Here is a 57,671-nt window from a genome sequence, read left to right on the forward strand (position 1 = left end):
TTATCAAGGATTAAATCCTAGTGGTTCTTACCAACGAGCAGCATTTATTTCCGACCCCCGAATTAAAGCTGCTAATAAAGGAAAGGTTGATCCCTTTGTTGAACAAAAAATCTATGATTACCAAGGTCATGGTGGTTATAATTCTTCTAGTTATGGAATTGGTAGTTTAGTCAAAGAACAAACAACTTTATTTGATGAAGACCAAATTTTAAATAAACAAACTAACTTTTCAACGGGGAGTGGTGTGCAGTTTGTTGAACGTGACCAAAATGGCCAGCCAATTGTTGCTAATAATTATCCGTGAACTAATAAAAGACTAACTGATATCTTACCAACTTACCAATGGAAAATTTATGATGAATCTCAACGCGATAAACCATTAAATATTAATGCCCTAAGTGGTTTTTATGATTATGATACAGTCTACCAAAAGGGTAATTCGATTGCGATTGGTAGTGGTTTTAATAAAAATGGGGAAGTTTTACCAGCTCAATGAGATAATAGCAAGGTATATGACTGGGATATTTTAGGAACTAATTTAATTAGTAATAACCACCAAGTTAGTTTTGTTTATTATGATGGGTCAAATAATAATACTAATGCGACCGTAAACTTCTGGGTAACTACTACTGACCAACAAACAATGCTGCCGACTAGTCAAAGTATTACTCCGGATCATAGTGAAAAATTACCCGGAGGATGAGTAAAAATTGATTTAAACTTAAATAAATTAAGCAATATTAGTTCAAGCAATCGCATTGCTAAAATTGGTTTGCAAATTAAACCACAGACTGATAAGTTTAAATTTAATGTTGGTCAATTTACAATTACTACCCCATCAACTAATAATAACAATAATAATCCTCCTCAGGAAATTAAGAATCCTAGTGCGGAATATGTTATTAACCGGATGGTTAATAATAAGGAGTTATATAATATTCGGTTTGGGTGAGAAAGTACCTACACAACTAATTTAGACTATTATGCAATTTATTATCTTTATGAAGGTAAGTGGTATCGAATTGGTGAAACTACCCAAAATTATTATTTTGTGAAAGACTTACAAAGCACTGGCCACCAGATTACCTTAATGATTAAACCAGTTTTACAAAATAATTTATCCCAACCAGGGTATGTGATCAATGTTAATGTTTAGGAGGTCTTATGAAAATAAAAACACAACACCAAATGTTTAATCGTTGTATTAACTATATCTTTAAGTCTGTTTTAAAAACGACCAGAACTTATATTTATATGTTAATTGCCCCAATTGTTTTAATGACCCTGGTTTATTTTTTATGGTACCAAAGTATTTTAAAAAATAGTCGTTATATTTTAATTACGGCTTTTACATTATTACCCAGCTTATTTTTATTATTTTTAGTATCATATATTATTTGTGAATGACGAGATTCGGTTTTTATTAAACAACTAAAAAATTTTGGGATTAGTCGGTTCCAATTTATTAGTGCTTTATTAATTGTTTTGTTTACAACTAATTTTATAGCGGTGTTATTAGTCATTGGTTATTTATTTTTCTTAGATTCCTTTCGTCATCCTCATATTGTGCAAATTTGATTATTGCAAATGCACGCGGTTGACCAGTGATTGGGAGTTATTTTTGGTATTATTTTAAATATTCTAGTGGTATTCTTCCTATCTTTATTAGTTTCAGGAGCGTTAAAAAATATTTACTTAGTGCAGTCAATTAATATCTTAATTTTAGTGCTCTTTCTTTTCTTTGGTGATTTTTTTATCGACTTAGGATATGCGACAAGTAAAGCGGCAATTGTAGTTGGTTATTTTATTCCGCAAAAATATCTAACCTGAATTGTCTATATGTTTTATACCCAAAGTGAAATTAATAGTTATGGTTTTTTTCTAATTGTCCCAGCTATTGACCGCAATTTATCATTTTTATCAATTTACCAACCAATTTTTGGAACCCTAATTTTTCTGGGACTCTTTAGTGTTAGTTCCTACTTTGCTTTCTTAATGGGAACGAAGCGTTAAGATTATTAATAATTTTGAACAATTTTAATTTTTAAGATTAGTAAAAGAAGTTAATTTTGCTAGCGATATAATTAAACCAAGAATAATAAAATAATAATTTTATTAAAAGGAGGAAGCCCAATGAAACACTTATTAGTTTTATGCGGAGTAATTGGTTTAACAACACCGCTAGGAAGTTTAATCACTAATAATGGAGAAGATGTTCATACTGCAACTCTCGCTCCGGATGGTAAAAACTATCTTACTCCTGATTACTATGGAATAACTGTTCGCTTATTTATTAATCATCAAACATGGGGAACAATGTGAAATGAATACTATCAGGATTTTAATATTAAACCACCATTTGAAATTGCTAATGACTATGCTAATATTATTAGCAAATTTCCCCATGCCGCTACGATCCAGCCGAATATTACAACCTACCAACGTTTGGCAATGATTGCATATTTAAATGCTTATCAAATTCAAAGTATTAATGCGAAGGGAACCAAAGGTGTTAATATTTTAATTGGAATTTTTGACACCGATTATCGCTTAGATAGTATTACCTTACAATAACCTAAAAAAAATAAATTCTAGTAAGAATTTATTTTTTAATTAATTAAATATTTAAATAATAAGTATCATGGTCTTTAAAATTATAAAATATTAAAGTATTGTCAATTTTTCCTAATCCAATCCCCGGGATTTTTAAATCAGTTGTCTTCCCATCAGCAGATAATAAATATAATTTTTGATCATTAGTTGTAAAAGTTAAGTAATTATTATCTATTATAGTATAGGTTGTGAAAGTATAATTGATTTTTATTACTTGCCCACTTGGTGTTATTAATGAACTTGGATCAAATAAAAGAACTTTATTTTGGTCCCAGTATTGTGGGGTATTTCCCAGGCACGGTAGACTAGTCAATCCACCATTTTGGTCAAGTTCATAGATTTTACTATCGCTTGTTGATACTAAAATTTTATTTGTTGTATATTTCGATAATGAATCAATTTTGATTTGGGTAATCGGAGTTAAACTAATGTTATTATTATTTATTTTTAGCAATGCATGGGTATTATTCAAGGTGGTAAGTACCCCTCAATGTTCATTTGCCATTGTTACATAGTCCCCAGCATATGCAATTGGCGTTACTTGTTTAGTTTGAACATTAATAATTTCTGAATTTTTAAGTGATTGTCCGGGTAAAGTGGGATTATTTAAATATAAGTTATCCGTTATTTTATAAAAATTACTTGATGGGTGATGTCATTTTGTAATTTTACCGTTTTCATTAATAAGATAAGTGTTACCATCACTAACGGTATATAATGCGGTGGTTGCGTTTAAAATAATTAAATTAGAATCAAAACTAAAAGGAATGTCTAGCTTTTGTTTTGTTCCGGTTGTTGTTATTAAATAATAGGCATTTGGTGTCACCACGATTCCCTGGTGAGCATTAAAAGGCAAGAAGAAGTTAGGGTTAACTGCTCCCTGACCAATTTTTAAATTTAAATCAATAAATTTATTATTTTTAGCAATTAGATAAATTTCATTCGTTTTTGCTTCGGCCCCAATCGCGAAGTGACTATTTGGTCAAGTGTTAACGTATTTAAATGTTTTATCTAATTTAACTGGTTGATAATTTGTTACTTTTGTTATATGTTGATAATCATTGTTCTTCATAAGATCAAAACCATTGATACTACTAGTAGCAATTACTAGTGGACATAATAATGTTAATAATTTTTTCATTATTTATTCCTCCTAATGAATCCGTTCCCGTAGTTAATATTCTTAATAGTTGGATTTAAAAGTAACAGAATATATAATTTTTTCAATTAAAATATAACACATTTTAAGAATTGAAAGTTTTATTATTTTTAAACAAAAAAATAGACAAAAAAATAGATAAGGATTATTTTTTAAGTAGTTAAAAATTAGTAAAATTATTTATTTTTTATAATATTTTGTTGACTTTTAAATTGTTTGTTTGTTAATATCTAAGTTAGATAATTTAATAGAATAGGCGAGAAACATATTGGTATTAAAATTATCAAGAGATTAAAATTAGTTTTTAAAGAGGTAGTTTAATAATTAATTTTAGTCTAATCTTATATTTATTTACATTATTTTATATATGAAGATATTAATTTATTAAGAATATTTTAGGAAGGTATTAATGATATGAAGAAATTATTATCATTTTTTAGTGTGCTTAGTTTAGTAACGATAAGTACAGCTAATATTGTTGCATGTAGTTCTAGTGAGAATTCAAGTGTAACTCAAAATAAACAAAAAATAACACCTGAAAACTTAGATAAGTTTTTCTCATCACATATGACATGAGATTTTAAAGATCAATTCTTTTTTAAAGATATAAATGAACAAACAAAAGATGAAAGTATTAAATTTTATGGTTCTATTGAATCTATGCTTGTATATTTATTATCTAATATGATAGAGCAAGAATTTAATATTATGTTTAATTATAAAAAATCTGTTTTTTTCTTTTTAGCTAATTTTGATAATTCTGGTTTTTTTGATAGTTATGGGATTTCAATTGATGAATTATATAAATTATCTTTTTCTGTAATTGTTAGTTCTAAAAATAATCAAAATGAGTGGATTTATAAAAAAAATAATTTAGTTTTTAATTTTCAAGAAACGAATATTTATTCAAAAAAAGATTGGCTAAAAGAGTTTATTATTTTTTGTATGAATATAAAGACCATTATGTGAGTTAATAAAACAAGTAATATTCAAGTATTTGATGTACCTATTGATGATTCAAATTCTAAAATTAATGAATATAAAAAAGAAAACTCTAAATATGCAATTAATTATGCTACAGAAAACTTAAATTTAAGTTTTAGTGGTAATAAAAATATTAATGATTTGTCTTCTTTTTATGAAGATTATAAAATTTTATTTAAAATAAAAAATTATAAATATATCTATGAAGAAAGTGAAGATACAAATATTATTTATTTTAATTCGGATTTTATTGCTTATTTTGAAAATAATTCAAATGTTTCTTTTTCGACTAATTCAAATTTTGCGGTTTTTTTAAATGATGAAATTTAAATTTTTAAATTCAAAAAGAAACATTTCAATATTTTCTGCTATTTGTGTATTGTCTGTTACGACTATAGTAGCTACGGTTTCAACAGTGATAGCGCATAATAAAGTTAAGGATAAAGTATATTATAAGTTTGATGGGAAAGTGTTTAATTCAAATCAAGAGATTATGGATTATGCCAATTCAAAAGCCCAAAAAGTATCTTATACTACGGAAAACAATTATTTTACTTATAATGATAAGAGTTATGGCATTGATGAAAATTTAAAATTAAAATCAGATTTATTAACTGCTAATCCATTAAAAGAAGTTAAAACATATCGTAATCCTGCACAATATATAATTAATAGTGCTAGTGAAGTTTCAAATCAAGTTTTAACTAATACTAATGAAAAATTAGGAGTTATTTATAAAGGAAAAGATGGTAATGCTTATCTAAATAAAGATGAAGCAATTAAAACTTATGAAGATTATCAAAAGGTTTATAAATTAGGAAACATTAATGACTCAAGTACTGCCAGTGTTGAATTTAATAATAAGTATGAAGCAATTCAGTATTTAGAAAATGTTGTGAAACCAAACATTAACGAAAATAATAAAACTAGTTGCTATCAAATGGCAGGGGCATGTTTAACAAGAGATCAAATTTCTGATTGAATTAAATCAACAACTGATATTGAATATGACTATAATGGTTATAAATTTAGTCGGTTACATCATCCTGATCTTTCACAAATGAAATTAACTGATGAAGATAAGGCAATTAATATTAGAGAATATAAAGATTTTAAAAATAGTTTTTAGTTTGATATTCTTAAGAAGCCACCACTAGGAGTATAGTTTTTTTTTTTTTTTTTGTAATTAATTAAAATTTGGAAAAAATATTTATTTTTTTATAAAATTTTGTTGACTTTAATTGTCTGTTTGTTAATATCTAAGTTAGATAATTTAATAGTGGACGAGAAACATATTGACATTTAAATTATCAGGAGATTAAAATTAGTTTTTAAAGAGGGTAGTTTAATAATTAATTTTAATCTAATCTTATATTTATTTACATTATTTTTATATATAAAGATATTAATTTTTTAAGAATATTTTAGAAAGGTATTAATGATATGAAGAAATTATTATCATTTTTTAGTGTGCTTAGTTTAGTAACGATAAGTACAGCTAATATTGTTGCATGTAGTTCTAATGAAAGTTCAAGCGCAGCTCAAAATAAACAAAAATTTACAACAGAAACCTTAGATAAGTTTTTCTCATCACATATGGCATGAGATTTTAAAGATCAATTCTTTTTTAAGAATAAAAGTGAACAAACAGATGAAGAAAATGATAGATTTAGTTTTTTTTCGCGAGGTTTAATGACAGATAATTTATTTACTTTAATTAAAAATAAATTTGATAATTTATTTGAATATAACCAGAAAGATTATTGGTTTTCAATTCTTTTTCAAAATGATAAAATTTTTGACAAATCAGGTATTATAGTTAATAATTTATATAAAATACCTTTTGATGTAGTTGTAACTCCAAAAGATGAATCATGGTCTTATCGGAAAGATAATCTTATATTAAATTTTGAAGAAACTAAGATGTATTCTAAGCAAGTTTGGTTAGAAAAATTTATTAAGCATTATACAGAAAATAGTATAGAAAGAAAAACACCTGTAACAAATTTACATAATTTTAATCAGTTATTTCTTATGAGTATTATGGAATCAACAAGTAATTTAAATAAATACAAAGAAAACAATTCTACTTATGTAATGGAACATGTATCAGAAGAATTAACTAATCTTTTTAGCGGAGAAAAAGATTTTCCTGATACACTTTGATTATATGAAGATTACAAAATAAATTTTAATATTAAGAATTACCAGTATCTTAGTGATGATTTAGATATGCCATATGTAATTTATTTTAATTCTGATTTTACTGCTTCTTTTTTAAACGAGCCTGAAATTAATTTTTCTGCTAATTCAAATTTTAGTGTGCTTTTTGATTAGTTATGAAGTTTAAATTTTTTCATTCTAAAAGAAGCATCTCAATATTTTCAGCTATTTGTGTATTATCTGTTGCAACTATAGTAGCTTCGGTTTCAACAGTGATCGCACATAATAAAGTTAAGAATAAAGTATATTATAAGTTTGATGGGAAAGTGTTTAATTCAAATCAAGAGATTATGGATTATGCTAATTCAAAAGCCCAAAAAGTATCTTATACTACGGAAAACAATTATTTTACTTATAATGATAAGAGTTATGGTATTGATGAAAATTCAAAATTAAAATCAGATTTATTAACTGCTAATCCATTAAAAGAAGTTAAAACATATCGTAATCCTGCACAATATATAATTAATAGTGCTAGTGAAGTTTCAAATCAAGTTTTAACTAATACTAATGAAAAATTAGGAGTTGTTTATAAAGGAAAAGATGGTAATGCTTACCTAAATAAAGATGAAGCGATTAAAACATATGAAGATTATCAAAAGGTTTATAAATTGGGAAATATTAATGACTCAAGTACTGCCAGTGTTGAATTTAATAACAAGTATGAAGCAATTCAATATTTAGAAAATGTTGTGAAACCAAATATTAATGAAAATAATAAAACTAGTTGCTATCAAATGGCGGGGACATGTCTAACAAGAGATCAAATCTCTGATTGGATTAAATCAACAACTGATATTGAATATGACTATAATGGTTATAAATTTAGTCAGTTACATCATCCTGATCTTTCACAAATGAAATTAACTGAAGAAGATAAAGCAGTTAATATTAGAGAATATAAAGATTTTAAAAATAGTTTTTGGCTTAATATTGATACTTCAGGAATGCGAGGATCATTAACAGGTACACAATATATTGAAACAAATGATACACCTCAAACAGTTATTTCAAAACTTGCAACAGGTTGAGTAAAAACTTCAGGTTTAACTATGAATTATGAACTGGCTTCCTTAGTAATGATGACTGATATAATTAATTTATTTATGAATCAATCTAGCCAACATAATAATGATTTTGATGTAAAAAGAGATTTATTTAATAATGATAAATTAAAATACAAAAAATTAAATGATTTATTTAGTGATGCTAATAATTATGCAGATAATTTTTTAGTTATAGCTCCAATAAAAAAATCTCTTGAGAAGTTAAAAAAAATTAAAGGTATGCCTACTTTTTATAAAACACTAATTTTTCTTCAAAGAATTTATCAATATACATTATTATGCAATCATTTGAATAAAGAAAAAAAAGCCCTAGAATTTGAGAACTTTTTGAAAGAAACTTTAAAAAATCTAATTAATCAACATGCTGGATTATTCGCACATACATTAGATAAAATTTTTGAACCTTCAGTTTCTTGAACAGGTAGTGATGAAGAGTTATCAATACCCGAAATAATTCATTTATTTTTAAATCCTGCTCATTTTGCTTATTCTTCTCCTTCAAAACAAAATCTTTTACAAGGTATTCTTCAAGATACACAAGCATATTGAGATAATTTATTTGGAACTATTCAAGAAGCTGAAAAAGAAGCAGCTCAGGGCCATTCAGCGACTGGAAAAGCTATTGAAGCAATCATTGGTGCAGTGTCGCAAACTATTGACCAAGGTTCAGAGTTTTATGATGAAAATGGTAAATTAATTGAAAAAACTAAATTAAAAGAACAAGCTAAAAATTTAAATACATTATTAGAAGTTACTGATGATATATCACACTTTGTTATAAATAGTGCAAAGATAGTAGGAAGTATTTTAAATTGTCTTAGTTCAATTGTTAAAGAATTAGATATTGTTAAATCAATTTGAGAAATTACACAAACATTATCACCAGTAAGTTATGTTACCTATAAATGTGATTTGGGAGATAATCAAGTTTTATATTATTCAACAACTGAGTATAAAATTCCATTAGTTGGAATTACGCTTTTTCCAGATAATCCTGGTGATCACTTTCAAGTAACCCCAGTTTTTACTGGTATGGCTATGAAAGTACCAGAAGATAATCAAAATACAAAATACTATACTGTTTTAGGTTCAATTTTTGATAATGAAGAAAAAGCAGAAGATTATTTAAAACATTATATTATTCGTAACCCCGAAGATTTTAAGATAGTCAAAGAATTTTATATTACTATTATGGGTAAAAATGATCATTTAGAAGTTAAAAAAGATCAGGACAAGGTAGATAATAATCCTAACCAAGTAGTGGCTGAACGTGCTGAGTTAGATAAATTTGTTGATTATATCTTTGATCGTTATTTTAAAACAAATGTTAATTATCAATATTTTGATGGAATTAATGAATTTTTTGATAATGCCTTAGATGCTGTACATAGTTTAGAAAATAAAATTACCGCTTCAAAATTTGTTATTAAATATAAATTTATTGATAATAGTGGAATTGCTAGATATTATGATTCCTTAGCGGAGTTAAAAAGTGTTGAAGATAATTATATTGAAAATACTTATTTAACTTCCAAAACAATCTTAACAACTGATTTAGTTAAGACAATTACTTATGATCGGTTAGAAGAACAGTTAGGAAATTATTTTAAAGTTTATAGTGTGTTATTTAATGGAGTAATGCATTATTTCTTAACTAACGATGATGCTTATACTTATCTTTATAACCATGCTAATATTGCTTATCACCATGATAAAACAATTAATTATTATGTTTATTTTGGACCCCAAAAATTTAATAGTCCTGATGATTTTTATATGTGAATTCAAAATAATACTACATTAGTAAATGATAGAGGAGAGGTGATTACCAATGGGAATTAGGATTTTAAAAACTATTATTGCTGCTAGTGTTTTAACAATTTCCCCTGCTGCAATAACAACTAGTATGGTAATGACTAATGATAATAAGGTGGGTTCTCCGCGTGAAGCCATGTTTGAAACAATTAAAAAAAGTTCAAAAGTAACGGCAACGACAACCCAATGAACTTATGATAATCATAATTTTTATTCGGAAAGTGATTTAAATAATTATATTTATACTCATAATAAGGTTGAAACAATTCAAACAACTTCTAATCCCGGTAAGATTATTACTGATTATCAATACCATTTATTAGATCCCCAACAAATTTATGATACCGACATGAATAATTACCAGGTAGTTTATCAAGATGCTTTTGGGAATGCGGCCTTGTCAAAAGAACGGGCTTTAAATTCTTATACTAATAATGGATTAGTTAAAGAAAAGTATGGTTATGATGGAACTCATTGGTACGATTCGCCCCAAGAAGCAAAGGATGGTTTTATTTATAAAGGTGGACTACGAAAATCTTTATATTATTATGTGAGTGGTCGTTATTATAATGTTTTTAATAAACAAGATCAAACTGATTTATTAAAAGTATTAACTGATGGTTATCATTTAAAACCCAGTGATTTTACTAATGGAGTTTCGTTATATGGAACTGAACAAAGTTTACGAAATGTTGTTCAAGACAATTTTCGAAATGTTTGAGGAGCTGTGGAATCACATAATAAAATAAATTATAAAAATTATATGAATTTTTCTAATACCCATAAAATTTATTTAAGCCCTGGGGGTGGGGATATAATGAAAGTTAAAAATAATAAAACTGGCGATTATATGGAAGTTGGTCATGGTGATAGTGTCGTAATTGATGATATTGATAATCAATGAACAATTGGTGATTTTACAGAATCCAAACGAAATTGAGCGCAAAGTAAGCAATGTGATGATTGATCTTGTTCAGTTGGAAAATATTATTATACCAAAAACTTTCATTCTGCTAATAGATCTTATACGTTAACATACATGCCTGCTAGTTCCGGGTCCGCTTGACGAGCAACTAATTTTAATTTTGGTAATATTTCAAGCTCTGAAACATTTGATGCTGATGTTTTATTATATGACAAACCACTAACCAATCCTTCCAAGCATTCAATTTGAAGAGTTCATCTTAATCATCAGGTTAATAACTATGTGGAAATCCCAACGGAATATGTTTTAGAAGCTTATGACACCTGGTTTAATTATTTTTATGATAATGACTTTTTAAAATTAGATAAAGTTGCTTCCAATGGGACTCGCTATAACGACTATGGAGTTTATGCTGATATATTATATGATGTTAATGGTCAACATGGTTATAAATACTCGGTCACGGATAGTATTAACTACTATAATAATTATTTAAAACCGCAAATTTTAGCGCAGTCAACCCTTGATAAAAATGGTAATAAATTATATAAATTACGGGATGATTTTTATGCTACTCAACAACAAGTTGATAATTATTTATTCTTAGAAGGAATTGTTGATACTCGTTTAATGTATACCTTTTTAGATGTGCAAGATATTTCTTCCCAAGATGGTTTATCCTTAGCGCCAACGCAAGCGGAAGCTCAAGAAAAATTATTTCAGTTACAAGCGGGGGTGTTATTAAAAGAATTCTTTGCTTATGATGTCTATGGTAATTATGTGTTATCGGGGGATAGTGGGGAAGAAGCAATTCGAAAACTTCAACAAGCTATTACTTTAACTGGAAAATATGTTCATCAACAAGAAATTGCATCCTGACAAAATCGTAGCCATAGTTATGATAGTATCATTAGTGATGGTCACTATGTTGTTTACCGGGTTTATAGTTCCCAACGCGCGCAAGCAGGGTTAACCCCATATTTATATTTTGATAATTATAATTATGCTTTAAATGCAATTAAAGCCGGAATTAATGGCCAAATTATGATTGATACCACTACTGTTAACATTTATCTGTATATTTATCTTGATAAAAATAACCACCAACATTCTTATTCATATATTAATGATGAAGAAATTAATAATATTATTGATGAAATTATGAAGTTAAATAATAATTAAACAGATGTTATTTTATTATAAAATTAAAAAAATTCTTCCCTGAATATTAGGGATTTTCTTCTTAATGATATTAGTTGGTGGAACCTTAATTATTGCAATTTTATTAAACAATGAATATCGTAATTATGTTAATTATGTCAATATTTTAATTATTTTATTAATGGGTTTATTAAGTTTGTTTATATATTTTTACCAATTTTGACCAAGTCGCAACCAAGAGTTAGCCTTAACCACCATTAAAAAAGTTTTAAATAAAGATCAAATTAATAATTTAATGAGCATTTTATTATTATGTTTATTTACGACAATTTTTATCGGGGGATATGGATTATACTCCTTATGAGCAATTTTATTTAAATTTTTATCCCCAGTTTGTTTGGTGGGATTATCATTTTTATTAAGTTTAGTAATTGCGATCATTTTTAAGAATGGTTTGCTAACAATAATTTTTACAATTCCCGTTATCATTTATCCTTATCTAATTAGTGCCAATCATTCATGACTAATGATTGGTGCTGTTTTATCGGGATTAACAATCGGAACTATTCTTAATCATAAAAATGCGGTTTGAAATTACCTTTGGCACCACCAACCGACATTCTTTTGAAAAATTTATCGTACTAATTTAAAAGTATTATCGTCGGCAATTATTATTGGACTAATTATTTATTTTACAATTGGTAATGAACCATCGGCGTTCTTTAATAATCAGTTAAATTTTTCCGACAGTTTTATGTTAATTAATTTAATTCCGTTATTAATAGTAATATTAATGCTGATTAGTCATTGTAATTTTGCCATGGCACTTTTCTTTGGTATTTTAATGCAAACAATTGTTGGTTTTGCCAAAGGGAGTTTTAATGTTGTTAGTGATTTTAACAATGTTACAATTTTAATTTCGCAGGTTACCATTTTATTTGGCGATGGTCATTATTTGCTGTTAAATTATTTTAATTATTTAACAAACGGATTATTATGAAGTGCCATTTATTTTATGTTCATTGCTATTTATTTAAGTTTTAATAGTTTCTTTTATAATTTAAAACAAATTAAAAGTTACCAAAAACTATTACAAAAGAAAATTCAAACTACTAATCAACCAGGAATTTCTTATTATGTTAGTTATTTTTTTCTTAAATGCTTACTAACTTGGGAACCAACAATATTATTTAATGATAAAGATTATCAAATCCTTGGGAAAGAAGCTCCAGAGCACTATTTAAAACGAATTATTATTGAAGTAAGTTTATTGCAAATTTTTATTAACCTTACATGTAATGGTTTTGCCTATTTAACAATGAGTTTTTGGATCTATACAACTCACCAAGTTAGTTTTCTTGCTGGTTATTTATTAATGCTAAAAACAGTGTTTCCCTTATATTGAATTATTATCATAATTTGATTATTAATTTCTTTTAAAAAATTTAGTAAATTTATGTTAGGAGATTGGTTCCAACAATTTTGAAAACTTAATGTCAAAATTTTTACTCCCAAACATTTAAAAGGGAAACGACCTAATAAGAAATGAACAGATCATGATAAATAAAAAATTACTAGATACAAAAAGAACTTTTAAATTTAAAAGTTCTTTTTTATATTAATGTTTCAATTAATGTAATAAGTTTTGCAATTTTAGCTTCACTAGAAGTTTTATTATTAATAATTACCTTAATTTGTGTTTTTATTTTTTTTAACATTGGTGGGGTTAACTTATTATTTTCGAGAATATTTAAAGCATGAAAGTTAATATAGATCCCATTATGCTCATCTTCAATTTTATTATAATCGCTTATTTTAATATAATCTTTAAATAATTCGTGGTGTTTTAAATAGAAATTAACATTCATTGTTTTAGTAATATGAAGGTTAGGAAATAATTCTTTAATTTGTAATTTCAAGATATTAATTAACCCTCCTTTAGTATTAGTTACTAAGATCGTATTTTGGAAGTTACTATCATTCTGATCGGGAAACTTAATAATAAAGACTAAGAATTGCAGGACAATATCAGAAATTCGTGCCATTACAATATTAAAGAAATTAATGGCATTAGAATTAGTAAATTCTGTAAGGAGATCATTATATAATTGTTGGTAATGCAGGTTATTCTTGATAATCTTTAATTTTAATTTAGAAGAGTAGTCATGAATGAGAGTTTTATCCCAGGTGTGTTTTAGTCAGTTGAGATATTTTCACAAAGTGTTAATTGCTAATTCTTCATTAATTTCATAACCTTTCGTTCGTAAGTTACTAATAACATGTTTTAAAAAACTGGTAATTAATAAATAATCATTATGAATATTATCACAGACAACCATTTGTTGGGAAGAAGATAATAAAATGGAAAAATAAAACTTTTCAAATTCAGGGCAGGGGAAAGCAAAGTTCAACTTATTAAACAACTGGTCCAAAATTTCCTCGGCAATTTTAAATGCAATTTGTTTTTCATAAAAGATCTTTTTTTCAAATACGGATAAGAATAAGGTTCCATCCTCATATCATCTTCACCGCATTATAATAGTAAATAAAATAAAAGTGAGGGTTCGAATTTCAACATCAATAAATTGTAGTTCTTTTTGGAAATCCTTAAGAGTTATTTCAATTTTTTCAAATAAGGTTTGGTTAGTTAAATTATTATCCGCTTTAATGTTATGAAAGTCTTCGGTTAGTTTTGCAAATAACAAAGTTTTGATAACTTCATAATTATCATGGTTAACAATTTCAATAATAACATTTACAAGTACTTTTCGTTTTGTTAATTCATTCCCAAGTAATCGATACCCTTTGCCATTATTAATAATACTAATTTGGTTCGGGTCAAATCGAACTGCGAGTCAGGTTATTAAATTTTGAATATCATTAAAAGCACTGTTTAACGAAATGCTAAAAAACTTTTTAATTTCGGCTAATTTAATTGTTCTTTTAATAATAATTAATAAGAGAATTAGCAAAATACGCTCTTGGGAATTTAACATTAGGTCATTAATATTTTCAAAGATTAACTGGATACTTTTTTTAATAGCTGGATAGCTGAGGCTATTTAGGTTATTAACATCAAGTTGGTCCAAATTATTTTTTTTGTAAAATTTATTAATATGTTCTCAATGATAATTAAAATCGCCGCGGCTAAATTTTAAATTTTCAATTAGTTCTTTAATATTATTTCATTTCTCCTTGGTCATAATGCGCGTTAAAATTTTTAAATCTTTTGTATCAATCATTTGTCTGGCACCTCTACTCATATTTTAACTAAAAAGTTGATTTTCTTTTGGTTTTTAGTAATAATTTTTTACTAACTTTTGTAAAATCAACTTTAATTTATCTATGTTTAAATTAAACCAGAAAGGAGGTAAATGATGAAAAATAATAAGTTTGTTCGCACGGTACTAGGTGATATTGACCCCCAAACAATGGGCATTGTTGATTGTCATGACCACTTAATTAAAAATGGTGGTCCGGAAATGCAAGAACATATAGATTTTTTAATGATAGATACCTTAGCGGCTAGTGAAGAGTTGCAGAGTTTTTTAGATGCGGGTGGTAAAACAATGGTAACAATGGATCCCCCTAACGTTGGACGCGATGTGCCCCGAATGTTAGAAATTGCCAAAAAGTTTGCTGGAAAAGCGCATTTAATTATGACAACTGGTTTTCACAAAGCCAAATTTTATGATAAATATTCTTCATGGTTAAAAACTGTTGAGGAAGACAAGATTGTTGCGATGATGGTCGCCGAAATTGAAGAAGGAATGGATGTCCATTCTTATAATGGTCCCGTGATTGAGCGAGTTCCTCATCAAGCGGGAATTATTAAATGTGGAACTAGTTATGGTGTTATTGATCCCTTAGAGTTAAAAGAACTTCGGATTGCCGCAAAGACATACCACCAGACTGGGGTTCCCATTTTAATCCATACCCAACTAGGAACAATGGGTTATGAAGTGGCTAGCATTCTGCTTTCGCAGGGTGTTGATCCCCACAACATAATACTTAGTCATTTGAACAAAAATCCTGATAAATATTATTACGAAAAAATTCTACAATTAGGAGTTTTTATTGCTTTTGATGGACCAGACCGGGTGAAATACTATCCCGATTCTTTATTAGCAGAAAATATCAAATGATTATGTGATCGAGGATATCAACATCAAATTTTATTAGCAATGGATGCCGGGCGTTTTTATTACCAAACTGCTTATTCAGCAACCAAGGGAACTGTTAGCAATGGGATTGCTTATTTATTAACTAACTTTGTGCCTTTATTAAAACAAGTTGGCATCACCCAAGCAATGATTGATGATATGCTAATTAATAATCCCCAAGTGGCGTTATCTTTTGATGTGACAAAGAGAAAGTAAAATATCATGGCAAAAGACAAAGAACTTAAAGCAGAGGATAAAAATGATCTTGATAACCCGATGGCAGGGAGTACCCATTTAACTGCTCCCAAAAAACGGCCATATTTAGCAGTCATTATTACTTGAACATCAATTGGTATTATTTTAGTTGCCTTTATTGCTTCCGCACTAGCAACTAATCATCCCGAATATTTAAAATGAGTGTTTTATGATGGATTTGTTAATAATATTTTAGCAGTCCCTTCAATCTTGATCGGTTTAATTACTTTTTTAGGTTATTTATTACAAAAGAAAAAATGGTACGAAGCCTTAGCGGGAGCTTTTAAAGCAATTGTGGGTTATATTGTGCTCCAGATTGGTTCTTATATTTTAACGGGAATTTCCAAGCCGTTAATGCAAAATTTCGGAAAAAAAATTGGTGCTTCCACAATTCTATTAGATCCTTATATGGGTTGAACAGCCGCAAATAAAGCCCTCGGGGAAGTCGTCTCAATTGTTAGTTATATTGTTTTATTAGGATTGTTTATCAATATTTTATTAGTAGCTCTTAAACGGATTACTAATATTCATTCAATTAATGTTACCGGTCATATTATGTTTCAACAATCAGCAGTTATTGCGGTGGTGTTATATCTAATGATGTTTGGTGGAATTATTGATACTTCCGCCCGGGAAATTGCCACAATTATTATTGGGGGAGTTTTAATGGGGCTGTATTGAGGTGTTTTTTCAAACTTAGCAATTAATCCAACTAATAAAGTTACAAATAATGCTGGATTTACTGTTGGTCACCAACAAATGTTAGGAGTTTGGGTAGCTTATAATACTGGTAAACTTTTTGCCAGAAAAGGAAAACCAGTTCGTTCAGCTGAAGATTTAAAATTACCAAAAGGTTTAAAAATCTTTCATGATAATATTTTTTCTTCATCAATCTTAATGTTAATTTTTTTTGGAGCGTTATTTATTATTTTATATTGTACAGATGAAACTTTATTTAATGCAACGGTGGCCGCAAATGTAATTCCGATGAACCAATTTACGGGTAAATTTTGATTATTACAAGTAATTGGATTATCATTTGAAATTGTTGCTTCCTTACAAATTTTAATGCAAGGAGCGCGGATGTTTGTTGTTGAACTACAAAAATCATTTATTGGAATTAGTAAAAAATTAATTCCCGGGGCGGTGGTAGCAATTGATATTGCGGGAACCTTTGCCTTTGGTGAAAAAGCCGTTGTTTATGGATTTTTAAGCGGAGCGATTGGTAACTTCATTGGGATTGCGTTAATTATTTTGTTCGGACAAGTTGGTCATTTCCCAGCCTTTAATGTGGTCATTATGGTTGGTTTTATTGCAATGTTTTTTGATAATGGGGCAATTGGTTTATATAGTGATAAGTCGGGAGGTTGAAAAGCCTGCTTAACATTACCATTTCTTTCGGGAATTATTATTTGTTTTGGGGCAGTTCTTGCTGTCCAAATGGCCCCAGTCTTTAAGGGCGGGGTTAATGGTAATAATCCGGGTTATCTTGGAATGTGAGACTGAGATATTTTATGAGCCGTTATTTTGATGTTAATTAATGTTGTGGGAGTTAATAGTGCCCCTTATATGTTAATTTTAATCATTCCCATTTTCTTATTAATTGCCCAATTAACATCAACGGAATTAACTGCGGAAATGCCATTAAAAAGAATTATTAAAAGTAACAGAAAGCTTATAACAAAAGTAGAGAATGAAAATATTAAAGCGAATAAAATGGATAATTAACTTTATCCATTTTAACCTTTATAAAATAAGGAGGAAAGCAAATGTTAAAAATATTATGTGCCTGTGGAAACGGAATGGGTTCCTCAATGATTATTAAAATTAAAGTAGAACAAGTCTTAAGTGAATTAAATGTTGAGGGAACAGTCGAAACTGCTTCGGTTGGTGAGGCCAAGGGGATTGGGGATAATTTTGATATAGTATTATGCTCAACATATTTAGCTGATGACTTAGGTGATCTTCACGCAAAAGTAATTGGGTTAGCAAATTTATTAGATGAAAAAGCAATTAAATCAGCATTAGCTCAGGAAATTAACCAATAATGCAAATAGATTTTTTAGAATCATTGGTCACTAATAACTCAATTGTGCTCCATCAAACAGCCGCGAATTGAGAAACGGCAGTTCAAATTGTTTTTAAACCCTTACTTGCAAGCAAGGCAATTAGTGAAGAATATATTGATAATGTTATTAAAAAAACAAAAGCTTTAGGACCATATTATATTATTGCTCCAAAATTAGCAATGCCCCATACTCGTCCGGAGGAAGGAGCCTTAAAAAATGCTTTTAGTTTAATTTCTTTAACCAAGCCAGTGCTATTTGCTGAAAATCAACCAGTTAGTTTATTAATTGGCTTTTGTGCGGTTGATGCTGAAACCCATTTAAGTTTAGCATTACCACAAATTGCCGCCATTTTTGAAAACCCGGTGGTAATTGAGCAAATTATTCAAGCTAATTCCCCAACCGAAGTAATAAATATTATTAAAAAAATTGATTATATGAAATATGTTAAATAGGAGGATACGACAATGAAAAAACCACTTTTACAAATTGCCTTGGATACTTTAACCCTACAAGAAGCCCTTGATAACTTAGCCCTGGTTGGTTCGGAAGTTGACATTATTGAAATTGGGACAATTTTATTATGTGCTGAAGGAATTAATGCTATCAAAACCATTAAAAAATATTATCCGAATAAAATTATTTTAGCGGATGGTAAAATTGCGGATGCTGGCAAAATTCTGGGGGGAATGTTCTTAGCCGCTGGGGCAGATATTATTACGGTTATATGTTGTGCTGATTTTGCCACGATTGCTAGTGTGGTTGAAATTAGTAAAGAATATCACAAAGAAATGCAAATTGAATTAACGGGCGTGTGAACTTTTGAGCAAGCTGAAAAATGAAAAGCACTTGGTGTTGAACAGGTAGTTTATCATCGTGCTCGTGATGCTCAAGCTGCGGGCGCCAAATGAACAACAGAAGATTTCCAAAAAATTGAACAGCTAATTAATCTTGGTTTTAAAGTTACCATTACGGGTGGGGTTGAACCGAATGATTTAGATTTGTTTAGTAAATATCCAATTTATATTATTATTGCTGGTCGCGCTATTCGTAATCATCATGATCCCCACCAAGCAGCCGTTACTTTTCAAAAATTATTACAAGCGAAATGAGAACATTAACCAATGTTTAATATTAGCAATCAAGTGGGGATTTATGAAAAAGCGTTACCTAACGGAGACTGGTCAGAAAAATTTAAGATTGCCAAGCAATTTAATTTTGATTTTATTGAATTATCTATTGATGAATCACCTGAACGTTTAGCACGTTTGGACTGGAGTGATCAAGAAATTAATAATTTAAATAAGTTACAAAGTGAATATCAAATTAAAATTCGTTCAATTTGTTTTTCGGGTCACAGAAAATATCCTTTGGGTAGTCATAACGAAACAATTCGGACAACTGCTTTAGCATTATTAAAAAAATGTATTGTTTTAGCTATTAAGTTAGGAGTTCGGGTTATTCAATTAGCTGGTTATGATGTTTATTATGAAATAAAAGATTATGAGACGCGAACATGATTTCTTACTAATTTAAAAGCAGGGTTAAAACTTGCTAATCGTTATGGAGTAATGTTAGCAATTGAAACAATGGATGATCCCTTTATTTCATCAATTACTAAATATTTAGCAATTAAAAAAGAATGCCCTAGCCCGTGGTTAAGTGTTTATCCAGATGTTGGTAATTTAAGTGCTTGAGTAGGGGCGGAAGTTACAAAGGAAATTGCCAGTGGAATTGACGAAATTGTTGGTTTTCATTTAAAAGATACGATTGCCGTTAGTTCTCATTATCCGGGCAAATTTAAAAGGGTACCATTTGGAAGCGGGTGTGTAGATTTTGTGAAAATTTTGCAATATCTCCGAACGGTTGATTATCAAGGTTCATTTATGATTGAAGCCTGGTTTGAAGATGACAATAATCCCGTGCAAGAATTGCAAACAGCGGTTAACTTTATAAATAAACAGTTTCGAAAAGCGGGGTGAGGATAATGTTAGAAGAATTAAAACAAAAAGTTTTAATTGCAAATTTAAAGTTAGTTGAATATAATTTGGTTACTTTTACCTGGGGAAATGTTAGTGGCATTGATCGGGACAAGGGCTTGATGGTTATTAAGCCATCAGGAGTTAAATATGAAGAGTTAACGATTGATGATTTAGTGGTTCTTGATTTACAAGGAAATATTATTGAAGGGAAGTTAAATCCTTCCACTGATACTCCAACTCATTTATACCTTTACAATAAATATCCAGATTTAGGTGGCATTACACATACCCACTCAGTTTATGCAACGTCCTGAGCTCAAGCAGGGTTAGATATTCCACCGCTTGGAACAACCCATGCTGACAATTTTTATGGGCCAGTTCCTTGTACTCCTCATTTAGCGATGAGCAAAATTAAAACAAATTATGAATATGAAACAGGTGTTATGATTGCCAAGACATTTACCACTCGTAGTTTGGATCCCCAGAAAATGCCGGCAATTTTATGCAATAACCATGGTCCCTTTACTTTTGGTAATAGTCCGTTGGCATCGGTCGAAATGGCAAAGGTCTTAGAAATTGTTGCGCAAATGGCTTATCAAGGCTATGGTTTAAATCAGAACACCAATAAAATTAGTCAGGAACTCCTTGATAAACATTATTATCGCAAACATGGGGAAACTGCCTATTATGGCCAACCCCGCAAAAAATTATAGTTATTATTCCATTTTAGAAAGTATTAAAATTTTTGTTTAATTTTAATACTCTTTTATTTCATAAACTTAATTTGAAAGGGAAACAACTACTTTCGGGGATTTTTTTCTATATTTGAAATAAATTCTTTTCTAAATACTAAAGAGATTAGCAGTTTAACAGTAAGGTTTTTCAACCCAAGATGATTATGAAATTTTTAATAACGAAGAGGGGATTAACTTTGGGATTACAACATTTAATTTCCCACTTCCTAGACAGAAAGAGTTTTATTTTAAAATATATGGAATTGATAAACTTAATGATCAGTGTCAAAGTAGTATTTTTAAAATAACCTTGCCCCCAATCTATCAAGAGTAAGATAATTTTCATTATCTTGCAAATAATTTTTGGTTATTAAGCAAAAAAAGGTATAATGATATTATACGTATTTACGCATGAAAGGAGACTAAAACTACATGGCGTCAAATGGAGAGAGCAGGTCGACAAAATTAAAAGTTCAACGGCAAAGAGAGATTGAGACAAAATGAAATGAAATTAGACAGCAAGCTATTGTCTCATCAACTCCGGCAATGAAACGGGCAATTGGTCGTTCAATGGGCGATTTTTATATTAAAACAGCAAAAGACTATCGAGGAAAAGATGGTAGTGCGGGAGCAGTAATGACAAATGCCAAAATATTAATGGAAAAAAATCCAGCCACTGCCACGAAAAAACAACCGGGAAAAGATAAACCAGTATCAAAAGCACAAAAAAGTGCTAGTAAAAATAAAAAAAGTAAGTAATTATCAAAATTAAGGAATAACAATAGCAATAACTAATTTTGTTAGTCATTGCTATTCCTTAAATATCTTACTAATATATTGCTAAAAATTTAGAAATATAATATTAAGGTTTTTAAGAAATAGGTCTATAATAGAGTTGTTATATGAAAAGAGGGGAAAAATGTATGAAATCATTTGGAAAATGAAGTATTAGTTTGATGTGAATAACCACAGTCATCATTTTAATTGCGACCTTGGCGGTTCTTGGTAAACATTATGAAGGGTACTATTGGGATGGCAAGGATATTCCTGCTAATATTAATGATATTAAAGAATTTAGTGGTAGTGGTTACCAATTAATTGGTAAATTAGGATTAGGAAAAGTAATGAGTTTAGCCTCATCAGGGTCATTTATTTGGGGGTATACTTCTAATATTGAAGTAAATGACCAATGGTTTGATTTAAAAGCTTGAGCACAGACACATAGTGATGTGAATGGTGTTATCCAATGACCAGAAGATTATGAATTAGCAAACGGAACTAATTTTGCCCAAGTAACCGGTGGAATTATGGTTGCGCTATTAGTGGCAGTACCAGTTTTAATTTTATTATCTTCATATGTGACTGTTAGAATGGTGAAAGCAATGACACGTCCTTATTCAATTGAATATATTGATGCTCGCAAAGCTCTTAAAAAAAATACTAAAAAAAGTAAAAAAGCAATCAAAAAAATTAAAACGGAAATTAAACACGGTGTTGCTCCCCAAACTGATTTACAACGAACAATTGATTACTGAGATAAAAATGTTAGTGCTGCGCAAAAAGAGTTTGCTCACCAAAAAGAACTTCACCAAGAACGTTATCAAAAACAACCAAATGTTAAAAATTTAAAACCACAGGTATAAATGAATGATATTTAATTTAGTTAAATATCTTTTTTTATGCTTTATTCCCTTAATATTACATATTATAGTAAAAACTTTAAAATAAAATATGTTATAATAGCATAGGTTTGAAAGTGAGTGATAACAATGAATAATTTTACTGATTTTGGTTTAAAAAAATTTTTGATGAATGGCATTACCGCGTTAGGATTTAATAGTCCAACTCCTGTCCAACAACAAGTAATTCCGTATTTATTAAAGTACCAAAATGTTATTTGTAAATCACACACTGGAACGGGGAAAACACACGCCTTTATTTTACCAATTTTAAATAATTTAGATTATAATAGTTCCGCTCTGCAAAGTGTAATTGTGGCACCAACCCGCGAATTAGCAAAACAAATTTATGAAAATATTCGTTTTTTTAAAACATATAATCCGGCGTTAAAAACTGGTTATTTTATAGGGGGAGCGGATATCAACCGTCAAATTGACCAGCTGGCTAAGCACCAGCCCCAAATTATTGTGGCAACGCCAACCAGACTAAAAGATTTGTTTAATCACGAAGCCCTTAATTTTGGGAAATTAACAACTTTTATTATTGATGAATGTGACATGATTTTTGACTTAGGATTTATTGAAGATGTTGATTTTGTTTTAAGTAAAGTTAGTCCCGATGTTAAAATTTCCGTTTTTTCCGCTACGATTGCTCCTGGTCTGCGGCCTTTTTTACTAAAGTATTTAACTAATCCACATTTAATTGAAATTAATGATAACTTGGCAACTAACCAAAACATTGAGCATATTTTAATTCCTACTAAGCACCAAGAACGACCAACTGTTTTATTAAAGTTATTAACAACCTTTAATCCGTACTTATGTATCATCTTTGTTAATAAGAAAGAAATGATTGAACAATACTATGATTTATTATTAAAAAATAATTACCAAGTAACCCAACTGCATGCTGGGTTGGCACCCCGTACTCGTATGCAAACAATTAAGCGGATTAAGAATTTGGAATTTAAATATATTATTGCTAGTGACGTTGCTGCCCGGGGGATTGATCTTGATGGGGTTAGCCATGTAATTTCAATTGACTTACCAACAGATTTAGAATATTATATTCACCGCAGTGGGCGAACTGGGCGGGCTAATTACCATGGCTATAGTTATGTTTTATATGATACTAAAAATTTAAACTTAGTTAACCAATTAAAAAGCAAGGGAATTGAGTTCCAAGTGATGAAATGACGGGGAGATGAGTTGGTAGCTGCCAACTTAACTTCGCTGGTAAAAAAAACCTCATCTGAACCAAACCATGAAATTAATAAAATTATTAATAAATATCCCACAAAAAATAATCAGAAAAAAGTGAAACCGGGGTATAAGAAAAAACGAAAAGCAGAAATTGCTGAATTAAAACGAAAAACACGGCGTGAACATATTAAAGCCTCAATTAAAAAAATAAAAAAACAAAAAGCTAAGGAAAGAAGTTTGAAATTGTATGATAAATAGGTTAAGATAATCTTGTCATATTCTTACTGCGGAAATATTTATATTTTAAGGAGGCAGCATTGTTAAATTATGCAACTATATTTTAAAAGAGAAATAATAAATTGAAAAAACAACTGACGAACTATTTTAATCCGGTTTGTAATCTATATTGTGGGAGTTTATTTATTTGGACTAGGGATTGCCCTATATATGAACACCAGAGTTGGAGCTTCTCAAGTTGATATTACAAACTTTGCTTTTTTAGGGGTCTTAATTAATATTACAAAAACTGGTGAGAATAAAGGAGCATTAGGTCCTGATGAACTAAGTCATTATTCATATTTTCTAATGATTTTTTATGTTTGTATGTTTGGGGCTGCTACAATTATGCGAATTATCAATGTTATTATTAAATATCGCCACACTAAAGAAAATAATGTAATTATGGAAGGTATTGTCTATACGGTTTTAGATTTAATTCCCTTATTTGTCTGAGCTTATTTTGTACAGTTAAACCTTTTATTTTTAGGCGGGGCGGTTGGTGATCGCATTAGTCACATGGGAATTTTAGAACGTACCTGAATTTTTATGGCCGCGTTTATAATTTATTGTTTTGGGATTGCCTTTGCAGTATATGCCAATATGTTATTTGGCCCATATAATGCCTTATCAATGGAACTCCACCGGTTAACCAAAATGAATTATAAATTAGCCCGGGTAATTGCTGATTTATGCTTAGCGTTGGTCGGAATTATTTTAATTCTCGCTTGTTCGTGATCATGAGATTTAAAACTTGCCTTTTTTAGTAATTACTTAGGCTTTGGAACAATCTTTATGACATTTATTTCTGGACCAATTATTGGGGTAATTCTAACCTACATGCATAAGTTTATTAAACTAGACCGCTTAACCAAACCAACAGTGGTAATTAATGAAAACAATGAGTAGTTACTCATTGTTTTTCTTTTTAAAAAATTTTTGGTAATTACTCAGTTTTAATTTATAATTAAATAATAAGTTTAGAAACGGAGGAGTTATATGACTAATAATCCTAACAGTTCACCAACTGTTAAGCAACATTGAAACCGTGAAAAAACTAAGGAAAAACTACAAGATATTTTTAATTTAAAAATGTTTCGCTATACGCTAATCAAAATGTTAAAATCACCCTCAACTTATGTGATGTTTATTTTAACATTTTTGCTTCATTTAATTATGGTAATTTCGATTGCCGCTAATATTATTCGGGATCCGCGTGATTGAACAGTCACAATTTCGGAGAATTATGTGTTATATTCGTGAATTTTTTATATTATTTATTTTACTTTTTGTGCAATGTATATTGCTTTTAAATCAACCCAAATTATTCGTGATGAAATGGATGATGGAACCTTATTAATCTTTGCTTCGATTCCGATTTCACGGGTAAAAATGATTTTTGAAAAATGGTTAGCTTTACAATTAACTTGTTTATTATATGGTGTTATTACTTTACTGTTTCCCATTTTAATCAGTATGGCCTGTGGAGATTGGGGTTATGCTTTTGGTAATTATGCGCTAGGACGTGTCGGCTATATGATCTTGACAAGTTTTATTGTTCAATTATTATTATCAACCATTGCTATTTTATTATCACTATCCCTAAATTCAAAAGGAGTTATTGGAATTTTATTTGTAATTGGATTTTTATCAATTATTGGGGCAATTATTCCAATGATTTATAATGCTTCTAATAATTCGCGCAGTAATATGTATTTAAATAATACAAGTAACCTGGGGAAAAATTTTAAGACAATTATTGGAAAAGCCCACCCCAGTCAGGAATTAGTAACAGCGCTAACTAACCCGACTGGTTGGCCATTATGAACAGCTGATGATACCCCAAATACCCGCTTGAGTTTTAATGAAAACTTACGGGGAATTTATGATAACCGCCGCTATAGTTTAGCGCCTAATCTTAACGCCACAACTTTTGCCACCCAATTAAACAATGCACTAACTGAATATGTGACTGCTACTACAAGTTATGATAATTGAAATAATTTTTATATGTGAGTTATTAGCCAAGGTAACAAGTATGCAGATCTTGTTAAATTTGGTCAATTTAATGATCACAACGGGGGAATTGTTCTTGATGGAGCTGATTTTAACATTGTCGATAATATTAGTAAGACAGTTAAAATTAATAATAATCAACATGAAGGTCTTAATTTAATTAATCAGTTTTACCAAGCGGCGTTAAAAGCAGCAACTGGGACACCGACAATCACTATTAAAAATGATACGCAAGTAAAAGGGGATTCAACTTCGGTGAGTCCGAATGTTATTAACCCTGATTTATTAGCAACTTCCCAAGACAAAGAAATTTATCATTTGTTAAAAGCAACTTATGATAGTAAATTCTTAAATAATTCTCTAGCAACAGTATCCAGTATGGTATATGGAACTCCGAATGGTAGTAATTATGGAACTAGTTGGAGTCAATTATTAAGTAATGCGTTAACAAGTGCAATTTCACCGGCTGCTCCCGGGGGAAGTATTTTAATTGATGATATTAAAAATTTAGTGCAAGAAAATTATGATAGTCATACTTATCAAGAAGCGGGGGCTTATTTAGTTAATGGGATGTATTCAACAATTTATAAATTTGCTAATTTATTATTTAACTATACATTAACAAGTATTTATAATGGTGATCAGAATGATTTAGATAGTTCCCCAGATGCTTGAACAGCGACCAAAGGTGCTATTGATGGGGCAATTGTAAATTATAAATTAATGGGATATTTAAATATTTGACAACAATGAGTAATTATGTGAACGGGAAATGATCGCCCAGTTGAAAATTCCCCATTGTCAGGAATGTTTTTACCATTAAATAACTATATTACCCCAACTGTCAAAGAAGTGAATTATCAAAATAATGCCATTGATTATACTTTATACTACCTCGCTGGTGATTTTAACCAAGCCCAAACAATTGATAGTTTAGGGGGAATGTATGCGGCTTACATTCTGATTTCCTTAGGACTAGCGGGATTAGTAATTTGAAGAGTATGTAGAAAGGATTTTGTCTAAGATGAAAAAAGATGTTACAAATAAAATCGTGGCTGATCCTAATTTGGCAATTGAAATCCGTCATTTTACCAAAAAATTTAAAGATTTTAAAGCCGTTGATAATATTGACATGACTGTCAGCAAGGGGAAAATTCATGGGTTTATTGGTCCCAATGGTTCGGGAAAAACAACAACTATTAAATCAATTATTGGAGCCATTATTCCCACTGAGGGAAAGCTATTTATTCACGGGATGAAATCTGCTTCAACACCGGCTAAACGAATTATTGGTTATATTCCGGAAAATGCGCGGTTTCCAAAACATTTAAATGTTTATCAATATTTAGTCGAGATGAGTTTCTTACGGGGGTTAAAATATCGTCAAGCTAAAACTCGGGCTGAAAAAATTTTAGAAAATTTAAACTTATGAAAATTCCGTAAGAAAAACCCCAATAATTTTTCCAGTGGAATGAAAAAGAAAGTGTTACTAGCCCAAGCTTTAATTACTAACCCGGATGTCTTAATTTTAGATGAACCAGCTGCCAACTTAGATCCGACTGCTCGTCAGGAATTATTTAATGATTTATTACGTGTCCGTGAAGAGGGTAAAACAATTTTAATTTGTTCCCATATTCTAACCGAATTGCAAGGAATTGCTGATGAAATTACAATTTTAAACTATGGAAAAGTAGTTTATGCGGGAGAAGTTATTAATGCGACTCATAATTATTATCAGTTTACGGTAATGGAATCAGCGATGCTAAGTGATTTAACAACCATTGTTGAACGTTATAATTATAAAATAATTAATAAAACACCAGATTCATTAATTATTCACTTACCAAAACAAAATGATGATATTAAAACAATTGCTTATAACGCGATGGAAAAACGGATAGTGTTAACCCAAATTCAACCGTATATTACGAATATTTCGGAAATTTATGACCGGGTGGTCTTTTCGGTAAACCGTGATTTTGGAAAAGCTTCTGCGTTACTCCAACCGGGGGAATAGCAAGGTGAAGGGGGAGGAAATAATTAGAAAAAAGTTATTTTCCCCACCTTTTTTATTTTTTTGGACTATAATATTGTTAATGTTTAGTAAGAACTAGTGGGTAGTTTTATTAAATATTATTAACTGTTTTTATCGTAAAAAATAAAATAGAGAGGAGATACTATGACATCAGTTATTTTAACTGCGCGAGAAAAAAAATTACGGTATGCCAAACCATGATTAACCATTGCGTATTTTTGTATTCCTACTGTTTTATTGATGATCATCCAAGGTTTTTATAATATCATTGATAAAACATTAGCCTTACAATTTGCCGCTCCGGATGCGATGAAAGACCCATTTTATGTTAATGCCTATAACGCGTTAAATCATTTTACTGGTTCTCAGATTGTAACTGAAATCCCCCTTAAAGAGATGCAATCATATATTAATATTGCTACCCAATATGCAAGTCAAACTTATAACTTACAATGGGCGTTTAGTGTTATGATGGGAATGGGGGCCGCAATGAACTTTTCAATGGCCTATGGTCGTCGTAATATTAGTAAAATGAAAGAGTTATCGGGAAATGGGTTTACTTCCACAATCATATTTTCTTGTATCACCGCGTTTGGTGTTTTTTGTATTGTTTATCCAGGTTGAAATGCCGTTTTTATTACTTCCCAAATGGGAAGTCATTATAATGTTATTACTGAACATTTATGTTGAACTTATACAATTCCTTTATTAGCTGCCGCGCCCTTAATGTTTTTAAGTTATTTTTTTATGTCAATGTTACGTAGTGAAGGTAAAATGCTGTGGGTGGTCCTAATGATTGTGTCATCCTTACTAGTTAACTGTGGGGCCGGAATTTTCTTTATGCGTGTCTGTCACTTACAATTATCGGGGGCCATGCTGGGAACTGTTTTTGCTTGACTAGTCCAAATTATTTGGGGATTAATTATTGTTTTTGGTGTTAAAGGTAGTTATTTGAAATTTGGTTGAAAAGATATGATCTTTTTGAAATGGCAAAATATTGTGGCCTTTATGAAAGCAGGGTTACCAAATTTTATTAATAATGCGGCGTTAGTGATTACTTCGTTTGCATTAACAACTTTAGTTGTTCAATTACCAAATCAAAGTTATAACAACGGGATTTCCATTTTACAGGAATTATATTCTTCGATTACCCCGTGAATGACAATTGTTTTATCCGCGGGGATTGGTTTAACCCAGGGAGCTCGTTCAATTATTGCTTATAACTATGGGGCCAAAAAATATAACCGGATTTGGCAGGTGTTAAAACGGGTAAGTATTTTAATTATTATTTGGTTTACCTTAATGCTGGTGGTTTTTATTTGTTTTGGTGGTTTAATGATGCAAGCTTTTGCCTTTCCCAAAGAATATGTTCCCCAGTATCGATGGTGAATTGTAATTAACTTTATGACCTATCCTTGTTGTGCTTTTACTTATATTGCGTTAACTTTATTCCAAGGAATTAATAAATCAATGTTAGGAACTTTTACAAGTAGTTTACGAACTTTCTTAGTAATTTTACCATTAATTGGAATTGGCTATGGGGTCAGTATGGCCACTGGTAACCCCATTTACTTCTTTGTTTTTATTGGACTCAATGATTTAATTTCATCATGTATTATTGTACCAATTCTGGTCCATTATTGGTTTAAATATCGTCAGAAATTAGTTGATTTACCCGATGATTTTCGTTCCACAAGTATTAACGAAGAAACTTTTAAGGATAGTTTAGAACATTTATCAAAAACCAAAGCAGCAGCAATCAAAGAAAAAACAACGCCACCATCAAAAAAACAATCGTAACCTTTAATCTTGGCTATGATTGTTTTTGGTTAACCATAATAACTCACTTATCTTTGGCATTTAATTTATAACAATTTTGGTGGTAAACATTAATTTCAAAGTCATTAGTTAGTCGATAAGCCATTAAATATTCGGGATCATTAATGATATTTTGACAACGGTGACATTTTTTATTCCCAACTTGGCTGATTAATTGTTGATAATTAACATTTTGTAAGGTTTTCATTTTACCCCGACTAATTTTTTTCGCGATTTGTTCAAGATTATTAGTTTGACTTCTGGTAACATATTCGTTTAAATATAATTTAATTGGGCGAAAACCTAGTTTACGATACATGTTAAACCCTTCGGGGGTAGCAATTAACCCGACTAAATCATAGTCATTATTTCACGCGGTTGTTAAGAGATGGTCAATCATTAATTTTGCTAACCCCTGATGACGAAAGTTTTGGTGGGTGGCAATATCATCAATAATAGCAATTTCTTTTTCAAAATAAATATTCCCAGTTCCGGCGGGCAGGTTATTTTTATATAATAAATCAATTTGACAAATTGTTTCATCCTTATTTAATTTTAATAACGTTTTGTAAAAAGCATAATCTCAACTTTTTGGACCAAAGGCACTTTTCAAAATAAGGCTAAAATCCTTTAGCCGCTTATTGTCATTTACCCGGCGGAATTTAACATTTGGGGGGATTTTTTTGCGTCCTTTTTTTCAACGCTTCAAGTCAAAAACCATTCCAATTAATTGTTCATTTAATACAAGACCTAAACTTTCTAAAAAGTCTGTTTCTTGCTCATCATGGTGGTCCCCAATAGTATATAAAATAAAATCAAGATCATTATCAACTTGATATTTGGTAATCTCTTTAATTTTTTCGCTATCTTCGTCATAATCAAATTGCGTACTAATTGCAACGGTATAGGTATTGCCTTCTTCAGTGGTAATTTCTGTTTGATAAATTTCATTTTCAACATCAATAATATCATAGCCACCTTCTTCTCGAAAGGGGTCGGTGACATAACGCACAAAATTTTGGGCAAGGGTGGTGGCCTCATACTGGCCTTTAAATTTAAATATTTTTTTGATCTTACGGTTCTGGCGATATTTTCTTTTCATGTGAACTACTCTCTTTTCCCTGATTTTTTATAAAGTTCTACATAAATATTATAAAATGTTTTTGCAAAAAATAAATTGAAAATTAATGGTTATTTGCCGAGTTAGCAACTAATTTATTAATTGTTTTTAAAATTTTTTATTTAAAAAAGGTATCTTATTTTAAAAAGTTATTATAAAATAAAAACGAGATGAGACAATAATGGAAACATAAATTAGGTTATTAAGAAAAACTATTCAATAAATAAGGAGAATAAATAATGAAAAATCGTAAAATTGTATTAGTAGGTTGTGGTAGTGTGGGAACATCATTCTTATATGCTTCAATTAACCAAGGATTAGCACAAGAATATGTTTTAATTGATATTAATCATGACTTGGCGGAAGGAAATGCCCTTGATTTTGCTGATTGTAATGCAGTCTTAGAAAAACCATTTGTTAGTGTCGAGGCCGGAGATTATCCGGACTGTAAAGATGCTGATATTATTGTAATTACGGCTGGTCGCCCCCAACGACCAGGGGAAACCCGATTAGATATGGTGGCAGATAATGCGCGGATTATGAAAGATATTGCTTTGCAGATTAAAGCATCGGGATTTAACGGAATTACAATTGTTGCTTCTAATCCTGTTGATGTAATGACAATTGTTTATCAACAAGTAACTGGTTATGATCACCACCGGGTGCTAGGATCAGGAACTATTTTAGATTCTTCCCGTTTACGTCGGTTAGTGGGGGCTAAATTAAATGTCCACCCGTCTTCTGTCCATACTTATATTTTAGGTGAACATGGTGACTCTTCAATTGTACCGTGAAGTGCCGGAACAATTATGGGGAAACGCATTAGTGACTACATTGAAGATGGCAAAATTACTCGCGCAGAATTAGAATGATGCCGGGAAGAAGCAGTTAATATGGCTTATAAAATTATTGAAAAGAAAAAATCAACTTTTTATGGGATCGGAGTAGCATTAGCATATATTGCCCGTGCGATTATGCGTGGTGAAAACGCGGCATTATTAATTGGTGCTTATTTAGATGGTGAATATGGCCAAAAAGGAATTTACATTGGTGTTCCCGCAATTGTTAACCAAAATGGCTGAAGCCGGATCATTACCTTACATATCAATAACGAAGAACAAAAAGAATTTGACCGGTCATGTCAAACTATTAAAGAAACAGTTAAAAAGGCATTTGAAGCAATTGATATTAAATACGAAATTTAGTATAATAAAAGTAGAACATTTAAAATGTCATCAACAAAAAGTGATGACATTTTTTAATTAAGAGGGTGAAAAAAATGTTTAATAAAAAATCTAAATCACCAGTACCACAATGAAAAAAAGATAAATGAAAGTTATGAAAAAATTATTATTGACACCGAAGCTTTTTTCGCTGATTTTTATATATTTGTTTTAATATTAGGTACCAACCTTATGAAAGAGGGGCCACAGAAAAATGATGCGAAATGGAACAAGAAAAATGAGGCTTTTATCAACGGGAGTATTATGGAAAGGATGCTCCTAATCAAGATCTTTTTAAAAATAAAAACAATAATAATATAACTAAGTCCTCTGTTTCTTTATTAGGTAAAAAAAACCAAAATAAGGAAAAACATAGATTACTTAACGAACAAAAAGATCAAATTGTTGCTTCCACAACAAATGAACAAAATACTCGGTAAGGTTTTTTCTTTTTACCTTATTGTTATTAACCAGAAAACTATTATAATTTAAGGTAGATAAATGAGGTGAAAAGGATGCAACAGCCATTATCATTTTTATGGCGACCACAATCATTACAAGATGTAATTGGCCAAGAACATTTGATTAATGATCAGAATGGAATTTTATCACGGATGATTAAAAATAATTTTGTTAGTTCTTTAATTTTTTATGGTAATCCGGGCATTGGCAAAACTAGTATTGCCTTAGCCTTAGCCAATGATTTAAAAATTGAACATAGTATTTTTAATGCGGCGATTGATAAAAAAAGTGATTTAGAAAAAATCATTAAAAAAGCTGAAAATTATGATCGTTACATTATAGTTTTAGAAGAAATTCACCGGATGAATCGTGATCGCCAAGATATCCTTTTACAATATTTGGAACATGGTAATTTAATTATGTTTGCTTGTACAACCGAAAATCCGTTTTTTGTTATCAATCCTGCGATTCGCAGTCGAAGTAATATTATTGAGCTAAAACCAATTTCAGCAACTGAAATGTTTAACGGTTTAAAACGAAGCTTACAAAAATCAAAGGATATTAAACTGGATATTACTGATGAAGCCTTAAGTTATATTTGCAATTTAGCCAGTGGTGACTTACGAGTTGCCATTAATATTTTAGAACTAGCAATTCATTTATATCCCCAAGAATTAGTTAATCTCGATATTGTGCAGGCAATTTCGCCAACTGCTAATTTATTAAATTCCCATTATGGTGATGAACACCATGATTTAAAATCAGCCTTTCAAAAATCAATTCGGGGTAGTGATGTTGAAGCTGCTCTGCACTATTTTAGCCGGTTATTAGCCAGTGGTGATTATGAAGCATTATTGCGTAGAATGTTAATTATTAGCTATGAAGATATTGGGTTAGCAAACCCCGCCATTCCCTTACATGTTAAAGCAGCGATTGATTCCTTTCGTCAAATTGGCATGCCTGAAGGAATTATCCCGCTTGGGTTAGCAGTAATTGAAATGTGTTTAAGTGAAAAATCAAATAGTGCTTATTTAGCAACTTTTAAAGCTTATGAAGATGTTATCAATGGCAAAGTATATTCAGTACCGTTACATTTGCGCGATACTAGTTATAAATCGGCTAAGAAATTAAACCGGGGGTTAGGTTATAAATATCCCCATGATTTTCCTAATGACTATGTTAAACAACAGTATTTACCAAATGAATTGTTAGGAACAGTTTATTACCAACCTAAATTACATAGTGTCTATGAAAAACGATTAAATGATTTATACCAAGCTTTTAAAAATAAAAAATAAGAAAACTATTACAAATTGGAAAAGTTGCTTTTTTTCATAAAATTGGTTAAGATAATTGAATTGCTATTTTAATTTAAAATAGCACTTTTTTTATTCAATTTAATAAAGGAGCCTTAAATGTTATTAGAAACTAAGAAAATCAACCAAATTTGAAAACAAAGTTATAAATTATTATTTGCTATCATTGGGATTAGTATTTTAATTTGAAATTTAATTGGTGGTTATTTTGATAACTATACTATTAATATTGTTTATAAAGGTGATTACAATGACTATACCATTAATTTTTTCAGTACCTTTACGGGCTGGTCTAATATTATGTTATTAGTCTGGTTTTTATATGCTGGAATTTGTCACCAGTTGGAAAATAAACGAAAACTGTTATCTTATCCGGTGGCTTTAACTGTTGGGTTATATATTACCATAACTTTTATTATTTATAATTGTTTACTAGTGCCGACCCAAGGGTTTCCCAGTGATCCCCGCAATGTTATTACTACTATTTTTGACCATATTATTAATCCGCTGGTTTTTGTAATTTATGTTATTTGTTTTTTTGAAAACAAACAACCAGTGAAATCAACTGTTTTACTAAAAAAATATCTCGCGAAAATAATTGGGTTTTTATTAATTTATTGTTTTTATGCCATTGTCCGGGGGGGAATTACGCCGGGCTGCTGGTGATCGTTATACATATTTTGACCCCCACGCAGGAGGCGAATTAGCTAACACATGATATCCGTATTTTTTCTTAAACTTACACGACCCAACCTTTGGAATTCCAGGAGTGGCGTGATTCTTTATTATTGTTGCAGTTATTATTGGCCTTCTTGTTGGTAGTTTATATTTATATAATTTTTTAAGTAATAAAATGGTTACTAGTAAATACTATCCCAAATTACAAAGTCAATAAATGATGTTACCTTTAGGAAAATTAATTCCTAAAGGTTTTATTTTTTTTAAAGAATAAAATGATAAAAATTTTACTTTTTTAATTAAAAATAGAAAAAATTAGACATTTATGAATTATCCGGTATAATAAAATACAAATAATAGGATGTTATTTTGTACACAACAGCTAATATTTAATAAATTTTGATAGTTATTACTAAGGAGAAAGGAAGATATGTTAACAACACACAAGAAGAAAAAGTTGGTGATGCCAACCAATTTTACGATTATTTTAATGATTTTAGTTGTCATTATTATTGTATCGTGAATCCCTAATACAGCGGACCATAAATTAGGGATTTTAGATATGTTTTATGCCGCAATTAAAGGATTTATTAGTCGCGCTGATTTAATTGTTTTTTTATTAGTAATTGGGGCTTTTTTAAAAGTAACAATGGATTCAAAATCGCTAGAAGCCGGAATTGGTCGTTTATTAGCGAAAATGAAAGGGAAAGAAATTTATTTTATTCCCTTAGCAACCTTTATTTTTTCCCTGGGGGGAACTGCATACGGAATGTGTGAAGAAACCCTGGCATTTTATCCCTTTATGATGCCGCTATTATTAGCGGCTGGGTTTGATGGGTTAACCGCGTTTATGGTAATTATGCTAGGGAGTGGGGTTGGTTGTTTAGCAGCCACTCTTGATCCCTTTGCCCTATTTACCGCGGCTGATGCCATTAATAAGGTTTCCAATGGGGCTCAAATTGCCATTTCTGATGGAATTATTTGACGTTTTATTGGGTGAGTAATTTTAACGGGGTTATTAATTGCTTTTATTACTTGGTATGCCTCACGAGTGAAGAAAGATAAAAAGAACTCTGTCTTTGGCGAATATTATGATGAACATTTGCAAAAATTTGTTAAAGCAGGGGAAATTCCGGAGCTAACTCGAAAACGGAAATGAGTAATTGGAATTTTTATTACAACTTTTGTTATCCTAATTTTTTGTATTATTGCCTGAGATAAGTTTGGAATTAATGTTTTCTTAATGCTCGCCAGTGTTTTAAATGGTAATGGGAACACTGATAATAACTTTGTTTATTGGGCCCATTTGCATGGTATTGGTGGGATAGGGCAGTTTTGAGATAGTGCCAATGGCGAATTTATTAATGTAACTGCGCAAAATGCTAGTGATGCTGCCCATCAAATTGCCACATTTTCGGGTGCATTTGTTTTACACTACGATTATGATGGAACAGTCCATTATGAAATTACTGATGCTTTTAAAAACTTTTTAACAAGTCACGGTTATCAGGGCCAATTAAGTTTTGATTATTTATCTGCCTTAGCTGATACCACAAAATCAGGAGTCTATATATTTGGTAATATGATTGCGATTGGAACGTGGTACATGGCAGAAATGGCTTGTTTATTCTTTATTTCGACATTAATTATTGGGTTCATGTTTTGACATACTGAACGTCATTTTGTGGATAAATTTATTAGTGGAAGTGGGGAAATGCTAGGAATTTCCCTAATTGTCGGGGTTTCCGCCGGAATTGGGGTGGCCTTATCAATGTCGGGAATGTCGCACCACATTATTAATGGTTTAACCAACGGTCTTAGCCACTTACCAAAAGTCGGAATTGTGGTGGTATCATACTTTATTTATTTACCATTATCATTCTTAATATCTTCGACTTCTGGTTTAGCAAATGCCACTTTCCCTGTTTTAGGACCAGTTGCTAATAACCTGGGAGTTGCCCCCCAAGTTATTACAGCTTTTGTAATGGCGTTAGGATGAGTTAATTTATGATCACCAGCATCGGGAGTGGTTCCTGCCGCCTTGGGGTTAGCAGATGTTGATTATGCGAAGTTCTTTAAGGGAGCATGGCCAATATTAACAATAATGTTCATTGTGCCGATTCTCTTGCTAATTATTGGGAGTTATTTACCAATGTTATCAAATTAATAATTTCTTAAAATCCCATAAATTTTAAAAAAACTAATAATTTAGTTTAAATAGTTTTAAAAGTGTTTCAACAAATAAAAATCTATGATAAGATTAAGTTGTTAATTTAAATAGATTTTAGGAGTTGAAAAAATGGCTACTATTGTTGTAAAAAATGGCGAACCGCTAGATAAAGCGTTAAAACGTTTTAACAAAGTATCAGCAGTGCGCCGTAAAGAAGCCCGTCGAAAAGAACATTTCTTAAGTAAGAAAGAAAAAAGACGATACAAGCAAGAACAAAACCGTAGTTTTAGATAAAAAAAACCAGATTTCTGGTTTTTTTTAAATTTCTTAAAAATTACTATCTTTTAAAATTACATAATCAACTTTTTTAATGGCTTCTAAATCACGTCCCCCAGCATAGGAAATTGAAGATTGTAAGTCCTCAGTCATTTCTTTTAAGGTATCAAAGATACTACCACGAACGGTAATTAATTCTTTTTTCCCTTCGACATATCTTTTTTCTCCTTTATTATATTCACTGGCTGATCCAAAGTATTCTTTGTACTCAACCCCATTTTCGACAACTAATTTCCCTGGTGATTCTTGGTGGGCAGCAAATAAGCTTCCAATCATACACATCGTCGCTCCCATTCGGATTGATTTTGCAATATCACCATTTACACGTAAACCACCATCAGCAATGATTGGTTTTGAGCTTCCTTTACTACACCATTTCACGGCTGCTAATTGTCAGCCCCCATTGCCAAAGCCGGTTTTTAGTTTGGTAATACATACTTTTCCAGGTCCAATTCCAACTTTGGTTGCATCAGCGCCTCAGTACTCTAAATCACGCACTCCCTTAGGGGTTCCAACATTTCCTGCAATAATAAAGACTGCTTCTTTAAAATTCTTGCGAATATGTTCAATCATTTTTTTAACTGATAACGCGTGGCCATGGGCAATATCAATTGTAATGTAATCTGGAATTAGATTTTCTTTTTTTAGGTTATCAATTACTTGATAGTCACTTTCTTTGACTCCAACAGAAATTGAGGCAATTAAGCCTTGTTGTTTCATTTTTTTCACAAATGCGATTTGGTCAACATTAAAACGATGCATAATATAAAAGTAATTTTGTTGGGCCAATTTTTCACATAATTCTTCGTTAACAACAGTCGCCATGTTAGAAGGGACTACTGGTAAGTTAAAAGTATGCTTTCCTAATTTAACACGGGGATCACATTCTTTTCGTGATTCTACCACACACATTTCAGGAATTAATTGAATATCTTCATAGTCAAATGCTTTCATTTTTCACCTCACATAATTAAATTTACCATAGTTTGGGGGGAAGGCAACTATTAAAATTAATTAATTAGGTAAGGTGCTTCATAATATGGGTAAATATTTAAAAAAATGTAATTTTAACAAAAAAAGTGTTTAAAATTAGTAATTATTTCTTGTTTTGTTTTCTCCTATTTTATGTTAACTTATGAATGTAAGTTAAGTAATTATTTTAGTAACTAATATTTTAAAGGAATGAAGGTATTTTATTAATAATTTTTATTACGGATTATTTAGATTATTTTGGAAGCCACAGGTTCTAATTAATAAAGGAGAACTTTGTATATGTTATTGCATCAAGATATTATCCAACTCCGCGAACTTTTTTATACCCAAAGCGATACTTTTTTAAAAAAATTTGCCCCCACCTTTGACCTGTTTTTTAATAATTATGATACCTTAACTACCATTGAACAGGAACAATATTTAAATGCCCTCCATTTATTATGCATTCGCGAGTTTAAAGATAATTATGAAACTAACCAGCTATTTCAATTGATTAACCATTTTATTCGCCAAGATGGTAAATTAGAAACTGATGAAAAAAACATTCATTATATTTGGTATGGTTTGTTAGAACCTCACCAAACAAATTGTATTAAAGTCTGAACTTATTATAATCCGGATTATCAAATTAATTTATGGACTAATTTTGATAGTAGTTTAGTGAATTTATTGCATTTAAAAATTAAGGAAGCGGCCAACAATGATTTAGCGAAGATTATTAAGTTACAAAATGAGTTTTACCATGATTATTATTTAAAACATCAAGATGCTAGTTTTAACGAAAATGTTAAGCAATTCTTAGTTAATAAAAAGTTAATGTTAGAATTCCGAATTGAAGAGATCATTCAGGAAATTAAAGAATCATTTTACCAAGTTCAACAAGAATTACAAAAATTTACGCATAACCAGGTAATTATTCGCGAAATTAATGAAGAAACATTACGCTGTGGGAAGGTTACTTATTGGTTTTTAAATAAGGAATTAAATTTACGCCAACACATCAAATCGGTTTCTAATCGGTTGCGTTATTTAATTTTACGTGCTTATGGTGGCATCTATTTGGATTGGGATGTTTTACCAAGTTTTAATAAAAAAATGTTAGCAAGTTATTTACTTAATTTTCAGGATAATGATCGTTCGCGGTTAATTTTGAAAAGAGAAATTCTGATGCTCTTAAATAATCAGGATTTATTAGATTATCACTCGCAACGAACAGTGCAGATGTTAACTTTAATCAGCAAAAGTTATTTACAAATTTTTTTAAAGCACCACCAACCAACCTCGCCATTGATTACTTCAGAAAGCTATCTGGAAGGGATTTTAAGTGAAATTATTGATCATTTTGGGTTTGATAATTTAATTGTGCCGTTAGGAGATTACATTATTAGTAATGGCTATCATATTATGTTTGGGGGACCAAATGATTTTTATAATGATAAGTTTTTAATTGCGAAAAAAAATAGTGTTTTTTTAAACCGGTTAATTTTAACAATCCAAGAAATTGATAAATATATTGAACAAAAAACCTATGATTTATTAAGTTATAATAACCAAACATTATCTTCTTTTTACCATGATTTATTATTACAAGAGTCCAATAGTAATTATTTAAATTTTATTAACTATCGCTTTGATTATTTGATTCCTGATATTAAAACCGCAACTTCGCACACTGGTTCGAAGATTATTAGTTTTGCCTTTGCTAATTTGTTTATTAATTGGTTAAAAAAAATAAACGAAAATATACCTAATGAATTTGTTCCACAAATTATTGGAGAAAAAATTCGCTTGCAAATTTATAAGAAGTTTTTTTGTTATAATAATTTACTATATGACAATATTAAGGATAACCAAATGTTGATTGGAAACTTAAACTGACCAGATAATTCCAATAATAATTTATATCATCATTTGGCACGCCAAGAGTATGTTTAAAGTAATTTTTTTAAAAATTACTTGCTTTTTTATTTTTTTCTTTAATAATTAATTTATTGGAAGGAGAATCGTAAGCATGAAATTAAATGGACTTGGTTTAGGAGGAATCATTATTATCCTTGTTGGGAGTGGTTTGTGTATTTTAGGCTCTATCATTATTTTATTTGCTGGTTTATCAACTTTTAACATTGCGGGTCAAATTATTTTGTTTTTTGTTATTATGTCACTAATCTTACTAACTTTAGCAATTATTTTTGGGGCTCTGGCAATTACCAAAAATAATAATGGTTTACGAATTACCTGTGCGGTATTAGCAATTGTAGCGATTGCCTTTGCTTGAATTAACTGGGGAGTTCCGGTCCTATTATTATTAGTGGGTGGAATTTTAACCCTATGTGGGCGAATGGTTCCCATTTCCGCGCCGCTTGCGCCTAACCCCGCTAATAATTATCCCCCCGCAGCTAGCTCAGAAGGTAATGATTTAGATTCTAATTAATTAAATCCCTAGGGGATTTTTTTATTTTTACTGAAAGGAATGGTCAAATTATTTTTATTGTGTATAATAAATATATTACTTATAATAAAATATTAAATTATATTAATTTACCAAAATAATAACATTTTAATAATCCTTATTATCGATTTCTATAACAATTTTTATCATGCATTATTAATTATTTTAAAGCAATGTTAATGATAAGGAGCGGTTCTGATGTGGCGTAAGCATAAATGACTTTTAATTATAGCAAGTAGTTTGACAGCAATTATCTTAATTCTTAGTTTAGGGTTGGGATTATATTTTGGCTTGGCAGCAAAACAACACCAATCCCATAATTCATCGCCCTCATTAGACGAAATCAATAATCCACAGTACCAACTGCTTCACCAATTTAATAATAGAATTGTTAATTTTAAAAAAGATTATCAAAATAATTTATATGTGCTATTAGGTGATCATGAATTGTGGAAAATAACACCCACTGGCGAAGTTATTTTATTAATAAAAAAAATTAACATTATTACTTCCACTTATCCAATTTTACAATTTGATATTCGCGGGAATTGATATCTTGTTGATGATTGTCAAATGTGAACTGGTAATGGCAAGGCCAATGATATCCAAGAATTATTTAGTTTTGCCAAAAATCCGCAAGATAAACTTGATCTTCAAATTACGGCGTTTAATGTTAATCCAATGGGAGAATGAATCGCCGCTGTTAATGTGAAAGATACGACAACAACTGATCTATGGCAGGGGTTAGCTAACCATTCCCCAGTCCAAATTGTCAATAAAACCCCAGGGATCATTACTATGCTTCAATTTGACCACCAAAATAATATTTTTATGGTGAATAAACAAACTATCTATCAATTTAACCGCACCCTAAAAACACTGGACCCGGTTTATATGAACCCTGTCGATATTATTGAAATTAATTTTGACCACCAAAATAATTGGTATATCTATGATGTGCAAAGTACTGTCCAAATTGGTCACCAAGCGGGGATGCTAATTCCTGATCATTTCTACCAGTTACCACCACCGTTCTTAGTAGCAACGACCCGCGATCTTGTCTCCGAATTAAGACACCAGTTTTTATTGTTATATTTAAATTGAAATTTTGACCAAGCTAACCATTGAGCAATGCGCATTCAAAATAGTATTGTTGTGGGTGATATTAACGGAATTATTGGCTATTATCATTTAAAATTATTTCCTAATTATGTGGGGGATGGGGCGAACAACATTCACAAAATTATTTTTTGAATCTTTTATTTTTTAGATGAGCAGCACTTGCAACTTGTTACTTATTACAAAGCCTTTATCATTGATTTAACCGCCGCCCAAAAATATCCAACTCCAGAACCTAATGGTTATTTTCTCATTTTTGAAAATAAAACTGCCAACCTTTTTACTAGCGATTTCGAAAATAAGTTATAATTAAAACACGACAAAATGCAGAGGGGGATAACATATGTTTCAAGAAAAACTAACCTTAGAATTTCAAAACGAAGAGTATGAATTTCAAACCGTAGCAACAATTGAAAATATTTATTACCAAGCCAAAAATCATATTAAAGTTAATTTTAATTATTATAATAACACCAAAATGAATATTACTGATACAATTGCAATTCCAATTGCCGAAGATGTCTCAGTCTTTCAAGCTGCTTATCAGGCAATTACTGACTATATTTTTAACCATCTTGTGTGTGAACATGATGAAAAGAAAGAAATTACTACTCATCACCATGATGATCAAACCAATGAAATTATTTTTCATGTTATTTGTACGCGCTGTGGGGCGGAAGCTGACTTACGTGTTCCGTTTAACCCGGAAAAATCCTTAAAACAGGAGATGGAAGAATTAATCTGGTTTACTCCTGATGAGCAACCAAAAGTTGCTGTTATTTTGCAAGATTAATTCAAGGAAACTCACTCTTTTCTCGGTAAATTAAAAGTAGAAAGGAGTGATTTTTAATGTGGTATCCTTTTGTTCAGCAAGAACAAGCAAATGATTGTGCCTATGCTTGCTTGGCAATGCTAGTTAATTATTATCATCATCAGAACCTTAGTATTAGTGAAATTAAAACAACTAACCAGCTCAATTCTAACGGGGATGTTAGTATTTATGAATTAGGGAAACTGGCTCAGAATTATCAAATTACCTTATCACCATACCAAGTTACTAAAAATGAATTTTTAAAAATTAAAGTATTTTCACCAATCGTTGTTTATTTATTAACCAAGGAAGGGCAGGGTCATTTTGCAATCTTATATCAAAAAAAGCACCACCATTATTTAATTGCTAATCCTAGTGCCCAAAGTTTACAATGAATAACAGAGGCTGACTTTTTAGAAATGTTTCATCAAGTTGCTGTTTTTACGAAAAAAAATGAGAATCTTAAATTTAAAAATAAATCCTTTGCCAACATTTTTTATTTTTTAAAGCCATATTGAAAAGCAAGTTTATTGTTAATAATGATTGGGATCTTGGTTAACTTTGTGATGATCTTAAACAAAAGTTTTATTAAAATTTATCTGGACCAACTCCATAAATTAATTCACCATGAAATCATTCTGCTGTTCGTAGTTTTTACTTTGATTATTTTGTTGAAGCATTTTCTGACCTTTTGTTGACAAAAATTATTGCTAAAGTTTCAATTTAAGGTTACTCATGATGTTGTTGGTGCTTTTATGGATAATTTAAATTTGCTAAGTTTGACTGAATATGAAAAATTTGACCATAGTGATTGGCTAAAACGAATGGAAGATTTAACCTTGTTAGCTAATTTTATTGGTACTACCACGTTAACAGCTTTAATGCGAACCATCATGATGGTAATGAGTTTTATTTTATTATTAACAATTAGTAATGTAATTTTATTAATTGTTATTTTAGAAACAATCTTTAATTTTTTACTAGCGCTCATCTTTTGACAAATTAATAAAATTATTTACTATCGTTGGTATGAAAAATCATTATCTTATCAAAGCCAAGTGCTTCAATATTTTACGAGTTTTATCGCCCGGAAATCGCGGAATTTAACAACCCATTTTTATTACCAGTGAAATAAAGAATACCAAGATTTATTACAAGCAACTTACCAGTTAGAACAAGGTAGTGCGCACCACCAGAGTGTGTTAAATATTTTCAACCAACTTTTAAATTTGGTTATTTTTTACCTGGCGGTTAATTTAATTACAACACAGCACCTTAGTATTGGTGATTTGATGTTTTATTCTGCACTAGCATTATATTTTAATGACTTTAGTAATTTATTTGCAAACGTGATTGCCAATAAAAGCCATCTTATCAATGCCTATCAACGCGTTGAATGATTATTATTTAAGAATTATGCATCACCCACAGCGTTCAATAATTTACCAACCAAAATTGAAGAAATTACAATTAATAATTTAACATATGAAATTAATGGCGTTAGTTTATTTAAAAATCTCTCCATCACTTTGCACCATCATCTTTTTTTAAAAGGAGCATCGGGGGTTGGCAAAACAACATTACTAGCAATCCTTGGTCGTCTCAAGCAAAACTACCAGGGTGAGATCTTAATTAATAAGCAAGTTAACTTGGCAACTATTGATGAAGGTGAATGGCGAGCAAAAGTTATGATTTTACACCAACAAGATTACTTATTTGCCAATAGTGTTTATGATAACATCATTAATTTTAATCCAAACACTAACATTGCAATTTTAAAACACCCGGTGATTCAAACAATTTTACAAGCAAATCAGATTGACTTCACAAGAATGCTTGTAAATAATGGTGACAATTTGTCAAAGGGCCAACGCCAAATTATCTTATTTCTTAATTTACTTTGTCAAGACAAAGAAGTTTATTTTATTGATGAAAGTTTAAGTAATGTTGATGAACAAACAAAGTTAACGTTAGTTAATTTCTTATTAACTTCAAAACAAAATAGTTTAATCATTTATTGTGGTCATGATCGCCAAATTGAACAATGTTTTTCCCAAGTAATAGATTTAAGTGCGGAGGTTACCCGTAAGAATGTTTAAAATTAAACCGGGGCTATGCCTAATTATTATTCTTAGTTTAATTGGCGGGCTCTTTATTTTTTTAAGCAGCCAAACTGTTAGCATTGTTTATAATGGGTACTTAACTTTGCACAACCTTAGTAGTGATCCAGGCGATGATAATAGTCAAGAAGTAATTTTAGAAATTAGTGACCCGCAATTTCATGACTCGACTTTATTAACAACAGTTAAAATGATTAAATATCAAAAAAATAATTTATGGTACCAAATTACTAACCACTTTCATTCAACTAATAATTATCTTGTGTTAGAGACCCTGTCACCCGCCGAACTTGCCACATGATATCAACCAGCGCAGGTTTTTCTTGGCAATTTTTCAATGCTAGAATATTTTTTTACGATGATATTTTAATTTGTTATAATATAAGTAGTGAAATGAAGGGTGATTTTGTGGAAGATAATTTTGATATCAATAATGCGACGCATTTTGCAGTTGATAATTTTAACCAAGATTTTATCAATATTTTTAACAAAGTTAAGGAAACGTTAAAAATTATTGAACCATTAGAATTAACATTAAATTTTGTTGATGAACAGACTCAGGTTGAGTTAAATAAAAAATATCGTCATAAAGATTATGTGGCGGATGTTCTAACTTTTGCGTTAGAAGAAAATGAAGAACTTGATTTATTTAAACTAACAGGTTTACGCTCGCTGGGTGATATTTTTATTTGTTATCCCAAAGCAGTTAGCCAAGCGGCGGAATATCAACATTCATTGCGCCGAGAATTAGCATTTTTATTTACCCATGGGATGCTGCATATTTTAGGTTATGATCACCAGACTAAACAAGATGAAGAAATTATGTTTAATTTGCAACGAATTATTCTAAATGATTTACAAATTCTCCGAAATCCAATAGAATAATATTGTGAGTTATTAAGAGAGGAAAAAAATAATGGCAAGTCGAAATCCAAACAAAAAAAAGATGTTCTTTAAATTACGTAATAAATTTGCGAATGCTTTTCGTGGTGTTTACACGGCAGTTAAGGAAGAATCAAGTTTAATTATTCATATTATTGTTTCTATTGCAGTAATTGGATTAGGGATTTGACTGCAACGCGAAGTACCCAGTGAATTTGGATATTTACAATGAGCAATTATCTTGTTAACCATTGGGAGTGTAATTGGTTTTGAATTAATTAACACAATGGTTGAAAACTTTGTTGACTTATTGTCCTTTGAATATAATATTAAGGCCAAAAAAATTAAAGATATTTGTGCCGCGGCGACCTTAATTAACTCAATTTTAGCTATTGCGATTGGTTTACTAATTATGTTACCACCATTAGTTGATGTTATTAAAATTTATTTAAAAATTTCATAAAAGAAAGAGTAAAGGAAAATAGCAATGAGTAGTTGATTTGATAAATTAAATAAATTAAAGGACCATGCATATGTTCCATATTCCCAGTTTCATGTTGCTTGTATTTGCGAATTAACTGATGGTCAGACGGTAATGGGGGTTAATGTGGAAAATGCTGCCTATCCGGTTGGGTTATGTGCCGAACGAACAGCTTTATCCCAAGTTTATACTTTAGGATATCAAAAAAAAGACATTAAAAAACTATATTTATATACTGATAGTCACCATATTGGTTCGCCCTGTGGAATGTGTCGCCAATTTATTTTTGAATTAGTTGGTGGGGAAGTAGAGATTGAAATTTATAATCAGGGGGGCGAGTCATTAACGATTAAAGTTGCTGATTTATTACCATATGGCTTCACGAGTGGAGATTTAAGTTAGCTATGAAGTTTAGTAAGAAAAAGCCGGAAGTTAAAAAACTAAAGTTCCATGATGACTTGGAAACGGTTGATTTAGAAAATAGTACCGATTTAATTACGCCCCAAGTTTATAAAACAGTGCCTGACAGTGAACTTGCCCAATATATGGAAAATAACAAGATTTATATTAAGTTATTTTATACAATGCATGACAAAAGGATTTTATTTCGTCATAATTTTTGGCGTAAATTACCAAATAGTAACATCCAAGATTATGCTAAAAAATATATTAATGCGTTAACAGAACGCTTAAAAATTACTGGGATGCATTTAACCGAAGCAGAATTTAATTCGCCCTGGGAAATTCATGAATATGATGTTGAAGGTTACCAAGGAATTAATTTAAAAACAGTTACTATTAAGAGTTGAGTTAAAAATGAAAACAATAATAAATGAGTAATTGTTGTCCATGGTTTAAATTCGCACAAATTTCGTTCAATTTTCTTTGGGCTAATTTATTTGCGCTTAGGTTATAATATTTTAGTTTATGACCAACGCAATCATGGTGAATCTGATAAAAGTATTACCACAATGGGTTACAATGAAAAATATGACCTTGCCGCAATTGTTAATTTTTTAAAAACGCAATTTCAAGGGAATGTTGATGAAATTAACTTTCATGGGTGGTCAATGGGAACTTTTGTGATTGTTGAATATTTAAAAGAAGATTATGAAAAAGAACGGAAATTAATTAAATGAGTTGTTCTTGATTCAACGGTTGCTAATCTAAATGATTTATACCGCTACTACATTTTAAAATTACGTTTTAATTATTTTGAACATTTTTATGCAATTCGCCGCTATGCAATTGATACGCGCGGTTATGATCCCGAACAGTTAAATCCCGGAGAAGGGTTAGAACCATTGAAACGGTTACCATTTTTATATATTTTAAACAAACGCGACCATGCTACACCTTATTTAATGGGTGAAGAAGCATACCAAAATAAAATTGGATGTGAAAAACCTCAACTTAGTGTTAAGGTTGATTTTGATGGTGACCATGTGCGCGGTATTTATAATGATCCAGATAAATATTTATCCTCAATTGCTGAGTTTATTAAAAAGTATTCAAAATAAAAGATAACTGTTAGGTTATCTTTTATTCGTTTTGATAATCTTTTCTGTTCTTAGTTTTGGTTTTAATTCAATTTTTAAATTTAATTCAAATTTTTTCATACCATAATGTTTTATCCTGATATTTCTCAAACACTTTAAACATTGCATTATTTAATAAAGTTAATAAAATTTGCACCCCCGAAAAAATAACAAAAAATCCAAAAATAATTAATAGGCTATATTCAACTTTTGAAGCATTTTCCACCATGGGAAAATTTAAATCTAAGAAAGGGTAAGGATAAGCTCAAGCGGTATTTCCATCTTTCGTTCATATTGCTCCGCGCACTACAACATAAAAAAAGTAAAATAATGGATAGCTGATGGCAACTCACCAGTCTTTTTTAACAAAATTTTTGACCCAATGAATTTTATAATCCCCAAAAGTTAGGAAAGTATAAACAAAGAATAAGATTGGCATCACAAAGTGGGTAACAACTGTACAAGCAACTTGTGCTGAAGTATAATCACTAATGGTTAACTGGCCATTTTTATAACCAGTAATAATTCCAATTCAAAAAATGATAAACATTAAAATATTTCAGTTTAAAATACTTAATTTAAAATTTGTTGAAAAAAATCAGCTTTTTTGCTCGCGATGATGATTAAAAATAATTAAAATTAACCAGACAATGGTAATGATATTAACTTGGACCGAATAAAAACTTAATAAAACATCATAATTTTGTAAACTATAATCAGTTACTCAGGGGTCAAACCGTGGATTAACATATCAGAATTCTTTAAAACAATCCATATAGAAACCATAAGCTAAAAAACTAAAGGCAATTGCACTAATAATAACTTTATAGTATCAAATGTAATCTTTATATCATTTTTTAGGAATTCACCGTTTCATTTTGATGCCTCACTTATGTTTTTTTATTACAATTATCTACATCATAACGGAATTAAAAGTATTTAGCAACACTATCTTTTGAGAGAAATTAAAGTTATAATAAAAATATCAATTTGATAGAAGAGGTGAAAAAAATGTCTAATCAAGTTAAAATTGAAAAACTACAATCAATTATTAGTCGTGATTTAACTTTAATTATGCAAAGGGAAATTAAAGGCCAAGTTTTAAGTGGGATTTCAATTAGTGAAGTAAAATTAACAAATGATTTAAGTCATGCGAAAGTTTATTACTCCTCATTAATGTCAAAAGATAAAGATGAATTGCAAAGTACAATTGATCGTTATCGTAAAGAAATTCGATCAAAATTGGCACATAAATTAGATACTTATAAATGTCCGGAGTTAGAATTCATTTATGATGATTCCTTAGATAATGCTAATAAAATTGAAGCAATTTTAAAAAAAGTAAAAGAATAAGTTTATTAAAAAAATATCTGACCCAAGAGGGTCTTTTTAATTAATAAATAATTGATCTATCTTGATAAAATTTTTGGATCCGATATTATTAATAATACAATAAGGAGAATTAAAATGAACTGACGGTATTTTTTAAAAAGGTTTAATATGAAGTTATTACCAACATTATATTTAATATTTTTATGTTGATATTTTTTCATGTTTTTCTTTTTGCCAGCTTTGGTTCCGTGAGTTTTATTAATATTAGTCTTTACTTGAATGAAGAAAAAATTTAATACGAAAGCAATTTTCTTTAGTGGATGATTTATTATTCCATTAATATTAACCTTATGGATGTTTATTTTACAAATTGGTTTTGTCATTTTTGCCTTTAAACAGTTCCATGAATCTTTATTTGTTTTAGGTTGGATTACTTTATTTGGAACTTATTATACTATTATTATTTTTCAGAAGTTTAAATTTGGTTATTTCTTCATAGAAGAAAAAGAACCAATAAAATCAGATCTTGAAATAATAACTATTATACCTAACCAAGCGCCCCGATGGTTATTATTTATTATCGTTTTACAGAATAAAATAAGAAAATTAAAAATTAAAACGGTGTTATCACCCCCAAGTTTTCTAAAATAAACTAATATTTTAGAAAGGGTGTAAACATGAAAAAAGCAATTATTATTAAAAATGTTAGTAAAACAAATATTTTAAATGCAATCAATCTAGAAATTGAACATCAAGAAATTATAGCAATTATGGGTTTTAGTGGTTCTGGTAAAACGACACTTTTAAATTTAATATCAGGGCTGGATAGTCCAACCACGGGAACAATTGAAATCAACGGAACGAATTTAACCAAACTAAAAGAACCACAGTTAACAAAATTTCGCTCGCAAAATATTTCTTATATTTTTCAGGATTATAAATTAATTGATTATCTTACAATCAAAGAAAATATTTTAATTACCCAGCGAATTAATCATCAAAAAATTGATAATAATAAATTAGATTACTTAGTAAAAACTTTAAATTTAGAGCAAGTTAAAAACTTAAAAATTAATTATTTAAGTGGCGGTCAAAAACAACGAGTATCAATTGCCCGTGCTTTAATTGGCAATAATAATTTTATTTTTGCTGATGAACCAACTGGTGCGTTAGATTTAATTACCCGTGACCAAATTTTAAAGGAATTAATTAATAATGTACGGCACTTTCAAAAAACTTTAATTATTGTTACCCATGATCCTTATGTTGCTCAATATGCTGGTCGTATTATTTTTATTGCTGATCATCAAATTGAATCAATTCATCCGCAACTACAACTTGATGATATTGAGAAGAAAATGAAAGCACTATTTAAAAATGTTTAAGCTTGCCATTTTTCAATTTAAAAAGAATTGATCGCTCTCACTTGCAACATATTGTACTTTATTTATTGGTGCTTTATTTATTGGCACATTTTTAAATTTATTAATTGCCAGTTTTATTAACAGTGCTCAACCAAAGTCGACAAATACAACCTTATTTTTCATTATTTATTTTGGATTAGTTGCCTTAATTTCATTATTAATAATTAAAATAATTTTAAAATTAAATTTTAATTTAAAACTAGAACAATATATGAATTTAAGAATTCTGGGGTTTCGAATTAGTCAAATTCGGTATCTTGTGTTTTTAGAAAATATTATTTTCTTAGTACCAATATTAGCGTTAGCTTTTGGGTTGTCTTTTCCGCTGGCCAATTATTTTATTAAATTGCTAATGCAAAGATCAATTGTTGATGCTAGTTTTAGGCTCTACCAAAACCCAGGATTAATTATCGGGTATGTAATTATTGGAACGCTCTTTGTTAATGTTCTACTATATTTAGCAACTTTTAAGGTAAAAACAATTAGTGTTACCAAGCTAGCTAATAAAAATAAAGATAATAAAAAAGTTTTATGACTTAAAATCATTCTGGGCTGTCTTTTCTTGGGTTCCGGATTTGGAATTTACTATTCAAATGCAACCTTAAATGGTGCAACTTTCCTTTTTGGTGGATTATTTATAATTATTAGCTTTAATTTAATGGGAAAGGAAATTGTTGGAATAATACTCCTTGGCATTACTAAGATAAATAAGAAAGCCTGCTATTTGCAAAATGCGGGAAAAGAATTTTATAGTTCATTAAATAGACTATTTCAAATTATTTTAGTGATAATAATTATTATTTTTTTCTTAACTTATTCATTGTATGGTCTTAATTTTGAGGCATCTGCGCCCACTTTGCAGGGACCTAATAATAATTCTCAGCTTATTGTTTTCAAACATGCGTTAGAATTTTTAGGAACAATTTTATTATTTGTGCTAGGGGTTTTTTCGGTTGTGATTGCCATTAACTATTTGTGAGTTTTTATTATTAGTAATATTAATGAATATGAGTTATTAAGAAAATTAGGTTATCAAAGAAAGAAAATATTCTTGCATTTATTCTATCAATCAATTTTACTAAGTTTCTTTGCCTTAATCGGTGGTTATTTACCAACATTAATTATTGGTTTAATTTTCCAAGAGGATCATCTTTTACAAAGCCCCCTTATTTGAATTTTAATTCCAATCATTTTAGTTAGTAGTATTTTAATAATTAACTTTAGTATTCTGTGGTGTCAATTTAAGTTTAAAAAAATATCTTAAAAATAGTAGTTTAAAACTACTATTTTTATTTATTATGTAATTCATATAAGTGCATGATATTTTCTAATAGTGAGGCAATTGTCATCGGACCAACTCCCCCGGGGACGGGTGAAATCATTTTAACTTTGGAATAGACATCATCAAAATCAACATCCCCACATAGTTTATTATTTTCATCTCGATTAGTTCCCACATCAATAATAATGACATTTTCTTTAATCATTTCTTTGGTTAACATTTTTGGTTTTCCCACCGCCATAACTAAAATGTCAGCTTGTTTAGTGTAATAAGATAAATTATTTGTTTTGGAATGGCAAACAGTTACCGTAGCATGGGCGTTAATTGTTAAGTTAGCAAGAGGCTTACCCACAATGTTACTTCTCCCGACAATAACAACATGCTGTCCAACTAAGTCAATATTATAATAGTTAAATAAACTCATAATCCCTTTGGGGGTAGCAGGCACAACTTTTGTTTTATTAATCATTAGATTTCCAAGGACATGGGCTGAAAATCCATCCACATCTTTTAAAACATCAATAGCATCAATAATTTTATTAGTGTCAATATGATCAGGTAAGGGTAACTGAACTAAAATACCATCAACATTGGGATCATTATTTAAAGTAATAATATGTTCAATTAGTTCTTGTTCAGTAATTGTTGCTGGATATTTTAGCAAATTAAATAAAATTCCGACTTTTTCACAGGCAATTTTTTTATTTTTAATATAAGTACTACTAGCTGGGTTATCGCCAACTTGGATTACACATAGTTTTGGTGTTCGATAATTATTAAGTTTAATATTATTAATTTCGGCAGTAATTTTAGCCTTAATTTCACTGGCCACTAATTTTCCATCAATTATTTTTTCTTCCATTTTTGGTTCCTTTCTTAATACAATCTATCAATATTTTATATGAAAACTAGTAATTTTAATAATTAAAAAATATTATATTAGCATTTAAGATATAATCATAGTAGAAATTAGTTGAAAGGAATGATTGTTATGAAAGATATTCGTAACATTGCAAAAAAAATTAATTTAGCAACTGATGATTTAATTTTGTATGGTGAAAATATTGCTAAAATTAAATATAATAATTTTGATCAGATGAACCGCAAGGGTAAATTAATTTTAGTTACTTCGATTAACCCTACCAAAGCAGGCGAAGGAAAAACTACTTCGGCAATTGGAATTGCTGATAAATTAAATAATTTGGGACATCAAACAATCTTAGCATTGCGAGAACCCTCGTTAGGACCGGTCTTAGGTTTGAAAGGATCAGCTACTGGTGGCGGTGAATGTGTATTATTACCAGAGAATGAAATTAATCTCCATTTCACTGGAGATTTTTATGCCATTACGAGCGCCAACAATTTAGTATCAGCAATGATTGATAATTTTTTGTATTGAGATAATCCACTTCAAATTGATATTAATAAAATTGTGTGACAGCGTTGTTTAGATTTAAATGATCGCGCGTTACGGGAAGTTGAGATTGCTATTAAAAAAGATCTTGTTCGCCGGGAAAAATTTCAAATTACGGCGGCTAGTGAAATTATGGCAATTTTAAGTTTAAGTAAAAACCTTACTGATTTAAGACAACGTTTAGATCAAACAATTGTTGCTTATAATATTAATAATGAACCAATTTATATTAAAGACTTAAAAATAACCGGTTCATTACTGGCGTTATTAAAAGATGCCATTTTGCCAAATTTAGTCCAAACCAAATACGAAACGCCTGCCTTAATTCATTGCGGGCCATTTGCTAATATTTCCCATGGGACGAATTCAGTTATTGCCACAGAATTAGGATTAAAACTAAGTGACTATGTTGTTTGTGAAGCTGGTTTTGGTAGTGATTTGGGTTTTGAAAAATTTAATGATATTGTTAATTCACACCAAGAGTTTACTCCTGACTGTACGGTATTGGTGGTTACGATTAAAGCCTTAAAATTAAATGGTGACTTGCCGGAAGAAAAATTAGATACTCTTGATTTAGCAAGTCTTGCTAAAGGTCTAAATCATTTAGAACACCATATTAATATTATTAAAAATTACCATTTAAATTTTTTAGTTTGCATTAATCAATTTGCCACTGATTTACCAGTTGAAATTAAATTTTTAACTGATTGGTTAGAAAAAAATAAAATTGAATATGGTATTAATAATACTTATCATTTAGGAATTAAAGATCAACCAGATTTAGCAAATAAAATTATTAAATTAGCAAACCAGCCACAACACTATACGCCAATTATTGATTTTAACCATACTTTAATAAATGAAAAAATTGATATAATTTGTCAAAAAATATATGCTACCAATAATATTGAGTATTCCCCGGCAGCTTTAACTAAAATTAAGCATTATAATATTTCGGAATTTAATCATTTTCCAGTTTGTATGGCCAAGAATCACCAAACAATTTGGGGGAATGCTGATCGCCATGATAATAAAGTAATTATCCGGGATCTTAAATTAAACTCGGGCGCACAATATTTTATTGTTTATTTATCAAAAATTATTACCTTGCCAGGATTAAACAAGAATCCGAATGCTTTTGCAATTGATGTTCAAGATAATACAATAATTAACATTAAATAATCTTTTAATTCAAGATATAATTAATGAGAAGAGGAATTTTTAAATTCAATAGAAGAAGGGCTACAGATGGACAAGAAACCAAAGTTTTTAGAATTGAATAGTATTGTTAGTAAACATTTTAATTTACAGACTAATATTAAACGAAAGTTAAAAACAATTTTTGATAATTACCGAAGTGCATTTAAAAAATATGGTTATCAGACAATTGCTCTTGGTGAATTTGGCTGTAAAACCTTAACAAAATATGAAAAGATTGAATTAGAAATTGCGGTTGTTAAATACTTACCAAAAACAACAACTGGGTTACGAGAAAAAATGTTTCAGAATATTGCTAGTGAAATTCGTAAAAATAGTAATTACACTGACTCAAAAAATACGCAAAATGATGGTTATTTAGAATATTTGGTTGAAGAGGAAGTTACCATTAAAGTTCGGATAATTCCGTTTTGCTATAAAAATAATAATGGAAAACTTGACTACTTTTTTTGACGCAATGGGGTGGAAAAGACTGATAATATGATTCAGGTGGTCCAGTATTTTAACAAAGCTAATAAGATTTCAAATAATTTATTACGATGCTTAGTTAAACTAATTAAATATGTCTTAAAAGGAGACTTTGCTTATTATTATATTTTATATACCTTAGTTTTGCGTTGATTTTATGAGTATTTTATCAAACGCTATGATGCTTTTTTACAAAAAATTGATAGTATTAACCGCCTTGAGAAAAAGGACTTAGAAAAATATAATGACATTAACTATCAAAAAAACTGGTTTAGTAAAAATATTGATGGGGAAGAACTAATCTTTTATATTTTAGAGCGGTTTTGACGTTCAGAAACTTATTATTTCCGTGAGTTTGAATTTATAGAAGAAGAAATTTTTGAATCAATTTCTCGTTATAGTTGGTATACTAATAGTGTTTTTTTAACACCATATGATTATTATGTCGATTTTAAAATTTATAATATTAAAGAATTTAATGATTTAAATCTTGTGCAAAATGAATTAAAAAATTCTCAAATTTCTCGGATTCAATATGATTACTGTCGTTCCCATGATTTAGGAATTTATATGACCCCCATTAAAATTGAAGGGGTGGTTGGTTTTATTGATTATGCAATTAATTTTAAAAAGAAAGCAACTGAATTATTTAAAAAACTAGATCCCGAAAAACGAAAAGATGCGATTAGTGTTAATCAACGCGAAATTATGGAAGAGTTAAATTTAATTGCCCACAAGTGATTAACAACTTATCGTCAAAAATTAACATATATTAAAACTTATTTTGATCGAAAATATCCAATTTTATCTGGCACTAACTATTATATGAAAATTCAAGCAATTATTTCTTCGGTCGATAATCTAAAAAATGATGACTATATTATTGGATATGATACTTAATTTTTAATAATTAAGTCATTACCAAAATGAGAAAAATATGATGCAAATGATTTTCATAATTTAAGAAAATAGGATAAAATTAATAGTATATAAATTTATTATTTATATTGAGTTGCAGAAAAATATTTGTCTAATAAGGAGAGAAAATATGGAAAGTAATGAAATTGGTAGGGGTAGTCCATTCTATAATGCTGTTATTAAAGAACTATCTTTAATTGTGGAAACCGAAAATATTGTGGACCAAATTAATCCAATCTTATCATTAGAAATTAAATTATATTATATTAAAAAAAATGGTAACTATACCATGGCAGAAAAAGATGATATTATGAAACGCATTATCATTGAAAAAACTCGTAGTTTAGAACATACCATTAGTGGGCTAGTTAAAGAATACGCTGATGCTTACCAACGTTTTTATCAAAAAGAACCCGAGTTGCACTATACTTATATTAAAATTTTAAAAAAAGTTAAGTTAGTGGCTCAGGAGTTATATGGTCAAAAATTAAATTATGTTAAAACTTTTTATTTCCGTTATTTAGAATGAATGATGTGAAATGAAAACTTGCAAGATTTGCGTTCACAAGCGGTTAAAAAAATTCGCTCGGGGTACCACAAGAATGGTTAATAGTTATGAGCGTTTGCTTCAACGCAACGATTTAATTGAAGATGTTCAAAACCGCTTTTTAGAATTATCAAAGGCAATGGGCGAATTAACAAAAATTGTTTTAGATAATGATAAAGATTTTGAACAATTTTTAGCAAATAATCCCCATCTAAAAAAGACCTTAACATTAGCACAACAAAATTATCGTTTGATTGGGGACAAAATTTTAGTAATTAGTGATTTACAAAAAACAATTTATGGAACATTAACAGAAATTGCTAAAATCTTATTTGAAGAAGCAATTATGGTAACTAAAGGCAACGAAAGTAATTCTAACAAAGTATCAGAAATTATTGAAAATCTTGAAAAAAATAATGGGGAATTTCAAATCAACCAGCAAGAATTGGCCGAATTTATTAATAAGGAAGCCCTAGATGATGAATTTCAAGAATTACTAGAAGGATATAATTTAATTCCAAGTGAAGACCAAAAAGATGATGAGTAAAAAGAGATAATCTTAATTATCTCTTTTTTTCTTGGTCATTATATTATAGAATAACCTTAACAAGGCAAAATTAAGGAGACAAGAAAATGAAAAAGATTGTATTAGCAATTACTGGTAGTGTTGCTGCTTTTAAGGGGTTAAAATTATATGAAGCTTTAAAAAAGAAATACCATGTTGAATTAGTTCTTACAAAAGGAGCTCTGCATTTTTTAGAAAACCTTCCGGCAGAAATTAATACTGAAATTTTTACCCATGACTATTATAGTAAAAATGATCCCTCTGAACATATTGGCATTGCCAAAGATAGTGATTTATTTATTTGCTATCCGGCAACTCATAATTTTATTGCTCAGATTGCGAATGGTTTTACCGATAGTTTAGCAAGTTTAGTATATAGTGCCACGGATGCTTATAAAATGATATTTCCGACGATGAATACGGTAATGTATAATTCTCCAGCTAATTTACGTAATTTAGAAACCCTCGCTCAAGATGGAGTAGAAGTTTTACCAGCTAAATACGGATTATTAGCATGTAAAATTTATGGGATTGGTCGTGCCTGGGAATGAGAAGATGTTTTCGCTCATATTGAAGAGTATTTTTCCTTTCAAGATCAGCTCCAAAATCAAAAAGTTTTATTAAACTTTGG

55 protein-coding genes (2 of these 55 cut by a window edge) are annotated in these 57,671 nt (G+C 29.7%); 49 read left to right on the forward strand and 6 right to left on the reverse strand.

Features of this window, described 5'->3' with window-relative positions:
- The 3 genes from QPK10_RS05390 to QPK10_RS05400 all read left to right on the forward strand — a co-directional run.
- Window positions 1-1,156, forward strand: the 3' portion of a protein-coding gene (locus QPK10_RS05390; protein WP_368486983.1) for a hypothetical protein. The gene continues 1,544 nt to the left of window position 1, outside the view; only the last 1,156 of its 2,700 coding nucleotides appear in the window; the start codon falls outside the window, past its left edge; the stop codon is at window positions 1,154-1,156.
- 8 nt (window positions 1,157-1,164) lie between these two features.
- Window positions 1,165-2,013, forward strand: coding sequence for a hypothetical protein (locus QPK10_RS05395; RefSeq protein ID WP_047791612.1), 849 nt, complete (start codon window positions 1,165-1,167; stop codon window positions 2,011-2,013).
- Between the two features lie 120 nt (window positions 2,014-2,133).
- Window positions 2,134-2,574, forward strand: a complete 441-nt coding sequence (locus QPK10_RS05400; protein ID WP_047791611.1) for a hypothetical protein — start codon at window positions 2,134-2,136, stop codon at window positions 2,572-2,574.
- Between the two features lie 43 nt (window positions 2,575-2,617).
- Here the strand turns inward: QPK10_RS05400 and QPK10_RS05405 are convergent, their stop codons facing one another.
- Window positions 2,618-3,754, reverse strand: a complete 1,137-nt coding sequence (locus QPK10_RS05405) for a hypothetical protein (protein ID WP_368486984.1) — start codon at window positions 3,752-3,754, stop codon at window positions 2,618-2,620.
- Window positions 3,755-4,186: 432 nt separating this feature from the next.
- On the opposite strand from QPK10_RS05405, the gene QPK10_RS05410 reads away from it, so the two are divergent.
- From QPK10_RS05410 to QPK10_RS05435, 6 genes are all read left to right on the forward strand, one after another.
- Window positions 4,187-5,086: a lipoprotein gene (locus QPK10_RS05410; RefSeq protein WP_368486985.1), complete on the forward strand. Its 900-nt coding sequence runs from the start codon at window positions 4,187-4,189 to the stop codon at window positions 5,084-5,086.
- Complete coding sequence (locus tag QPK10_RS05415; RefSeq protein ID WP_368486986.1) at window positions 5,073-5,885, forward strand: hypothetical protein; 813 nt, start codon at window positions 5,073-5,075, stop codon at window positions 5,883-5,885. Before QPK10_RS05410 ends, QPK10_RS05415 begins: the two co-directional genes overlap by 14 nt.
- A gap of 314 nt (window positions 5,886-6,199) precedes the next feature.
- Window positions 6,200-7,093 (forward strand): lipoprotein, encoded by an 894-nt coding sequence (locus QPK10_RS05420; RefSeq protein WP_368486987.1) that lies wholly within the window; start codon window positions 6,200-6,202, stop codon window positions 7,091-7,093.
- 2 nt (window positions 7,094-7,095) lie between these two features.
- Entirely contained in the window at window positions 7,096-9,888 is a 2,793-nt protein-coding gene (locus QPK10_RS05425) for a hypothetical protein (protein WP_368486988.1), read from the forward strand.
- Window positions 9,878-11,968, forward strand: a complete 2,091-nt coding sequence (locus QPK10_RS05430; RefSeq protein ID WP_368486989.1) for a hypothetical protein — start codon at window positions 9,878-9,880, stop codon at window positions 11,966-11,968. The genes QPK10_RS05425 and QPK10_RS05430 overlap by 11 nt, the downstream gene beginning before the upstream one ends.
- A 64-nt stretch (window positions 11,969-12,032) precedes the next feature.
- Window positions 12,033-13,514, forward strand: a complete 1,482-nt coding sequence (locus QPK10_RS05435) for a hypothetical protein (RefSeq protein ID WP_368486990.1) — start codon at window positions 12,033-12,035, stop codon at window positions 13,512-13,514.
- A gap of 46 nt (window positions 13,515-13,560) precedes the next feature.
- Here QPK10_RS05435 and QPK10_RS05440 read toward each other — a convergent pair whose 3' ends face one another.
- Window positions 13,561-15,189 (reverse strand): hypothetical protein, encoded by a 1,629-nt coding sequence (locus tag QPK10_RS05440; protein ID WP_368486991.1) that lies wholly within the window; start codon window positions 15,187-15,189, stop codon window positions 13,561-13,563.
- 135 nt (window positions 15,190-15,324) lie between these two features.
- On the opposite strand from QPK10_RS05440, the gene QPK10_RS05445 reads away from it, so the two are divergent.
- The 14 genes from QPK10_RS05445 (at window position 15,325) to QPK10_RS05510 (ending at window position 30,156) form a co-directional block, all read left to right on the forward strand.
- Complete coding sequence (locus QPK10_RS05445) at window positions 15,325-16,326, forward strand: phosphotriesterase (protein ID WP_368486992.1); 1,002 nt, start codon at window positions 15,325-15,327, stop codon at window positions 16,324-16,326.
- Between the two features lie 6 nt (window positions 16,327-16,332).
- On the forward strand, window positions 16,333-18,093 hold the full coding sequence (locus QPK10_RS05450) for a PTS ascorbate transporter subunit IIC (RefSeq protein ID WP_368486993.1): 1,761 nt from the start codon (window positions 16,333-16,335) through the stop codon (window positions 18,091-18,093).
- Window positions 18,094-18,134: 41 nt separating this feature from the next.
- Entirely contained in the window at window positions 18,135-18,413 is a 279-nt protein-coding gene (locus QPK10_RS05455; protein WP_368486994.1) for a PTS sugar transporter subunit IIB, read from the forward strand.
- Window positions 18,413-18,886: a PTS sugar transporter subunit IIA gene (locus tag QPK10_RS05460; protein WP_368486995.1), complete on the forward strand. Its 474-nt coding sequence runs from the start codon at window positions 18,413-18,415 to the stop codon at window positions 18,884-18,886. The genes QPK10_RS05455 and QPK10_RS05460 overlap by 1 nt, the downstream gene beginning before the upstream one ends.
- A 12-nt stretch (window positions 18,887-18,898) precedes the next feature.
- Window positions 18,899-19,552 (forward strand): 3-keto-L-gulonate-6-phosphate decarboxylase UlaD, encoded by a 654-nt coding sequence (locus QPK10_RS05465; protein ID WP_368486996.1) that lies wholly within the window; start codon window positions 18,899-18,901, stop codon window positions 19,550-19,552.
- 3 nt (window positions 19,553-19,555) lie between these two features.
- Window positions 19,556-20,419, forward strand: coding sequence for an L-ribulose-5-phosphate 3-epimerase (locus QPK10_RS05470; RefSeq protein WP_368486997.1), 864 nt, complete (start codon window positions 19,556-19,558; stop codon window positions 20,417-20,419).
- Window positions 20,419-21,126, forward strand: coding sequence for an L-ribulose-5-phosphate 4-epimerase (locus QPK10_RS05475; protein WP_368486998.1), 708 nt, complete (start codon window positions 20,419-20,421; stop codon window positions 21,124-21,126). The genes QPK10_RS05470 and QPK10_RS05475 overlap by 1 nt, the downstream gene beginning before the upstream one ends.
- A gap of 453 nt (window positions 21,127-21,579) precedes the next feature.
- A complete protein-coding gene (locus QPK10_RS05480; RefSeq protein WP_368486999.1) occupies window positions 21,580-21,906 on the forward strand; it encodes a hypothetical protein in 327 nt (108 codons plus the stop codon).
- Between the two features lie 164 nt (window positions 21,907-22,070).
- Window positions 22,071-22,790, forward strand: a complete 720-nt coding sequence (locus QPK10_RS05485) for a hypothetical protein (RefSeq protein ID WP_368487000.1) — start codon at window positions 22,071-22,073, stop codon at window positions 22,788-22,790.
- A 126-nt stretch (window positions 22,791-22,916) separates the two neighbouring features.
- Complete coding sequence (locus QPK10_RS05490; protein WP_368487001.1) at window positions 22,917-24,287, forward strand: DEAD/DEAH box helicase; 1,371 nt, start codon at window positions 22,917-22,919, stop codon at window positions 24,285-24,287.
- Window positions 24,288-24,356: 69 nt separating this feature from the next.
- Window positions 24,357-25,214: an SPE_1075/MLC_0560 family membrane protein gene (locus tag QPK10_RS05495; RefSeq protein ID WP_368487002.1), complete on the forward strand. Its 858-nt coding sequence runs from the start codon at window positions 24,357-24,359 to the stop codon at window positions 25,212-25,214.
- A gap of 90 nt (window positions 25,215-25,304) precedes the next feature.
- Complete coding sequence (locus QPK10_RS05500) at window positions 25,305-27,344, forward strand: ABC transporter permease (RefSeq protein ID WP_368487003.1); 2,040 nt, start codon at window positions 25,305-25,307, stop codon at window positions 27,342-27,344.
- Between the two features lies 1 nt (window position 27,345).
- Complete coding sequence (locus QPK10_RS05505; protein WP_368487004.1) at window positions 27,346-28,338, forward strand: ABC transporter ATP-binding protein; 993 nt, start codon at window positions 27,346-27,348, stop codon at window positions 28,336-28,338.
- A gap of 162 nt (window positions 28,339-28,500) precedes the next feature.
- Complete coding sequence (locus QPK10_RS05510) at window positions 28,501-30,156, forward strand: MATE family efflux transporter (protein ID WP_368487005.1); 1,656 nt, start codon at window positions 28,501-28,503, stop codon at window positions 30,154-30,156.
- 13 nt (window positions 30,157-30,169) lie between these two features.
- Here QPK10_RS05510 and QPK10_RS05515 read toward each other — a convergent pair whose 3' ends face one another.
- Window positions 30,170-31,276, reverse strand: coding sequence for a GNAT family N-acetyltransferase (locus QPK10_RS05515; protein ID WP_368487006.1), 1,107 nt, complete (start codon window positions 31,274-31,276; stop codon window positions 30,170-30,172).
- A 257-nt stretch (window positions 31,277-31,533) separates the two neighbouring features.
- Between QPK10_RS05515 and QPK10_RS05520 the strand changes: the two genes are divergently transcribed.
- The 7 genes from QPK10_RS05520 (at window position 31,534) to rpsU (ending at window position 37,437) form a co-directional block, all read left to right on the forward strand.
- On the forward strand, window positions 31,534-32,499 hold the full coding sequence (locus QPK10_RS05520) for an L-lactate dehydrogenase (protein WP_368487007.1): 966 nt from the start codon (window positions 31,534-31,536) through the stop codon (window positions 32,497-32,499).
- A gap of 74 nt (window positions 32,500-32,573) precedes the next feature.
- Complete coding sequence (locus QPK10_RS05525; protein ID WP_368487008.1) at window positions 32,574-32,957, forward strand: hypothetical protein; 384 nt, start codon at window positions 32,574-32,576, stop codon at window positions 32,955-32,957.
- Window positions 32,958-33,032: 75 nt separating this feature from the next.
- Window positions 33,033-34,277 carry a replication-associated recombination protein A gene (locus QPK10_RS05530; RefSeq protein WP_368487009.1) on the forward strand — a complete coding sequence of 415 codons (1,245 nt, stop codon included), beginning with the start codon at window positions 33,033-33,035 and terminating at the stop codon, window positions 34,275-34,277.
- Window positions 34,278-34,394: 117 nt separating this feature from the next.
- Complete coding sequence (locus QPK10_RS05535) at window positions 34,395-35,006, forward strand: DUF1600 domain-containing protein (protein ID WP_368487010.1); 612 nt, start codon at window positions 34,395-34,397, stop codon at window positions 35,004-35,006.
- Window positions 34,921-35,190: a hypothetical protein gene (locus tag QPK10_RS05540; protein WP_368487011.1), complete on the forward strand. Its 270-nt coding sequence runs from the start codon at window positions 34,921-34,923 to the stop codon at window positions 35,188-35,190. The genes QPK10_RS05535 and QPK10_RS05540 overlap by 86 nt, the downstream gene beginning before the upstream one ends.
- 213 nt (window positions 35,191-35,403) lie before the next feature.
- Window positions 35,404-37,140, forward strand: coding sequence for a hypothetical protein (locus QPK10_RS05545; protein ID WP_368487012.1), 1,737 nt, complete (start codon window positions 35,404-35,406; stop codon window positions 37,138-37,140).
- A 132-nt stretch (window positions 37,141-37,272) separates the two neighbouring features.
- Window positions 37,273-37,437: a 30S ribosomal protein S21 gene (gene rpsU / locus QPK10_RS05550; protein ID WP_025317533.1), complete on the forward strand. Its 165-nt coding sequence runs from the start codon at window positions 37,273-37,275 to the stop codon at window positions 37,435-37,437.
- Window positions 37,438-37,470: 33 nt separating this feature from the next.
- Here the strand turns inward: rpsU and QPK10_RS05555 are convergent, their stop codons facing one another.
- Window positions 37,471-38,433, reverse strand: coding sequence for a GMP reductase (locus QPK10_RS05555; RefSeq protein ID WP_368487013.1), 963 nt, complete (start codon window positions 38,431-38,433; stop codon window positions 37,471-37,473).
- Between the two features lie 318 nt (window positions 38,434-38,751).
- Here QPK10_RS05555 and QPK10_RS05560 point away from each other — a divergent pair, with 318 nt between their 5' ends.
- From QPK10_RS05560 to QPK10_RS05605, 10 genes are all read left to right on the forward strand, one after another.
- The gene (locus QPK10_RS05560; protein ID WP_368487014.1) at window positions 38,752-40,407 is read left to right on the forward strand and encodes a TcdA/TcdB catalytic glycosyltransferase domain-containing protein; all 1,656 of its coding nucleotides are present in this window, start codon (window positions 38,752-38,754) and stop codon (window positions 40,405-40,407) included.
- Between the two features lie 76 nt (window positions 40,408-40,483).
- Complete coding sequence (locus QPK10_RS05565) at window positions 40,484-40,903, forward strand: hypothetical protein (RefSeq protein WP_368487015.1); 420 nt, start codon at window positions 40,484-40,486, stop codon at window positions 40,901-40,903.
- Window positions 40,904-41,119: 216 nt separating this feature from the next.
- Window positions 41,120-42,349 carry a hypothetical protein gene (locus QPK10_RS05570; protein ID WP_368487016.1) on the forward strand — a complete coding sequence of 410 codons (1,230 nt, stop codon included), beginning with the start codon at window positions 41,120-41,122 and terminating at the stop codon, window positions 42,347-42,349.
- Window positions 42,350-42,383: 34 nt separating this feature from the next.
- Window positions 42,384-42,833 carry a hypothetical protein gene (locus QPK10_RS05575; RefSeq protein ID WP_368487017.1) on the forward strand — a complete coding sequence of 150 codons (450 nt, stop codon included), beginning with the start codon at window positions 42,384-42,386 and terminating at the stop codon, window positions 42,831-42,833.
- A gap of 56 nt (window positions 42,834-42,889) precedes the next feature.
- Window positions 42,890-44,950, forward strand: a complete 2,061-nt coding sequence (locus tag QPK10_RS05580) for a cysteine peptidase family C39 domain-containing protein (protein ID WP_368487018.1) — start codon at window positions 42,890-42,892, stop codon at window positions 44,948-44,950.
- On the forward strand, window positions 44,943-45,341 hold the full coding sequence (locus QPK10_RS05585) for a hypothetical protein (protein WP_368487019.1): 399 nt from the start codon (window positions 44,943-44,945) through the stop codon (window positions 45,339-45,341). Before QPK10_RS05580 ends, QPK10_RS05585 begins: the two co-directional genes overlap by 8 nt.
- Window positions 45,342-45,379: 38 nt before the next feature.
- Window positions 45,380-45,856, forward strand: coding sequence for an rRNA maturation RNase YbeY (ybeY, locus tag QPK10_RS05590; protein ID WP_368487020.1), 477 nt, complete (start codon window positions 45,380-45,382; stop codon window positions 45,854-45,856).
- A 31-nt stretch (window positions 45,857-45,887) separates the two neighbouring features.
- Window positions 45,888-46,316: a diacylglycerol kinase family protein gene (locus QPK10_RS05595; RefSeq protein ID WP_368487021.1), complete on the forward strand. Its 429-nt coding sequence runs from the start codon at window positions 45,888-45,890 to the stop codon at window positions 46,314-46,316.
- A 24-nt stretch (window positions 46,317-46,340) separates the two neighbouring features.
- Window positions 46,341-46,736, forward strand: a complete 396-nt coding sequence (gene cdd, locus QPK10_RS05600; RefSeq protein WP_368487022.1) for a cytidine deaminase — start codon at window positions 46,341-46,343, stop codon at window positions 46,734-46,736.
- Window positions 46,737-46,738: 2 nt separating this feature from the next.
- A complete protein-coding gene (locus QPK10_RS05605) occupies window positions 46,739-47,854 on the forward strand; it encodes an alpha/beta hydrolase (protein WP_368487023.1) in 1,116 nt (371 codons plus the stop codon).
- 22 nt (window positions 47,855-47,876) lie between these two features.
- On the opposite strand, the gene QPK10_RS05610 is transcribed toward QPK10_RS05605, so the two are convergent.
- Complete coding sequence (locus QPK10_RS05610; RefSeq protein WP_368487024.1) at window positions 47,877-48,749, reverse strand: hypothetical protein; 873 nt, start codon at window positions 48,747-48,749, stop codon at window positions 47,877-47,879.
- Window positions 48,750-48,883: 134 nt separating this feature from the next.
- Between QPK10_RS05610 and rbfA the strand changes: the two genes are divergently transcribed.
- From rbfA to QPK10_RS05630, 4 genes are all read left to right on the forward strand, one after another.
- Entirely contained in the window at window positions 48,884-49,225 is a 342-nt protein-coding gene (gene rbfA / locus QPK10_RS05615; RefSeq protein WP_368487025.1) for a 30S ribosome-binding factor RbfA, read from the forward strand.
- A 114-nt stretch (window positions 49,226-49,339) separates the two neighbouring features.
- Complete coding sequence (locus QPK10_RS05620) at window positions 49,340-49,855, forward strand: hypothetical protein (protein ID WP_368487026.1); 516 nt, start codon at window positions 49,340-49,342, stop codon at window positions 49,853-49,855.
- A 26-nt stretch (window positions 49,856-49,881) separates the two neighbouring features.
- Complete coding sequence (locus tag QPK10_RS05625; protein WP_368487027.1) at window positions 49,882-50,589, forward strand: ABC transporter ATP-binding protein; 708 nt, start codon at window positions 49,882-49,884, stop codon at window positions 50,587-50,589.
- A complete protein-coding gene (locus tag QPK10_RS05630; RefSeq protein WP_368487028.1) occupies window positions 50,582-51,892 on the forward strand; it encodes an FtsX-like permease family protein in 1,311 nt (436 codons plus the stop codon). The genes QPK10_RS05625 and QPK10_RS05630 overlap by 8 nt, the downstream gene beginning before the upstream one ends.
- 25 nt (window positions 51,893-51,917) lie before the next feature.
- Here the strand turns inward: QPK10_RS05630 and QPK10_RS05635 are convergent, their stop codons facing one another.
- Window positions 51,918-52,772 (reverse strand): bifunctional 5,10-methylenetetrahydrofolate dehydrogenase/5,10-methenyltetrahydrofolate cyclohydrolase, encoded by an 855-nt coding sequence (locus QPK10_RS05635; protein ID WP_368487029.1) that lies wholly within the window; start codon window positions 52,770-52,772, stop codon window positions 51,918-51,920.
- A 129-nt stretch (window positions 52,773-52,901) separates the two neighbouring features.
- Here QPK10_RS05635 and QPK10_RS05640 point away from each other — a divergent pair, with 129 nt between their 5' ends.
- From QPK10_RS05640 to coaBC, 5 genes are all read left to right on the forward strand, one after another.
- Window positions 52,902-54,506 (forward strand): formate--tetrahydrofolate ligase, encoded by a 1,605-nt coding sequence (locus tag QPK10_RS05640; protein WP_368487030.1) that lies wholly within the window; start codon window positions 52,902-52,904, stop codon window positions 54,504-54,506.
- Between the two features lie 66 nt (window positions 54,507-54,572).
- A complete protein-coding gene (locus QPK10_RS05645) occupies window positions 54,573-55,910 on the forward strand; it encodes a hypothetical protein (protein WP_368487031.1) in 1,338 nt (445 codons plus the stop codon).
- A 148-nt stretch (window positions 55,911-56,058) separates the two neighbouring features.
- Window positions 56,059-56,538 (forward strand): hypothetical protein, encoded by a 480-nt coding sequence (locus QPK10_RS05650; RefSeq protein ID WP_368487032.1) that lies wholly within the window; start codon window positions 56,059-56,061, stop codon window positions 56,536-56,538.
- Window positions 56,531-57,022, forward strand: a complete 492-nt coding sequence (locus tag QPK10_RS05655; RefSeq protein WP_368487033.1) for a hypothetical protein — start codon at window positions 56,531-56,533, stop codon at window positions 57,020-57,022. The genes QPK10_RS05650 and QPK10_RS05655 overlap by 8 nt, the downstream gene beginning before the upstream one ends.
- Before the next feature lie 86 nt (window positions 57,023-57,108).
- Window positions 57,109-57,671 carry the 5' portion of a bifunctional phosphopantothenoylcysteine decarboxylase/phosphopantothenate--cysteine ligase CoaBC gene (gene coaBC, locus QPK10_RS05660; protein ID WP_368487034.1) on the forward strand. Its footprint extends 601 nt past the window's final position, so 563 of the gene's 1,164 nt are visible here — the first part of the coding sequence; the start codon lies at window positions 57,109-57,111; its stop codon lies off the right edge, out of view.

The sequence above is a fragment of the Spiroplasma sp. DGKH1 genome, assembly GCF_040940205.1.
Taxonomy (GTDB): Bacteria; Bacillota_I; Bacilli_A; order Mycoplasmatales; family Mycoplasmataceae; genus Spiroplasma.